This is a genomic window from Limnohabitans sp. Rim8 (genome assembly GCF_945901735.1).
Classification (GTDB): domain Bacteria; phylum Pseudomonadota; class Gammaproteobacteria; order Burkholderiales; family Burkholderiaceae_C; genus Limnohabitans_A.
In genome coordinates this window covers 53,726-110,699 of record NZ_CAMDLM010000001.1, presented here as the reverse complement: position 1 = coordinate 110,699, position 56,974 = coordinate 53,726, and the positions used below count along the sequence as shown (strand labels likewise).

Sequence of the window (56,974 nt, the reverse complement as noted above, 5' to 3'; positions counted from 1 at the left end):
GTGCTGTCGCCTTGCGCGGGCCGCGTGGCCTCGTTCGAGGTGGGAGAGGGTGACGATGTGTCCGAAGGACAGAAAGTCGCCACTGTCGAGCCTTGAGAGTATGAAGACCGTCCTGATCGCCAACCGCGGAGAGATTGCCTGCCGCGTGATCCGCAGCTGTCAGGCCCTTGGCCTTCGCACGGTTGCCGTCCATTCTGATCCCGACGCGCAGTCCCGACATGTGGAGATTGCCGACCAACGGGTTTCGCTTGGGGGCTCATCTGCTGCCGAGAGCTATCTTCGTGCCGATGCAGTCCTAGAGGCTGCCCGTTCGAGCGGAGCGGATGCCATTCATCCTGGCTACGGCTTCCTTTCCGAGAACGAGGCCTTCGCAGCTGCGGTTGAAGCAGCAGGTCTTGTATGGGTCGGCCCTTCGCCTGCCTCGATTGCCGACATGGGCGACAAGGAGCGTGCCCGTCTGCTTGCCCGGGCAGCAGGTGTGCCGGTCCTGCCCGGTAGCAGTCGATTTCGTCCCGGTGAGTTCAACGGCCTAGTCCCAGCGGCCTTGGAGATCGGTTTCCCGCTTCTCGTCAAGGCCGCGGCCGGGGGGGGTGGCATTGGCATGCGGCGGGTCGATCGCCCGGAGGACCTGCAGGCTGCGGTCGAAGCCACCCAGGGCATGGCTGCCCGTGCTTTTGGCGACGGTACGATCTATCTTGAGCGCTACATTGAACGGGCCAGGCATGTTGAGGTTCAGGTCTTTGGTTTCGGCGATGGGCGTGCAATTCACGTCCACGAGCGTGACTGCTCGATCCAGCGAAGATTCCAGAAAATCATCGAAGAGAGCCCTGCACCCGGATTGTCGCCCGATACCCTGCGGGCCATGTATGACTCGGCCGTGGCCTTGTGCAGGCAGGAGCGCTACAGGGGGGCCGGGACGGTCGAATTCGTGCTGGATGCGGACACGCACGAATTCTTTTTTCTTGAAATGAATACGCGCATCCAGGTTGAGCATCCGGTCAGCGAGATGATCACCGGTCTCGATCTGGTGGGTATGCAGTTGCAGCTTGCCTCCGGTCAGGTTCCTCAGGCCCGCGAGCAGGACGATGTTCATGCCCGCGGTCATGCAATCGAATGCCGTTTGTACGCCGAGCGTCCAGCCAAGGGTTTCCTGCCTTCGACGGGGTTGGTCACCCGCTTCGATCTGCCGCTGACCGACGATACGCTTCGGATCGACTCGGGTGTGCGGGCGGGCGATCGCATTTCACACTTTTACGATCCGATGATTGCCAAATTCATTGCGCACGGCGCGAACCGGGAGTGCGCCATCGCGCGCCTGATCGATGCGATCGACGCCGTACGGATCGAGGGTATCGAGACCAATCTCGGGTTCCTGCGCCGTACGTTGGACCATCCCGCTTTCCGGAACGGTCAAGTCAGCACGGGATTTGTTGATCTATATAAGCCGGATTTGATCGCATGATTGCTACGGGCATAATGATTGTGACTGGCGGCAGCAGAGGGATCGGCGCTGCGACCGTCAGGGCTGCCGGTCTTGCCGGCTACGATGTGTGCGTCAACTACCGCAGTGGTGCGGCCCAAGCCCAGGCGTTGGTCGAAGAGTTGCAGGCGATGGGCCGCCGGGCGATCGCCGTTTATGCCGATATGGCAAACGAGGCCGACATCATGCAACTATTCGAGGCCACCGACCGGGCGCTTGGCCCCCTCAGTGTCCTTGTAAACAACGCCGGAGGCGTACCATCCGGTCGCCATCGGGTCGATTCGATCTTGGCCGATGAGCTCGATCAGGTGCTGCGCCTGAATCTTGGTGCAGTTATCTTGGCCTCGCGCGAGGCGGTGAAGCGGATGTCTACTGCTCATGGCGGGTCTGGTGGGTCAATTGTCAATGTGTCGTCCGCCTCGGCTCGGCTGGGTGCGCCCAGTCTATGGATGGACTATGCGGCGGCCAAAGGTGGCGTGGATACCTTTACCAAGGGGCTAGCCATCGAGATTGCCGAGGAGGGCATACGCGTCAATGGCGTGAGACCGGGCCTGATCGACACAGATATGCACGCAGCAACGGGGATGCCTGATCGGGTGGCGCGTGCCGCAAAGCATTTGCCGATGAAGCGCGCCGGTACCGCTGAAGAAGTGGCTGAAGCAGTCCTCTGGCTGGCCTCTCCCGCGGCCTCCTACGTCAGTGGGGCGATCATCGATGTGGCGGGTGCGCGCTGATCATGTGACCCCGAAACAGTGACAAAAGTGTGCTCGAAACAGGGAAGATGATGCTGAGAGTCGTGCTCTCGGGTAACTGTGATCAGGCCTAGGCAGCGGCCGAGCAACTGGCGCATGAATCCCGTGAAACGGCCGTCTGCTTGTTGAGCGAAGCCTAAAACGGCATCGAGGCGGGCGTCAGGGTTGTTATGCGGCTTTCGGTCACCCTGCCCCGCGCCATCGCGCGAGCCACGGCGCACCAGACCAAAGTCGGTCTGCCCCATTCGCTGTCAAAGAGCATGAGGTTGCGTTGGGTATCTTCCTTCATTCGGCATTCATGTGGCGCTCAAAGTGGGCGATTGAAGCAAGCGCATCGGCTGCGTTGACCAGTTCGTCATAGCTTGGAATCCCGGCGGCCACCGCTGTCGCCTGGAAACTTCTCTTGCGCGCCTCGCAAGCCTCTGAGCCGTCGGATCGGAGCACCAGTGCGTGATGAGTGCTACGTCCATGGCGTTCGCGAACTCGAAGTGTTGCAGCCATCAGGTTACCCAGAAAATCTGCGCGCTGGTCCGCCGAGCTGATGAAAACCGGCAGGTTCAGGTGGGTGACAAGTGCATCCGGTGTGGCCAGCGTAATGATGGCTTCGAGAATTTTTTCGGCCACCCGCCCCTCTTCCTGTCGAAGCGTGAAGGCCGGCGCATCGACCGGGTTCACAACGGAGGTGCCGGGGGGGAGATGCAGCGCATCGAGTGCTGCTATAGCTTCAGAGGCCATGGGTTCGACGGTCAAGCCACGGCGGGCGAATGCGTCGGCGGCAAGTACACTGGCTCCTCCCCCATTGCCAAACAGCACGCACTGCTGCGTGACCCGTCCTCGCCGAGGAGTCAGGCACTGGAAGGCGAGCAAGGAATCGAGGAACTGATCAAGTGTGTCTGTGATCACGATTCCGGTCTGTGCTGCAATGCCGCGCCATAGTGCGAGCGGTGAAGCGAGTGAACCCGTGTGCGATGTTGCGGCATGTCGCCCCTGGTCGGTTTGTCCGCCGAGCAGGATCACCACTGGCTTTCTGCCTTTCGTACGCATCAGCACGTCGATGAACCGACGTCCGTCGCGCACATCTTCGAGGTAGACGCCGATTGCGGCCGTGTACTGATCTTCAAGAAAGTGGTTGATCAGATCGGCCGGGCTTAAATCGATGCTGTTGCCGAGCGTGGCTAGGCCCGAGAAGCGAAGCCCCCTCTGCTTGCCCCGCAAAAGCATGTCGACCGCGAGGCCTCCACTTTGGGAAACGATACCGATGGGGCCCGGCTCGCGCGGGCAATCGCCAACAAACGCAAGGCCACCACGTGGCGAGTAGAGGCCCAGACAGTTGGGCCCCAGCAGGCGGACCCCTGCGCGTCGGGCCGCCTTCAGTAACTCGCGCTCTAGCGCCTTGCCGTGCATCACTTCGCCAAAGCCGCTGGATATGATTTGAGCGAATCGGACCTGTCCGGCACAGCTCTCGATCAGTGCCGGAACATGTGCGGCGGCAATCGACACATACAAGTAGTCGATCGTTGAACCTATGTCCTCGATCCGCTTGACTGCCCGTAGGCCCTCGACCTCTGGCGCATTAGGGTGGATGGGTACGATCCGGGCAGAGCAGCCTAGGGCCTTGCACTGGCGGATGAAGTCGTTGGCCGGCGTGAAGCCCGTTGCCGATGCGCCGACGACAGCAATAATGCTGGGTTCGAAGAGCGCATCAAGCGATGAAATGGGCTCGGGCTGATCGTCGACTTCGGGGGCGTGAGTCGGGTCACCTTGTTCAAGGATCATCCTAGCGTCGCAGGCAACGACCCCCGCTGCCGATACGATCAGAGGATTGATATCGATCTCGCTGAGATGTCCTTGTGCCTGCATCAACAGCCCGCCTGAGCCTCCCACGGCGACCAGTGCGTCGATCAGCGCGTCAATCTTGCACGGCGGCCGGCCGCGGGCACCCTGGAGCAGGGGCCAGCCCCGCAACTGTTCCAGCATGCTTCGAGCATCCTTGCGGGTGATCGGACACACTCTGAACGCTGCATCACCGAGTATCTCGATGAACACGCCGCCGAGCCCAGCCATGATAACCGGGCCAAAGCGCGGGTCGATTGTCCCGCCAATGACCATTTCAACGCCTGGTGCCGCCATCATCTCGACCAGATAGCCCTCCTGGGTGATGCCTGCGCCCGCCGCGGCCGCGCGCAATCCCTGCAGGGCTTCGCCAAGTTGCGCTTTTCCAAAGATGCCGAGCCGTACACCTCCGATATCGCTCTTGTGAAGACCGCTCGACCCGACCAGTTTCGCTACGAGCGGAGCACCCAATGCCGCACCCTGTTCGGTCAGAAGATCGATGTCATCCGCAACGACCGATACGGGTACAGGCAGGCCAAATGCCGAAAGGATTGTCTTTGCCTCAGGTTCGGTCAGTGCCGATGCCTGGCGCAGACGGGCCTTGGCGATCAGATCAATCAGTTTTGCTTTCGCGGGGTCGAGGCTCGGATCGGAGAGGGTCATTTCTTCAACCCACTTCCCGCCGTGCTCTTGCGCCGGGGAGTCGATGGCGCTGGAACGGGCTGGCCCGCTCGTTCGAGTTCCTCAAAGAGCATCGGTACCGCGAGATTGACCGCATGGATCCCGAGCACCGTGGTGAGCTGGATGGTCTCCATGATCTCTTCGGCTGTTGCGCCCAAGCGCAACGCGTTCTGCATGTGTCGTCGAGCGCCGGGTGCGTATAGGTGCGTTGTGGAGACGTTGATCGCAATCAGGATCAACTCCTTGATATGCGGCGGCAGAGGCCCCTTGAGATGCGGGACACTTCTAAAGGCGAGGTATGCCTCGATGAAATCGGGGTCTAGTGCGCGTACCTGATCCCACAGAGGATTCCAATCGCCTTTCGCAATCTGGGCTTTGGTGTACGGATACGCACTTTCGGGGGCGGTTTTCTTTTTCGGCATCAAAGACTCCTCTATTTTTCGTATTGATGGCCCGGCGCCACTGTATGCGCGCAGAGGGCATTCACAACTGATGGCGTGTTCAGTGGTTTCGATGGTCCTCAAGTATCATGTAGGCCGCTTTCTCGCCGATCATGATTGCGGGTGCATTGGTATTCGATGAGGCAATGGTGGGCATGATCGAGATGTCGACTACGCGCAAGCAGTCAATGCCACGAACCCTCAGGCGATGATCGACCACGGCGTCGGCGTCGGAGCCCATCCTGCATGTGCCCACAGTGTGCCAGGCGGTCTGTCCGGTCTCCCGCGCATAGTCGAGAAGTGCGTCGTCGCTAGTCGTCCCTGCGCCAGGCCGCTCCTCTGCGAGGATCCATCCGCTCATTGCCGGCTGCGCGGCGACCGAACGAATCAGCCTCAGTAGCCTCACTGCCGTCCGGCGATCCTCCGGATGATCCAGGTAATTCGGCTGGATGGCAGGCGGATCGGCGATGTCCGGCGTTCGCGCGTGAATCGAACCGCGCGATCGAGGATAGAGCTTGAATCCGCCAATCGAAAAACCTGAAAAGCGGTCGATTCCACCGGCCGCGCCAGGTCCGGCATTGCGCGCATAGCGGTCCTTGCCGCTGATGTGATAAATCCGCACCATCACGTCCGGTCGATGGAGCGAGGGGTCTGAACACGTAATCGCGTGAGCGGTCGACGATGTCCCCGCCATCAGGCCCTTTCGCGTCAGCACATACTGCAGGCCAACTCGCAGCTTGTGCCAGGGGCTGCGCATGATGTCGTTGATCGTGATTGGAGCCGTTGTACGGTAGGTGCAACGCAGCTGAAGATGGTCACTCATGCCTTCACCGACTGCTGGGAGGTGAAGTTTGGGCGTCACACCGATTGACTCGAGGCGGTGACGGTCGCCAATTCCTGAAACCTCAAGGAGCTGTGGCGACTGGATAGCCCCTGCGCTCAAAATGACCTCGCGGCGGGCGCGGATGATAAGGCTCTGTCCGGCCGAACGGATTGCCACTCCAGAGGCACGCTTACCTTCGAAGCAGACTCGCTGAACCGGCGAGTCGGTCAGGACCGTCAGGTTTGGGTACTTTCGAGCCGGACGCAGGTATGCACGAGCCGTATTCCATCGCTGGCCCCGCCAGGCAGTTTGTTCGAGGTATCGCACACCTTCGTATGAACCGAGGTTGTAGTCTGGAGTCTCTGCAACGCCAAGCTGCCGCCAGGCCTCTATGAAGGCATCCGAGAGGGCGTCTGGATCATAGTGCGCGCGGTCCGTGATACGGACCGGGCCCGAGCGGCCCCGGCCCGGTCCGGCGTTAGCATCGGCTTGTTCGAGGCGCGTGAACCAGGGCAGCAGATCTTGCCAGCTCCATCCTTCAATGCCTTGAGAGGCCCAGTCATCGTATTCGCGCGGATCGCCCCGAACATAGGCCATTCCGTTAAGCGAGCTTGACCCGCCCAGAATACGGCCGCGAGGCCAGTAAACCGTCTTGCCGTTCATCTGTGCCTGAGCTTCTGTCTCAAACTGCCAGGCATAGCGCGGATTGGTTAAAAGTTTCCCCACCCCGAGCGGCACGTGGATCCAGGGATTGGTGTCACGGCCTCCCGCCTCGATCAGCAGGACCTGCCAGCCGCGCGGGTCTTCCGCAAGCCGTGCGGCAAGCGCGCAGCCGGCAGAGCCGGCGCCAACCACGATGAAGTCGACCTCGGTCGGTGCCATCACGATTTCGATTGGGTGTTGTCCCGATGCTTGAATGAGTCGCGTCGGAAACTGTAGAGAGCGTCAGGGTCGACCATCACATCTACGATGGCCGGCTTGCCACAGGCGATAGCCGCTGCGATGACGATCTCGAGATCGGCAGCCCGATCGACTCGAAAGCCCTCGGCGCCCCATAGCCGTGCCAATTGGTCGTAGGGCGGATTGGGCACGTCCGCGCCCAGATAGCGCCCACCAAAGAAGTCTCTCTGATACGCCTTTTCCGCGCCCCAGCAACCATTGTTCATCACCACGCATACCGTCGCGATGTTTTGACTCACGGCGGTGCCGATTTCGCTCGATGTCATGCCGAAGCCGCCGTCGCCCATCAGGCTGATCACCGTGCGTTCCGGGCAGGCGAGCTTTACGCCGAGTCCGCACGCATAGGAGAAACCGACCAGTCCAAAGTCGAGCGGAGTGAAGAGAGCGGGCGGCTGGTGATAGTGAAGCTGATCGGTAGCCTGCAGGCAAAGGGTGCCGGCGTCCATCGTGAACATCGAGTCGGCAGGCGCCGCCGCACGCAAGGCCCGGTAGAGTTGAGCAGGCTGGATGCGTCCCTCTGCGGGCTGTCCGGCGTGGTCGCGTTCAGCCAGCAATGCGGCCCGTCGCACGGAGAAGCCCCCACTCCACTCGATCACTTCGGGCGCCGGTTGATGACCCACAAGGGCGGTCACCAGGCCCCGGGCGACCTCACCCGCCTCGCCATGGATACCCAGCTCGACCGGGAAAAATCGACCGATTGCGGTGGGGTCGAGTTCGACCTGGATGATCTGCGCATCCCGGTTCAGGTGGTCGTAGGTGTAAAAGGTTGTGTTGAAGCCTAGACGCGTGCCGAGGGCGAGGATCACATCGGCCGTGCGTGCCAGATCTGAGGCGACTACATTACCTCGGGGGCCAACCTGTCCGGCATAGAGCGGATGCGAACAGGGAATTGCATCACCATGCCCAGGCGACATGGTGATCGGTGCCTGCAGCAGTTCTGCCAGGGCCAGCGCGGCGTCGGCGCATCGACCATTCTTGACGCCGCCTCCGGCCAGAATCAGCGGACGCTTTGCATGGGCAAGCAGTCGCGCGGCGGACTCGATTCGGGCGGCAGAAGTAGTCCCCCCTTCTGCCCAGGCCTTGAACTGAACGGCCGATTCCCATGTTGTCGTTTCAGCGAGGAGGTCGCGCGCGATGTTGACCGCGACCGGACCTTGACGAGGCGTCAGTGCCGTTCGGAAGGCCTCGCCGATGATTTCCGGAATGCGGCGTGCCTGCGGAACCGACCAAGTCTTTTTGGTCACCGTGCGCAGCAATGCCTGCTGGTCGACTTCCTGAAAGGCATCGCGGTAGACATGAGCCGACGACAGGGAGCCCGCTATGGCCACGACCGGCGAGTACGCGGCACTCGCTTGGGCGAGGCCGGTTACGAGATTCGTAACACCTGGCCCGTTTTGGCCCGCCAAGAATACGCCTGCCCGCCCTGCGGCACGTGCGTAGCCGTCGGCCATGTGCACGCCGGTACGCTCATCCCGTACGCCGACAAACCGGATGTCGGTGCGCCCGTAAAGCGCATCGAACACTTCCATGCCGGCCGAACCGATCAGTCCGAAAACATGTTTCGTGCCATGCACAGCCAAAGCTTCGACGACCGCGTTGCCGCCTGTGCCCTGATTCCCCTGGTTCATGTGCAGTCCCCTGTTGTATGGTTATGGTCGATTCATTGGTGTCGGCTCGCTACAGCTGGCACCCGCATCATTTGAGATTCGCTATACCCTAACGAATTTTTGTGGTTTTGTCGACATTTTGCTGGGATGGCAACCGACTTGACTTGGGCATAGTAGTGGCGATCACCTTGGCAGCGTTAAATCTTCCAGTCGCATCAACCAACCGCGGGCATGCACGCCGCCATCCTCCACAGGCCCGCACATCTCCACCGAGGCTTGCAGTTGCCCGCACACCGCTGGCCGTTCGGGTTGCCCAAAAATCATGCAACGCAGTTGGGCGTCAAGTTGCACGCAAGGCACGCCCGCCGGTTTTCCGTTGGGCATGCCGGGGATGGGCGAGGAGATGGAGGGTGCGGTGCAGCAAGCGGCGCAGCCGGGGCGGCAGCTTAAAGTCATCGGGTCACAGGCATCCGGTTCAGCGCGGCCACAGGGCCCACAGTTGCAGGGGTTGCTTCAGGCGGCCGGCCAGCTCGCCCGCTTCTGGGCCGGAGCCTGCGTAATAGTCGGCCCGCACGGCGCCCACGATGGCGGTGCCGGTGTCTTGGGCCAGCACCAGGCGGTCAAAAGACGTTTGCGGTCCGGTCGACTTCATCCACACCGGGGTGCCGTAAGGGATGCTGCGGCGGTCCACCGCGATCGAGCGTTCGGCCGTGAGCGGCACCCCTTGTGCGCCTTTGGGGCCGGGCGGTATGCTGCCCACGGGCAGGGCTTCTTCGCGGAAAAACACCACTCGCGGGTTTTGCCACAGCAGCTCGTTGACCCGCGAGGGGTTGCGGTCGATCCAGGCCTTGATGCCGGGCCAGCTCGCGTCGGTGATCAGGCGTCGGTCGAGCAACCAACGGCCAATGCTTTTGTAGGGTTGGTCATTGGTGGCGGTGTAGGCCATGCGCACCCAGCGCTGGCGGCCGTCGGGCTCGGTCACGTTCACCAGGCCCGAGCCCTGGATGTGCAGCACCATCGCGTCCACCGGGTCGGCCAGGTACAGCAGTTCTTTGCCGCGCAGGGCGGCGCGGGCAGCGGGCAGGGTGTCGATTTCTTGTCGGTTGAACCAAGGTTTGCGCTGGGCCAACTGGGCAGGCGGCGCGAACAGCGGCACCTGGAACGCGCCTTGTGCCCGGCGTGACCCCGTGAGGGTGGGTTCGTAATAACCCGTCAGCAGCCCCTCGCTGCGTGCTTCATGCGTCTCGACCCGATACGGCTGGAGTTTCTCGCGCATCCAGCGGCGCTGCACGTCGGCGCTGGCGTTGTCCAGTTGGGCGATCTCGGGGCACAGCGCCCGCCAGTCGGGGGTTGGGCGCTGGCAGCTTTGCAGCCAGGCGGGCCAGGCTTCGTTGACAGCGTCGCGATCCATGCCGGGCAGATCTGTCCAGCGCACCGGCACCCAGCGGCTTTGCTCGCGTACCAGGGCGGGCGGCAGGGGCCGGGTGTCCTCCATGGGTGAAATGTCTGCGATGCCAGGCTGTGGCGATGGGCTTGAGGTGGGCCGGGTTTGCACCACGGGGGCAACCGAGCAGGCGACCAGCATGCCTACAATCGCGGCCATCATGAAGCCTGCCCGCAACGGGTGGCGGATCAAGAAACGGGGTTTTTGCATGGGGCTGATTTTGCTGGAAGCTTTGCTGGCCTTGTGCATCTTCATTGCGATTGTCTGGTGGACCATGTTTTCCGGCCGCAGCAAAGGTGAATTGCGCCAGGCCCTGCCACCGTCTGAGCCGCCGTCCAAGGAGGCCAGCGCGCAGGCACCGGACCATGCCGTGATCGAAGCGGCCACGACATCGAACTCAACACCCGACGAAACCCGCCGCTGAGGCCTTCAGTCCAGCAGGCTGTGTGCCCCTTCAAAGCGTTGTGCGTAATAGGGGCTGCTGAGTGCGTCAACGCGCACCCCGGTGCGGGGGTTGCTGGCGTGCACAAAGCGGCCGTCGCCCACGTACACGCCCACATGCGAGTGGCGTGCGCCCAGGGTATTGAAAAACACCAAATCACCGGGCAGCAAATCGGCCCGGTCAATAGGGCGGGACATGCGGCCCAAGTCGGCCGCCGAACCTCGCACCCGCAAGCCCCCCCCTTCACGCAGCACATGGGCCACCAGACCCGAGCAGTCAAAGCCCGTGGCCGGGCCTCGTCCGCCCCAGGCATAGGGGGTGTCCAACAAGGACAGCGCCACCATCGCCACATCGTTGCGCGCGCTGTTGTACGGGCCAGACGATCTGGGGCGCGAGGCCGCAGGCTTGGTCGGCTCTGAGTTGTCGGGCGCCGTGCGGCGGGCGGGGGGCGATGAGCAGCCCGCCAGCAGAACGGCGGCACCCAGGCTTAGACCTGTGAGCAAGCCGTTGCGCCGCTGCGGGTCATGCGCAGCAAGCATCGGGCCGGGCGCAACCAGCGCTTGGAATAAAGAGGTGTCAAGCTTGTTCATGCCAATTGCCGCATCAGATTGGCCAGCTCAACCGCTGACTTGACTTCCATCTTGTCGAACACCCGGGCGCGGTGAACTTCCACCGTGCGCACGCTGATGTCGAGTTGGTCGGCGATCAGCTTGTTGGGCAGGCCCTCCACCACCCAGCGCATGACGTCGCGTTCGCGCTCGGTCAGCTCCAGCAGGCGCGATTGCAAGCGCTGCTGGGTTTGCCGAGCTGCCAAACGCTCTTGCGACAAGGCCAAGGCTTGCTCCACCCGGTCGACCAAGGCGTTGTCGGAAAAAGGCTTTTCGCAAAAATCAAAGGCCCCGCGTTTGACGCTGTCCACCGCCGTGGGCACATCGGCGTGGCCCGTCAAAAAAATCACTGGCCAGGCCTGTGCCATGCCCTTGGCCAGCAGCTGCTCGAACAAAGCCAGGCCACTCATGCCGGGCATGCGCACATCCAGCAGGATGCAAGCCGATTGCTGCCACTTGGCCGGGTCCGGCTGCCAAGCGCCATCGGCGATGGGGTGGGTGCCTTGCAGCATGGCCAAGAAAGCCTCGGCGCTGTCAAAAGACTCGCTGAGCAAGCGCCGTGTGCGCAGCAGCCAAGCCATGCCCTCGCGCACGCTGGCGTCGTCATCCACAATGAAAACGGTGGGCATGTCGGTGAAGCTCATGCGGCGATCTTATCCAAAAGGACAGCGGGCAAGGTGAAGCGAAAGACCGTTCCCCGGGGGACCAAGGGCTCGAAACTGAGGTGTCCACCGTGTTGCTCGACCACGGTGCGGCAAAGGCTCAGGCCCAGGCCCATGCCTTCTGCTTTGGTGGTGAAAAAGGGGGTAAACAGCTGACGCTCCACGTCGTCGGCAATGCCCACGCCCACATCGCTGACCGAGAACTCGACCCAGCCGTGTTCGGCGTTTGAAGCAGCACGCCGCACCTGCAGCACCAGCACCCGCGCCATGTTGCTGGGCTGGTCCATCGCCTGCATGCCGTTGCGCGCTAGGTTCAGCAGCACCTGCTCCACCATGGTGCGGTCGCACAGGACCGGGGGCAGCTTGGATTCGAAGCGGGTGTGCACCTTGACCTGCAGTTTGCGCGCCTGCAGGTTGACCAGCGGCGCAATGGCGTCGAGCAAGGCCTCAGGTGCCACAGCTTCACGCGCCTGGTCGCGGCGGCGCACAAAATCGTGCACGCTGTTGATGACCTTGCCGGCTCGCCCCGCCTGCTCGGCAATGCGGCGCAAGGCCATGTGCACATCGTCCAAGGTTTGCGGCAAGGCGGCCGGGTCTTTCAGCAGGTTGAGCGAGCCATTGGCATAGCTGGCGATGGCGGCCAGAGGTTGGTTCAGCTCGTGGCTGAGCAAGGAGGCCATTTCGCCCACGGTGGCCAGTCGGGCAGTGGCTTGCAGGCGCTCCTGGCTAGCCCGCGAGAGTTCTTCGATGCGACGTTGCTCGCTGATGTCGATCACCGCGCCCATCCAGCCGGTTTGCTGGCCTTGCACGCTGATCAGTGGCGCTTCGATGATCAACACCTCAAAGCGCGTGCCATCGGCCCGCATGAAGACCGACTCGAAGCCTTCGCGCGGTGGGGCGTTGCCCGCCAGCCGAACGGCATGGCGCTGCTTGTATTCGTCCACCATTTCGGGGGGCCAATACGGCATGGGTGCCAGTTGGCCGGTCAGTTGTTCGGCCGCCAGCCCCACCATTTGGCAAAAGGCCGGGTTCACGTAGGTGATGCGCCCTTCCAAGTCGCGCGCGCGCAAGCCGGTCACAAGAGAGTCCTCCATGGCCTTGCGAAAGGCCAGCGCCTCGGCCAGATCGTTTTCGGCTTTCAGGCGTCGGCGCGAATCCTTGGCCAGCAAGACCATCACCGTGACCAGGGCGATCGACATGGCGGTGACCAGCGCCGTGAGCACATTGGGGAACAGGTCGGGCTCGCCCCGGCGGCCATCCAAGCGCAAGACCAGGGTGTTGCCTGGCAAGTCCACCAGTTGTTGGGCTGTGAATATGCGCAAGCCCCGGGTTTGGCTGCCCGCGATGGCCAGCCGCGTTCCGTCGGGCTCGGTGAAGGAAACTTCATTGCGTCGGCCGTAGCCCACGCCCAGGCGCGCATTGATGATTTCTTGCAAACCATAGGTCAAGACAGTGAAGCCCACCAGCAAGCCGCCTTGGGTGTTGGGCAAGCACATGTCCATGACCTCCATGCCCAAACCGTCTGTTTGAGGCAGGAAATAAGAGCGGGAATAACTGGGGCCGCTGCTGCGCTTGGCCTGTAAGCAAGCTTGTTGGGTATCGCTCAGGGTTTCGGTGCGGCGCACGCGTTCAAACACCGGACTGCGCAGGGGCGAGTCGGCTGATTGGTTCAGGTTCAGCGATGGATCTCGCCACTCGATGCGCAACATGTCGCGGTTGTCGCGCAAGAGCGCTTGCGCCTCCAGGTTCCAGAAGGCTTCGGACGGGTGGCTCGATTGGAGACCCTGTATCGCCTGCACATGGCGCGACAGTTGGGTGCGCAAGTCACTGACCGCGTTGGCGGTGTCGCGCTCCAGTTCGGCTTGCAGTTGGCTGGCTTCATAGCGTCCGGCCAGCCACACCAGGGTCACCAGCACCGCCATGACCAGCGCGATCAAGGCGCTCCAAAGGCTGCGGCGACCCCGCCCCCCCGGCAATGCGTTTTCTAACGCCTGCCACCAGGCCAGGGTGCGTGCTTTGAGTGAGGGGATCAGGCGCTGCAGCGCTTGGGGTGTCATGCCCGCATTGTCCTGCACCCATGGTGCCTGCCGTTTTTAGACGATGGGGTCTGGGCGGTGCAGATCAAGGTGGGGTTTTAGGCCCAGGGGGTGTTGCCGGGCTGGGCTCCACCCGAGTGACCTGGGGGTTGGCCCAACTGCCGTCAATCAAAAATTCCTGCGCCGAGGCGCGTGACAAAGGATTTTGCAAGAGCCATTGGGCGATGAAAGCGGTCAGGCCCACCACCGGGTTCACGGCCAGTCCCGCCACCAAAGAGGCCGTTCCGGCATCCACAATGGGCAAGATTTGTGCGCGCAACTTCTGGGTTTCGCGGGCGATGTCGGCTGAGCCGTCCAATTGCACCAGGGCATTGACGCCCTTGATTTGCAAGTTGCGAGTGTTGGCCATGCCATGCACGATGGTCACGTCCCCTTGGACCGAGTCAAAAGCAAAACCCTGTGCAAACACATCCCGGAAATCGAGCAGCAAGCGCCTGGGCAAGGCCTGCAGGCTCAGCACGCCTAGCAGCTTGGCGACCCCGGGATCGGCCTTGAGGAACTGGCCTCGCCCCATGCGCACATCCAGGTGGCCGTTCAGGCTGGGGTAATGCGGACTCAGTGGCGAGCCTTGCCAACTGACCATGCCTTCGATTTGGCCCGTGCCGCCGCGCAAAGCCTCGGGCGTGCCCAACCGGGTCAACAAGGCCCCGGCGTCTTGCACGTCCAGCACGAAACTCATTTCGGTTTTGCGCCAGGGGCTGCCTTCGCGGGCCGCCAGCCAGCGGCCTGTGCTGCGCAGCGTGGCCTCGGGTAAATCGATGTTGAACTTCTTCAGTTGCCACTCGCGCGCGGCTGGGGTTTGGGTCAGCGCCTTGTCGGTGTTGACCGCTTCGATCTCGACGCGTCCGAGTTGTTTGCCGCGCAGCTCCAGCGCGTCCACCACGATGTCCAGCGCGGGCAGGCTGACGGGGGGTGCTTCGAGCAGGCTTTCGACCTCGCGGGCGCTGCTGGGCGGTAAATTCAGATGGCTCAGTCGGGCGAACAATTGGCCGGCTGGGTCGGTTTGGCCGGGCAAGGCCGGGTCAAAGGCCACATGGCCGCTGAGCTCGGCCGCCTTGATGTTGACCCGCCAGCGCCCTGCTTCGTAGGTGCCACCTGCTTGCACTTGGTGCAATTGGCGGCCGTTTGCCATCACGCTGTTGGCTTTCAGACCCATGCGAGAGGGCAAGTAGTCTTGCCATGCCGGGGCTTGCGGCGCTTTGCCGGGCGCAGGCTTTGGCGGTGCTGCAGGCAGCAAGGCCAGCCACTCGTCCACCACCAGCCGGTCCACGTCCACGTTGGCCGTGACGCCGGTGTCGGGCACAGTCGGCATGTTGTCGGGCAACACGCCCAACCCCAAACGGCCGCGCAGCACGCGCGGTGTGACAGCGCTCAAATCGCGCACATACATCAGCCGCGCCGTGTCGCCCAAGCTCAGCTCGATCTCATCTTGCGGCCCAGTTGGGGTCAGTCGCGAGCGAACCTGCAGGGCCAGTGTTTTTTCCATGTTTGCGGGTTTGCCCAAGGGGGCGGGCAGTTGCAAGCCCAAACCACCCAGCCGGCTGTGTACCGTCAGCTGGGGCAGGCCTTGGTGCCAGGCCAGGCGGGCGCTGTAGTCGGTGGCGCCGCTGACGTGCCGGGCCAGCAGGTTCAGTGGGGCGATGTCGTGTGCCGACTGCAGTCCTGCCGCGCTCACGCGGCCTTGGGCCTTGAAGGCCATCTGGGGGGTCGTTGGGGTGGTGGTACGGGTGTCAGGGTCGGTTGCTTGCATGCCGCCGTCGATCACAGCTGGCCCGCCCAGCAAAGTGGCCTGCATCTGGCGAACTTCAAAACCGCGTTCGTGGAACTGCAGCGTGCCGCGCAGCTTGTTCAGCCAGGGTGTGCCTGGCAGCATGCGCAGGTCGTTGCCATCGAACTGCACGCTGCCTTGGACGCGCGTGCCGGGCAGGTCCAGCAGGGGCAGTTGCAAGGCAAAGCGTGTGAGCAAGGGGCCGCTGGCCTGGGCGGGCTGCAGCGCACCTGAAAGCAGCGCGTCCAGTGGCGACTGCCGCACCCAGTCCAACAGCAGTGGTGCATCGGCCAGGCTCTGGGCCTGCACGCGCAGCACGGGTTGATGCACCATGTCGGCGATGTCCACCGAGGCGGCCTTCAGTTCGATGGCCTGCGCGCCCTCGCCCACCCGGGCGCTGGCATCGCGCAGTTGCATGCCCAAGCGGTCAAAAGTCAAACGGCCTTGCAAAGCACGCAGGCGTGGCCAGAGCATTTCACCCGGGTTCGCCAGTGACGCCGGGACCATGTTCAGTTCGGCGTCTTTCAATTCGCCAGCAAACAGAAATATGCCGTCCTCGGGCTTGGCAAAGGGCAGTTTGTCCAGATCTCCCTGGATCTGAACCTTCACATCTTCGTATTGGCCCTGCGTCAGCGCATCGCGCAGGTAGTGGCGCACCTCGGGTGGCAGATTCAAAGGCAGGTAACGGTGCACGGCGGCCGCTTGCGCCCGCTGTATACGCCCTTGCAATGTCAACATGCCGGGGCCCAGGCCATGGGGGGCAGGTCGCCACTGGCCTTGCCATTGGCCCTGCAGGTCAGCGTTGGCCAGACTCAGTGACCATTGCGGCACATGCCAGCGCCCAGCAGGGCTGTGACGGTCTGTTTCTCGGGCCCAGCGCACACTGGCTTTGAGTTGGTGCAATGGCACTTCGGCTGGCTCCAAAAGGCCCGGCAGCCACAGCGCGCTGTCCGCACCGGTTTGCAAATCCAGTCGGCCGCCGCTGGGGTTCAGCGCCAAAGTCAATTGACCGCCGCGCAGGCCCGGTACGTCGGCACCCGGCAGCGCTCCCCAGACGGCCACCGCCGCTGATCCGGGCTGCCAACTCAGGCCCTCCACCTTGGCCTGAGCTTCCTGGATGTCGGGCTGGGCCCAGTCGCCTTGCCAGCGCAGGTTCAAGGATGTGACCCGGCCTCTGAGATCGCGCGCTTTCAAAGCCGTGTGCCATTGAGGTGACAGCGCCGCCCCCAGGGGCAGGCGCAAGGCCAGGGCTTGCAACGCCTCTAAATTCAATTGACTCGCCTGGAGTTGGCCCTGGGCCGGGCGAGCGCCTTGGGCGTGCGTGTAGTCCAGCGACAATTGGCCCTCTGGCCAGTGAAGGCCCTGTTCGCTGACGAAGCGCAAATCCTGGGTTTCGGCTACAAAGCCCTCAGCATGCACCTGCAGCCCCAGTCGACCCGACAGGCTTTGCAAAGCCAGGGTGGCGGTGTCTGCACTGAGTTGGGCCTGCAGGTTTTTCAAGTCCACCTCGGCCAGACCGCCGCGCCACTGGCCCTGCTGGACATCGGCCCACAAGCGCAAGCGCCCCTGACCTTGCAAAGGTCTGGTTTCTGCAGGCAAGCCGGTGGGCATTTGCAGCGCATGTTGGGTCCAAGGGGCCATGTCCAGTTGCGGAAAGTGTGCAAAGGCCTGGCCTGACCAATCGCTCATTCGCCCCGGGTGCAGGGACAGCAAGCCGCGTTTGAACTGGCCCATCAGCACAAAGCGCTCGCCCCATTCATGGGGCGGCGTGGCGTCCAGGCGCAGCAGGTGTTGCCGGGCGGTGTTGCGGATCACCAGGTCCACTTCGCGCAGGATCAAAGGGGTGGGTGGGGCGTTGTCCTTGTCTGGCGAGGTGTTGATTCCAGTGTCCGGCCCATGCCAGTTCACTTGAGCGCCCCGCACCACCACTTCGCGCTGGCCAAACAACCAGTCGGCCGCAGCCGAGTTTTCTGTGGGCGAGGCCCCCCATGCCATTCCGGCGATCTGCCACTGGCCATCGGCGCTCAGGCGCAGTGTCAGCTCGGGCGCATCCAGCACCAGTTGGTCCAGCTTCCCCAGCGCTGCTGAGCGCAGGCTGAGCGCCACCAGCACCTTGGGCAGGCGCAGCCCGGCTCGGCCTTGGTCGTCCAGCAGCTCGATGTCACGCAGCTCAAAAGAGGGTACCCAGCCGGTGCTTTGCGCCGACACGCCACCGATGCGCACCGGTACACCCAGCGATTGGCGGGCAAGGCTTTCAAGCGCGGGGCGAAACTCGGCGATTCGCGGCACAATCCAAAAATGCAGTGTCGCCCAAGCCAGACCCAACACCAGCCCGGCGACCAGCAACCCCCATAAAACAAACCGAACAGCCCGCACCAGCCAAGGGCTCAGCAGGGCTTCGGTGGGGGGCCAAATGGGTGAAGACGACACAAACGCATGAATTAGAAAGTCAGCAGGAATTATGACCCGCAGCCCGTCCATCGACGACCGTTCTGATCCCACCCCCCCGATTGTTTCGCCCTCCGGTGTGCCCAGCCCTGTGGATTTGACGCTTGATTTGCCACTTTATTCGCGCTTTGTGCAGCGCCTGCACCGCCGCTACGCCGATGAACTGCCGCTGCTGCCGCCCGGCCCCGCGACCCGCGACAGCCTGAGCGCCGCTTACGCAGCTTTGCAGTCCCGGGGCCTGGACACCAGCGCGGCCTTGCGCATTTTGCGCCAACTCACACTCGAGCGCCTGGCCCAGCTGGACTGCACGGGACAGGCCAATTTGGAAACGGTCACGCACGGCATGACCTGGCTGGCCGAGGTCACGCTCGACATTGCTTGGCAGCAAGTCTTGGCCGATCTGGACGGCTTGCACGGCGCACCCACCAAAGCCGGCGGCCAGCGTGCCGAGATGTGGATCGTGGGCATGGGCAAGCTGGGCGCACGCGAGCTGAACGTGTCGAGCGACATCGATTTGATTTATGTCTACGACGAAGATGGCCAGACGCTGGGCAACAGTGAAGGCCGCAACAAAGTGTCGTGCCAGGAGTACTTCACCCGAGCCGTCAAGCGCATGTACGCCCTGATTGGTGACACCACCGAACACGGCTTTGTGTTCCGGGTCGATTTGGCGCTGCGCCCCAACGGCAACTCTGGACCCAGCGTGGTCTCGCTCGACGCCCTGGAAGAGTATTTGCTGGTGCAAGGCCGCGAGTGGGAGCGCTTTGCCTGGATGAAAAGCCGCGTGGTTGCGCCCCGAAGTGCCATGCTCAATGGCTCGGCCCAGGCGCTGCGAGCGGTGGTGCTGCCGTTTGTGTTTCGCCGATATCTGGACTACAACGTGTTCGAGTCGCTGCGCACGCTGCACCAGCAAATCCGTGACCATGCAGCCAAACGCAGCGCAGGCCATCCGGAGCGTGCCAATGATGTGAAGCTGTCACGCGGCGGCATCCGCGAGATCGAGTTCACTGTCCAGCTGCTCCAGGTGGTGCGCGGTGGCCAGTTCCCCGAAATGCGCACCCGCCCCACCTTGGACGCGTTGCAGCGTGTGGCCAAAGCCGGGCTCATGCCGCAGGCCACGGCCGACGCCCTGAGCGCGGCTTATGTGTTCTTGCGTCAGGTAGAGCACCGCATCCAGTACCTGGACGACCAGCAAACCCATGTGTTGCCGACCCGCGACGATGACCTGGCCTGGATTGCGCAGACGCTCGGATATGCCAGCACCTGCAGCTTCTTGAGCGCGCTGGACGCACACCGCGAAGGGGTGGCGCAAGAGTTCGACACCTTGCTCGGCGGTGACCGTGATTGCAAAACCTGCAACGGTAAAAATGGCAAGAACGGCCATGGCCGCGAACATGCCGAGCTGGATGCGGTGCTGACCGACTTCAAAGGGCGAGTACGTGAGCGCTTGGCGCAGTGGACCGATAACCCGCGCGTGCTGGCCCTGCGCGACGATGCACGCGGGCGGCTCATGCGTTTGCTTCAGCGCACCGCCCAGTGGCTGAACGAAGGCCGCATCAGCGAAGTGGCGGTGCTGCGCATGGCCGACTGGATCGAACCGCTGCTTCGCCGCGAAAGCTATTTGGCCCTGATGCTGGAGCGCCCCTCGGTTTACGAGCGCCTGCTCCGACTGCTGGGTGCGGCCAAGTGGCCCGCGCGCTATTTGTTACAGCACCCGGGCGTGATCGACGAGCTCGCGGGAGGCAACTTGTTTGATGCTCGCTTTGACGCCGCCGAGTTTGAAGTTGAGCTGCAAGCGCGACGGGCCGCCCTGCAGCGCACGGGCGAAGACGACGAAGAAAGCTTGATGAACCTGCTGCGCCGCGCCCACCATGCCGAGCAGTTCCGAACCTTGGCCCGAGATGTGGAAGGCGTGCTCACGGTGGAGCAAGTGGCCGACGACCTGAGCGCCCTGGCCGACGCCGTGCTGCGCGTGACCGCTCGCTGGTGCTGGGAACGACTCAAAACCCGCCACCGCGACGAACCGGCGATGGCCACCATCGGCTACGGCAAATTGGGCGGCAAAGAACTGGGCTACGGCAGCGACCTGGACATTGTGTTTGTGTACGACGACGAAGATGAACGCGCCCAGGAAATCTACGCCGCTTACGTGCGCAAAATGATCAACTGGATGACGGTCAAAACCGCCGAAGGTGATCTGTACGAAATCGACACCGCCCTGCGCCCCAATGGCAACTCGGGCCTGCTCGTTACCCGCTTTGAGGCCTACGCCGATTACCAGCAGCAACGCGGCAGCAACACCGCCTGGACCTGGGAGCACCAGGCCATGACCCGCGCCCGTTTTGTCATGGGCTGGCCCAGCCTGGCCCCCCGCTTTGACGCCGTGCGCCACGCCGTCATCAGCGCCCCGCGCGACGCCGCCAGCCTGAAGGCCGAGATCGTGGCCATGCGCGAACGCGTGCGTCAGGGCCATCCGGTCAAAGCCAACCTCTTTGATGTGAAACACAGCCCCGGTGGCATGGTGGACGCCGAGTTTGCTGTTCAATATTTGGTGCTCTTGCACACGGCCGCGCATCCCGCGCTGGCCGACAACGTGGGTAACATCGCCTTGCTCATTCGCGCCGAAGTGGCGGGATTGCTGCCCATGGGACAAGGCCAAGCAGCGGCCAATGCTTATCGAGAGATGCGTCGCCTGCAACACCGTGCGCGCTTGAACGAAGAGCCCACCCAGGTGGACCCAGCCTCGCTCAGCACAGCGCGTGATGCGGTGTTGGCGCTGTGGCGCTTCGTCATGCAATGAGGGTGTTTTGCGCATCAGCCCGGGTCCGCGGTATGGCCTCAATGTGACTGAGGACACTCAGAGCGGTCATTGCCAAGCGCTAAACTTCAAAAGCGCTGGCATGGCGCATCGCAAAGAGAAAAGTCATGAGAAAAAACGGTGTTGGAATGTGGGCTGTCCTTGGGTTGTGGGGCGCATTGGTGGGCATGGTCTGCGCGGCTGAGCCTGCCAAATTACCCGGTGCCAGCAAACCCTCGCTGACGGTGACGGTCACCACGCCCCAAATGACAAGTCTGGCTCAAAAAATCAACGCCAACGGCAACTTGGCCGCTTGGCAAGAAGCCATCATCGGTGCCGAAGCCAATGGCCTGAAGATCACCGAGGTGCGTGTGAACGTGGGCGACCGGGTGCAGCGCGGTGACGTGTTGGCCAGTTTGCAGTCCGATACCCTGCGCGCCGAGTTGGCGCAGGCCGAAGCGGCCCTCACCGAAGCCACAGCCAGTGCGCAAGAGACCAAAGCCCAATCCGAGCGCGCCCGCAGCTTGCAGCAGCAGGGCTTTTTCAGCAACGCGCAGTTGAGCCAGACCTTGGCCGCCGACGCCTCGGCACAAGCGCGTGTGCAGTCGGCACGTGCCATGGTGCAGCTGCAAACCGTGCGCTTGTCGCAAACCCAGGTGCGTGCGCCCGATGCGGGCGTGATCTCGGCGCGCCAAGCCACAGTGGGCAGCGTGGTGGGCGCGGGCACCGAGTTGTTCCGATTGATCCGCCAGGGCCGCATCGAGTGGCGCGCTGAAGTGACCGCTGCCGAGATTGGCCGCATCCAAGTGGGCGCGGCGGTGCAGATCAAAGCCGCCAGCGGCCAGCTGCTGCAAGGCAAGGTGCGCATGCTCGCACCCTCGGTCGATGCGCAAACCCGCAACGCCATTGTTTATGTGGACTTGCCCGCCGCCACCGGCAGCGCCCGTGCGGGCATGTACGCCCAAGGCGAGATCGCGCTGGGCCAAAGTCAGGCGCTCACCGTGCCGCAAAGCGCCGTGGTGGTGCGCGATGGTTTCAGCTACGTTTACACCGTGGGGGCCGACCAAAAAGTCAGCCAGCTCAAAGTGCAAACTGGACGCCAAAGTGGCGACCGTGTCGAGGTCACCAGCGGCCTGAAAGCCGATGCCCGCGTGGTGGCCAGTGGCGGTGCATTTTTGAACCACGGCGACACGGTGCGTGTGGTGGATGCGCCAGCCGCTCAAGCCGCTCCCGCTGCCCCCGCTACCCAATAAAGAGACGCCATGATCAACGTCTCTTCCTGGTCAATCCGCAACCCGATTCCGGCCGTCATGCTGTTTGTGTTGCTGACGGTGGCCGGCTTCATCGCCTTCGGATCGATGAAGGTGCAAAACTTTCCGGATCTGGACGTGCCCACCATCAGCGTCACCGCCAGCTTGCCCGGTGTGGCGCCCTCTCAGCTCGAAACCGATGTGGCCCGCAAACTCGAAAACGCGCTGGCCCCGCTGCAGGGCCTGAAGCACATCACCACCAAGGTGCAAGACGGCGTGGTGTCGATCACGGCCGAGTTCCGCATGGAAAAGCCCAGCCAGGAGGCGGTGGACGATGTGCGCTCGGCCATCCAGGGCGTGCGGGCCGACTTGCCCGGTGACCTGCGCGACCCGGTGGTGCAAAAGCTCAACCTGGCGGGCGCGCCCGTGTTGGCCTACACCGTGCGCTCGCCGCGCATGGACGATGAGGCTTTGTCATGGCTGGTCGACAAAGAGATTACCCGCAAGCTCTTGTCGCTGCGAGGCGTGGGTGCGGTCAACCGCGTGGGCGGTGTGACACGCGAGGTGCGCGTGGCACTCGATGTGAACCGCCTGCAGTCGCTGGGCATCACGGCGGCTGAGGTGTCGCGCCAGCTCAAGCAGGTGCAGCAAGAAGGCTCGGGGGGGCGCATGGAGTTGGGCGCGGGCGAGCAGCCCGTGCGCACGCTGGCCACAGTTAAGACGGCGCAAGAGGTGGGTCAAATCGAGCTGGCCACATCGCGTGGTGGACGCGTGCGTTTGGACCAAGTGGCCACGGTGAGCGATACCTTGGCCGATGCCCGATCGGCCGCCAGCCTGAACGGCAAGCTCGTGGTGGGTTTTGAGGTGGTGCGCAGCAAAGGCGAGAGTGAAGTGGCCGTGGGCCGTTTGGTGCGTCAGGCCCTGGCCGACTACCGACTGCAAAACCCCGACATCGAGATCACCGAAGCCTTTGACTTTGTGACGCCGGTAGAAGAGGAATACGAGGGTTCTCTTGTGCTGCTGTACGAGGGCGCAATTTTGGCGGTGCTGGTGGTGTGGTTGTTCTTGCGCGACTGGCGGGCCACCTTTGTCTCGGCGGTGGCGTTGCCGCTGTCGGTCATTCCGGCCTTCATCGGCATGGCGTATCTGGGCTTTTCCATCAACGTGGTGACCTTGTTGGCGCTGTCTTTGGTGATTGGCGTGCTGGTGGACGACGCGATTGTCGAGGTGGAAAACATCGTGCGCCATTTGCGCATGGGCAAATCGCCCTACCAGGCGGCCATGGAAGCGGCTGACGAAATTGGCCTGGCTGTGATCGCCACCACCTTCACCTTGATCGCGGTGTTCTTGCCCACGGCATTCATGAGCGGCATTCCGGGCAAGTTCTTTAAGCAGTTCGGCTGGACGGCGTCGCTGGCGGTGTTCGCCTCGCTGGTGGTGGCACGGGTGCTCACGCCCATGATGGCGGCGTACATCCTCAAACCCATCGTCACCGCCGCGCACGAACCCGGCTGGCTCAAGCGCTACATGGTCTGGGCCACTTGGTGCATGCGGCACCGCCTGGTCACCATGGTCTTGGCCACGCTGTTTTTCATCGGCTCCATCATGCTGGTGCCGCTGCTGCCCAAGGGCTTCATTCCGCCCGACGACAACTCGCAAACCCAGGTCTATGTGGAGCTCCCCCCCGGCTCCACACTGGCCCAAACCCAGGCCAGTGCCGAAAACGCCCGCACGCTCTTGATGACGGTGAATGATGTGAAAAGCGTCTACACGACGATTGGCGGCGGCAGTGCGGGCTCTGACCCGTTTGCCGGCAGCGGCGCGGCCGAAGTGCGCAAGGCCACACTCACCATCCAGCTGAGTGAGCGCGGCACACGACCGCGCAAGCAAACCATTGAAAACGACATCCGCACCGCGTTGCAGCAACTGCCCGGTGTGCGCACCAAGGTGGGCTTGGGCGGGTCGGGCGAGAAATACGTGCTGGTGCTCACCGGCGAAGACCCGCAGGCCCTGCAAACCGCGGCCATGGCGGTGGAGCGCGACCTGCGCACCATACAAGGCCTGGGGTCGATTGCGTCCACCGCCAGCCTGGTGCGCCCCGAGATCGCGGTGCGCCCCGACTTTGCCAAAGCCGCCGATTTGGGCGTGACCAGCGCCGCCATCAGCGACACCTTGCGTGTGGCCACGTTGGGCGACTACGGCCAGGCGTTGCCCAAGCTCAATTTGTCGGAACGCCAAGTGCCCATCGTCGTCAAACTGGGTGACGAGTCGCGGCATGACCTGGCCACGCTGGAGCGCCTGATGGTGCCCGGCAGCCGGGGCCCCGTCATGCTGGGCCAAGTGGCCAGCATCGAGGTGGCGGGCGGTCCGGCCGTGATCGACCGCTATGACCGCCAGCGCAACATCAACTTCGAGATCGAGCTGTCGGGCATGCCGCTGGGCGACGTGACGCAAGCGGTGCAACAACTGCCCGCGCTGCAAAGCCTGCCACCGGGCGTGAAGATCGTCGAGGTGGGTGATGCCGAAGTCATGGGCGAACTCTTTGCCAGCTTTGGCTTGGCCATGACGATTGGCGTGCTGTGCATCTACATCGTGCTGGTGCTGCTGTTCAAGGGCTTCTTGCACCCCGTCACGATTTTGGCGGCGCTGCCGCTGTCCTTGGGCGGCGCGTTTGTGGGTTTGCTGATCGCTGACAAAAGCTTTTCCATGCCCTCGCTCATTGGCCTGATCATGCTCATGGGCATCGCCACCAAAAACTCGATCTTGCTGGTGGAATACGCCATCGAAGCGCGACGCGGCAAACCCGCCGAGGGCGATCATCCTGCTGTGCCCGGCATGAGCCGCTGGGATGCGATGCTGGACGCGTGCCACAAACGTGCCCGGCCGATTGTCATGACCACCATTGCCATGGGCGCGGGCATGTTGCCGATTGCCGTGGGCTGGGGCGCGGCCGATTCGAGTTTCCGCTCGCCCATGGCCGTTGCTGTGATCGGCGGCCTGCTCACCAGCACCCTGCTTAGCTTGTTGGTGATTCCCGTGGTGTTCACTTACCTCGATGATGTGGGCCAGTGGTCTGGCAAGATGTTGAGGAAACTGACACAAGCAAGGAGCAAAGCATGAGCAACAAAGTGGCGATGGTGGTGGGTGGTGGCAGTGGCATGGGCGCTGCGGCGGCCCGCAAGCTGGCGCAAGATGGCTTTCAGGTGGCGGTCATGTCTTCGTCCGGCAAGGGCGAGGCGCTGGGCCGTGAATTGGGCGGCTTGGGGCTGACCGGCTCGAACCAGTCGAGCGAAGACCTGCAAAAGCTGGTCGATCAAACCATGGCGCGCTGGGGCCGCATCGACGTGCTGGTCAACAGCGCAGGCCACGGCCCCAAAGGCCCTGTGTTGGAGCTCACCGATGCGCAATGGCACTTGGGGCTCGACATGTATTTTCTGAACGTGGTGCGCGCCGTGCGTCTGGTGGCGCCCATCATGGTCCAGCAAAAATCGGGGTCCATCGTCAACATCTCCACCGCCTGGGTGGTCGAGCCCAGTGCGATGTTCCCGACTTCGGCTGTGGCCCGCGCGGGGTTGGCCGCTTTCACCAAACTCTTTGCCGACGAGCATGCGGCGCACCAGGTGCGCATGAACAATGTGCTGCCCGGCTGGATCGACAGCCTGCCCGCCCAAGAGCAGCGCCGCCAAAGTGTGCCCATGCAGCGTTACGGCACCAGTGAAGAAGTGGCCGCGACCATCGCCTTTTTGGCCTCGGATGCTGCGGCCTACATCACGGGCCAGAGCCTGCGCATTGATGGTGGGTTGATGCGTTCGATTTGATGCAGCTGGGCGCGCAGTCAAAAAACATGTTGTGCTGTCCTCACATCAAAACCGCTTGTGCTGTCGCCAAATAGACCGGGATGCCCAGCACGATGTTCAGCGGAAAGGTCAGCCCCAGGCTCAGACCGAAATACAGCGCAGGCTTGGCTTCGGGCAAGGCGCTGCGCAGCACGGCGGGCACGGCAATGTAAGAGGCGCTGGCGGCCAACACCATGAGCAAGGCGCCATCGCCTGCGCTCAGTTTCAAGACGACCGCCAGACCCAGGGCCAGTGCCGCGTGCACGATGGGGCCGAGCACGGCATAGGCGATCAGCACGGGCGACTGGCCTTTGACCTGCGGCAGGTTGCGCGCGGCCATCAAGCCCATGTCGAGCAGGAAGAAGGCCAACATGCCCTTGAAGAGGTCCACCGAGAAGGGGGCCATCGCCTCTTGGCCCGCTTCGCCGGTGATCAGGCCGATCACCATGGCCCCCAACAGCAGCAACTGCGCGCCATCGGTGAAGGACTCGTGCAGGATCTTGCCCACCGAGGCACCATGGGGCGCGGCAGACCCACCCGGCGCAGCCCCGCCCCCCGCTGGTGTCATGCCCCCTGGGGCCTTTTTTTGCCGCAGTGAATTGGCCACCACCACCGCCAGGATGATGGCGGGCGACTCCATCAAGGCCATGGCCGCGGCCATGTGCCCGCCATAAGGCACGCCTTGGTTTTCCAGCGTCTGCACCGCCGTGACAAAGGTCACCGCGCTCACCGAGCCGTAAGTGGCCGCCACAGCGGCCGCGTCAAAGCCGGAGACAAAGCGCCGCAGCACGGCGTAACCGATGAGCGGGATGACGATGGCCAGCGCCACAGCAGCGGCCAAGCTGATGCCCACGCTGGCCGTCAGGCCCGATTGCGACAGCGCAAAGCCCCCTTTGAGGCCCAGAGCCATCAACAGGTAGAGCGACAAAAAGCGGGAAATGGCGGGGGGGATTTCAAGGTTGGATTTGACGGTGCCCGCCAGCACGCCGAAGATGAAAAAGAGGATGGCGGGGTCGATCAAATTTTGCATGCATGTATTCCTTGCGCCGATCATAGAAACAGACGGGATGCTTGTAAAATCGATTCTTTACCCATTGACTATAGATAAAAGTCTATGAATGTCAGCTTCCGACAATTGCGCCTTTTTCTGGCTTTGGCCGAAACCGGCAGCGTCAGCGCCGCAGCCAAGATGATGCATGTCACCCAGCCCACCGCCTCCATGCAACTCAAGGACATGGCTGTGGCCGTGGGCCTGCCGCTGTATGAGTTGGTGGGCAAAAAACTTTACTTGACCGAGATGGGCCAAGAGTTGGCACAAACCGCACGCGCCGTGGCACACACCTGGGATGCTTTTGAACAAAACGTGGACGCGGCCAAGGGTTTGTCGCGCGGCAAGTTGCGGGTGGCGGTGGTCAGCACGGCCAAGTACTTCATGCCGCACCTGATCGGCAGCTTTTGCAAGCGCCATCCCGCCATTGATGTGTCACTGGAAATATTGAACCGCGATGGTGTGGTGCAACGCTTGCAGGGCAACCTGGACGACTTGTACATCATGTCCATGCCGCCCAAGGACATGGATTTGGGCGACGAGGCCTTCATGCCCAACCCGATCGTGGTGATCGCGCCCACATCCGACCCCTTGGCCAAACGCAGCGCTGTGCCTTTGCAAGAGTTGGTGCAGCGCCGCTTCATCTTCCGAGAAAAAGGCTCAGGCACACGCATGGCGGGTGACCAGTTTTTCCGGCAGATGAAGTTCCTCCCCGACGTGCGCTTGGAACTGGGCAGCAACGAGGCCATCAAGGAATCGGTGGCCGGTGGGCTGGGTGTTGGCGTCGTCTCGCGCCATGCCCTGCATGGCCATCAAAAAGAAAACGGCGTGAGTGTGATCGACGTGCAGGGCTTTCCCCTGCCCTCGGCCTGGCACATCGTTTACCCCGCAGGCAAAAAGCTGTCACCGCTTGCGCTGGCCTTCAAGCAGCATGTGCTCCAGCAGATCAGTCGGCGCAAATGACGGTTGCAGGGGGAGGTGAATGTGGGGTCATCCAGGGTGGCCGTGACGCGTGAAGCCCAGGTTGACCCACAGTCATGCCTCATCGGTGAACCGGCAGATTCAAAGTCCGAAATGCATTTTCAAAGGCGGGGCCCAAGCGGAAGGCACGGTCTGACAAAGAGGGCGATGTCAGGGGCGTTTGTTGCAAGCAGCGGTGGATGGCTTGCACCATGGCTTGGACATCGTCGATCGGGGTGAACACCACCAGATCTTCCCAATCGGCGTGTTGGCCTTGATCGGTGGCGGCTTCAGAAACGACACGCGCGCCCAAAGACAGGCATTCACAAATGCGCGTACTTTCGAGCAAGGCGTTGTCGTAATAGTGGATGTTGACCACCACCTTGGCATGCGCCATGGCACGCCACAGGTCTTTGCCATACAAGCTGCGTTCTGCCCGCACGTCAAAGTGCTCGCTCAGCACCTTGAGAAAAGCCTGTCTTCTTTTGTTTTTCAAGTCGCCATAAAACAGCACATCGCATGTGCGCGCGCTGCCTGAGTCGGTGACACCGCTTGAAAATTCGGCGCCAGGGTAGTGGGGCACTGGCGACAAGGGGACATGAAAAAGCATGTCGGCGGGGAGGCCTTGCTGAATCAAAAACTGGATGTTTTGCGCCGAGTAATCAAAAACCGCCACCGAGTTGTAAAGGATTTTCAAATAGTCGGGGGTGAACCACCGGGGATGGACGGACTGCTCCATTTGAAAAACGATGCGTTTTTCGCGCGGGGGCAAATGCGAAAACATTTGTGGGCAAATGACCAAGTACACATCTTCAGGAAAATCATCGGGCATGTCGTATTCGGTGCGCACCGCAAAACCCATAGCGTGCGCATGGGTCTGCAAGGCGTGCGCCACAAAAGTGGTGGCGCGTGTGCACACGATGACCAGCGTGCGTGCAGAGCCCAAGCTTTTTTGATCAAGGATGCGTTGGCGACGCAAAGGCCAATCGTTTGTGGGTGAGGGCGCTGGGTTTTGCAGGGCCTGAAGAAGCCATGCACGAAAAGCCGGGTGAATGTCTCCTGCATGCGGCCATATCCATGGTTTGAACAGGGAGCGCGGTGCCAGTTGGGCGTCAAAGACCAGCGATTTCAACCAGGTACGGGGCTTGCCGTTGGCATGAAAACCAATTTTTTTCAACAGACGGGCCATGTTTTGATTTCAGCTGACGCACACAAAGAAGTTTGTATTGTCACCAGAAACGCACGGGGATCATCGACCTGCGTTTTGGCCTTGCGAAGGCCATGCGCCCGAAGACGGCGGCGTCCGGGCTTTTACACCCCGTCCAACCCCGCACGCGTTGCATCCGCCTGCGCCCCGATCTGCGCTTTGTCTTCTTCACTCATGCGGCCCACATGCTTGACCATCAGCGCCGTGCGTGGGTTACCGGCAAAGTCTGGCTCGTGGCGGATCAAAAAGTCCCAATACAGCGTGGTCATGGGGCAAGCGTTGGGGCCGGTGCGCACTTCGGGTTGGTAGCGGCAGCCTTTGCAGTAGTTGCTCATGCGGCTGATGTACTGGCCGCTCGCCACATAGGGTTTGCTGGTGAAGCGCCCGCCGTTGGCGTGCAGGGCCATCCCTAGAGTGTTGGGCGTTTCCACCCATTCCACGGCGTCGACGTACATGGCGCGGTACCAGGCACTGACCTGTTGCGGCGACAGCCCCGCCAGCACGGCAAACTGCCCGGTGACCATGAGGCGCTGGATGTGGTGGGCGTAGCCGTGTTGCAGGCTTTGGCCAATGGTGGCTTGCATGCAGGCCATGTGCGTTTGGCCTGTCCAGTACCAAGCGGGCAAGTCGCGCGTGTGGCCATAATGGTTGGCCTCGGCCATGTGCGGCATGTCCAGCCAATACACCCCGCGAATGAACTCGCGCCAACCCAGCACTTGGCGAATGAAGCCTTCCACGCTGGCCAGAGGCAAGCCGCGTGCGTGGTAAGCCTCTTCTGCCGCTGTGATGACTTCACGGGGGTTGAGCAGGTGCAGGTTCAAGCTGCTGCCCACCAGCGCGTGCCAACCAAAAGGCAGCGTGGTCCACATGGCGTCTTGCCAAGCGCCAAAGTTTTCCAGGCGCTGCTCGATGAAATGTTGCAGTGCCAGCAAGGCGTCTTCTCGGGTCATGGGCCAGGCAAAGTCATCCAGGCTTCCTGGGTGGTTGGCATAGCGCGCGCGCACCAGCGTGATCACGTCTTGCGTGACGCGGTCCGGCGCAAAGCGGGCAGGCGGCGGCACGGTGCCCGGGCCTTTGGCCCCAAAGCCTTTGCGGTTCTCGGCATCAAAATTCCATTGGCCGCCTATGGGCTCTTTGCCGGCCATCAAGATGCCGTGGCGTTTGCGCATCTCGCGGTAAAAGAACTCCATGCGCAGCTCTTTTTTGTCGCCTGCCCATTTGGCAAATCCGGCGCGGCTGCACAAAAAGTGCGTGTCATCCACCCAGCGCAGCAGGACTTGGGCTTGCTTGGCCGCGTCTTCGATGAGCCTTTCCATGCGCCAAGCCCCGGTTTCCATCACCACCAGGGCTTTGGGGCGTTGGTCTTGCAGCGCTTGGGCCAAGCGGCCTGCAAAGTCGGGGGGCAGTTCGGCGTCGTTCACCTTCATATAAGTACAAGGCCAACGGCGGCGGTGCGCTTCGTTGGCAAAGTGCCGCATGCCCGACAAGAAAATCGCGATCCGGGCTTTGTGGTTCCAGACTTCGCCCGCTTCGCTGTCGGCCTCGATCATCAAGAGCCGGTCTTGCGCCGGGTCAAAATCGGCCAAGGCTGGGTTGTCCCAGCCCAGCTGGTCGCCCAAAACCAATATCAGGTGACGTGTCATGCTTTGTCTTTAGTGGGAGGGGTGTTCAGGATGGGGGGTCATGTACCGGGGGTCTTAGACTTGCCTGCCCTGCAACGGTCGCTGCAGTACAGCACACTGTCCCAATTTTTGGCCCAGCTTTTGCGCCAGCTCATGGCCCGGCCACAAACGGCACAAGGTTTTTGCGGCAAATCCTGTTTGTTCCCTTTAAAACCCGAGGGTTTGGGCATGTGCGTCTCCAATGAAAAAGGGCTGGCGTGACAATATAATCAAACAAGTTTAAACTGACCAGTCATAAAATAGGTTTTCAAGTGCAGATGAACCACTCTTCGGTAAAACAATGGGGCATTAATCTGGTGCTCATCGCCTTGGCCGCCATGCTGGGTTTGGTGCTGGAAACGGCGCAAGCCAGCCCGCAAACGGCTGTTCAGGCGCCCACCTGCCCTGCCGTTCTGAACCACAGCTTTGACCGCCTGCAAGACGAAAAGCCGCAGTCACTCTGTCAGTACGCGGGCAAGGTGGTGCTGGTGGTCAACACCGCCAGTTTTTGTGGTTTCACCTCGCAATACAAAGGCCTGGAAGCGTTGAACACCCAATACAAAGACCGTGGCTTGGTGGTGCTGGGCTTTCCTTCGAACGACTTTGCTCAGGAAAAAGGCAGCAACAAAGACATTGCCGACTTTTGCGAGAGCTCCTTTGGCGTGAAGTTTCCTATGTTCACCAAAACCCAGGTCACCGGCGATGGTGCAGCCCCATTATTCAAGCAGCTCACCGCCCAAACCGGCCAAAAGCCCCGTTGGAACTTCCACAAATACCTGATTGGCCGTGACGGCAAGGTCATTGACCAGTACAGCAGCATGACGGGGCCGGAAAGCAAAACGCTGTTGTCCGCCATCGACACAGCGCTGAAAGCCAAACCATGAGCCGACGCATGAAACTGGCCATCGTGGGGTCTGGCATTTCCGGTCTGGCCGTGGCCCACACCCTGAAAGACCATGCTGACATCACCGTGTTCGAGGCGGGCGACTACTTTGGCGGCCACACCCACACGGTGGACATCACCCTGCCCACACCCAAGGGCCCGATCACGCATGGCGTGGACACGGGTTTTCTGGTGTTCAACGAACGCACCTACCCCAACCTGATCAACCTGTTTGCCGAGCTGCAGGTTGAAACCGCGCCGTCCAACATGTCTTTTTCGGTCAAGGTGCCGGGAGCGGTGAATGGCAAGACGCTGGAGTGGAGCGGCACCGACCTGAACAGCGTCTTCGCCCAGCGCAGCAACTTGGTCAACCCGCGGTTTTGGCGCATGTTGGCCGATGTGATGCGCTTCAATGCGCTGTGCACACGCATCGCCAATGCCCAGCGCGAACAAGACCTGCAGCAGCCGCTGGTCGAATTTTTTCGCACGCACAAGTTCAGCGCGTCTTTTCGCGATTGGTATTTCCTGCCCATGCTGGGCTGCATCTGGAGTTGCCCGACCGACCAGATGCTGCAATTTCCGGTGGCCACCATGATCCGGTTTTGCCACAACCACGGCCTGATCCAGGTGACCAACCGCCCGCAATGGTTCAGCGTGGTGGGGGGTGCACGCCACTACGTTGAGAAAATTCTGGCGGGTGTACACGACAAGCGCCTCAGCACCCCGGTGCGCCTGATCGAGCGCGACGCGCAAGGCGTGCGTATCATCACCGACGGTCATGCCGAACGCTTTGACGAAGTGGTGATCGCCACCCACACCGACCAGGCGCTGGGCCTGCTGCGCGAGCCCTCAAGTGAGGAGCGCAAGGTGTTGGGCGACATCCGTTACCAAGACAACCGGGCTGTTCTGCACACCGATGCCAGCGTTTTGCCGGCCAATCCCAAGGCCTGGGCCGCCTGGAATTACGAGCGCGCAGCCAGCACCGAGCGCGAGTCCTCGCGCGTGTGCCTGCATTACCTGATCAACCTGTTGCAAATCATCCCTTTTGCCCAGCCCGTGGTGGTGTCGCTCAACCCATTGCAGCCCATCGACCCGGCCACCATCGTGGGCGAATACGACTACGCGCACCCGGTGTTTGACCTCAAAGCGATTGACGCGCAAAAACGCGTGCCTTGGCTGCAAGGCCAGCACCACACCTGGTATGCCGGGGCCTGGACGGGTTACGGCTTTCACGAAGACGGCCTCAAGTCGGGCCTGCAAGTGGGCCGCGCTCTGCTCAAGCAAATCCACGAGCAAGGCGGCCTTCAGGAAAAACTGGCCGCATGACCTCAGTCACCGCACTCATTGGCTTGGGCCAAGTGCGCCACACGCGTCACCGCCCGGCCCACCACGCGTTCGTCTACCCGACCGCTTTTTTGATGCTGCCCATGCGCAGCTTGCAAGCGGGTGTGTGCCGCACCGATCTGGCCATCAACCGACGCGCCTGGTTTGCCTTTCACGATACCGACCACGGCGATGGCCGTCCCGCCGAGACCGGCGGGTCCTTGGCTTGGCTCGATGCCTTGCTGGACAAAGAAGGCGTCGAGGACGCCACAGGCGAGGTATGGTTACAGGCCTTTCCGCGGGTGTTGGGTCATGCCTTCAAGCCCGTGAGCTTTTGGTACGCACACCGCGCCGATGGCAGCCTGGCTGCCATCGTGGCCGAAGTGAACAACACCTTTGGAGAGCGGCATTGTTACCTGTTGCCCGAGCCGCACTACGGCCAAACGATTTTGGCCCACAAGGTGTTCCATGTCTCGCCCTTTTGCGATGTGCAAGGCGAGTACCGCTTTCGCTTCATGCGCACGCAGCACAACGGTCAAGACCGCATCGTGGCACGTGTGGACCATGGCGACGCCGATGGCCCCTTGATCGACACCAGCTGGAGCGGCGTGCTCGAGCCCGCAACCGCCGCCGCTTTGCACCGCGTGATGTGGCGCTATCCGCTGCTCACACTGGGTGTGGTGGCCCGCATCCACTGGCATGCGCTCTTGCTGTGGTCGAAAAAAGTACCGTTTTGGCGCAAGCCCGAGCCACCCCGCGATTTTGTGACCCGATGAACACTGGACCCCACCGGATGCCGCCCTCCATGAAGACCGCCGACAACGCCCAAGCCTTGGGCCACCGCACCACCAGCATTTCGCACGCCAGCCTGCCCAAAGCCGCTGCACGTCTGCTCAGCCTGTTGACGCGCCTGAAAATCGGCACGCTCACGGTGCACGCGCCCGATGGCAACAACCAGGTTTTTGGCACGCACGAGGCCCCGTTTGCCGCTTTGCACATTCACCGCTGGGACATGTGCGCCGAGGTGCTGAAATCGGGTGACATTGGTTTTGCCGAGGGCTATATGGCGGGCGACTGGACCACACCCGACCTGGCCGCTTTGCTGCGCCTGACCATTGCCAACCGTGACCACATTGAAAGTGCCATTTTCGGCCACTGGCTGGGGCGTTTGTTCTACCGCATCAAGCACCTGCTCAACCGCAACAACCGCAGCAACAGCCGCAAAAACATCCATGCCCATTACGACCTGGGCAATGCTTTTTATGAGCTGTGGCTGGACGGCACGATGAACTACTCATCGGCCTGGTTTGACGGTGACCGCACTAAAGACATGGCCGAGGCCCAAAAAGCCAAGGTGCGCCGCGCCCTGCGCATGGTCAATGCCCAACCCGGCGACCGGGTGCTGGAGATCGGCTGCGGATGGGGCGCTTTGGCCGAAGCGGCCACCACCGAGTTTGGGGCCCACATCACCGGCGTGACCTTGTCCACCGAGCAGCTGGCTTTTGCCAACGCCCGCATGCAATCGCTTGGCGTGCAGCCAAAAGCGGATTTGCGCCTGCAAGACTACCGTGACATCCAAGATGGGCCTTACGACGCGGTGTGTTCGATCGAGATGATTGAGGCGGTGGGTCAGGCGTATTGGCCCACTTACTTTCAGACTATCCACCGCATGCTCAAGCCTGGTGGGCGTGCCTGCGTCCAAAGCATCACGATCGACGACCGGTTTTTTGAGCGTTACTTGCAATCGACCGATTTCATTCAGCAGTACATCTTTCCGGGCGGTTGTTTGCCCAGTCCCGGCGAGTTCCGCAAACAAGCGCAAGCCGCTGGCTTGCAGGTGGTCGATGAGCTGAACTTCGGCCCCGATTACGCCGAGACGTTGCGCCGCTGGCGCGAGAGCTTCATGTCGCAGCTGGCCAGCGTGCGAGCGCTCGAATTTGACGACCGCTTCATCCGCCTGTGGTCCTTCTATCTGGCGTACTGCGAAGCGGCTTTCGACGAAGCCAGCATCGATGTGATCCAGTTCACCTTGGCCAAACCCGGCTAATGCCCATGCACACCTCACTGACAACCCGCGCCAAGTCCTGGTTGCTGCTGAACGGCTGGCGACACGGCTTTTTTCTGGTCTTGTGGGGCGGCTTGTTGGGCGCAGCACAAGCGCAAACCACCAGCGTGACCAGCCCCAACGCGGCCTACAGCCGCCCCGAAGTGGCGGGCCTGGGCGGCGTGGTGCCTACCGCGCCGGTGCGCCTGCGGGTTTGGGGATTTGAGGTGTATGACGCCAGGTTGTGGACGCCCCGGGGTTTTCGGCACAGTCAGGCCATGCAACAAGCCTTTGCCCTGGAGCTGCAATACCTGCGCAAACTGGAAGGCGCTGCCATTGCCAGCCGGTCGATTGACGAGATGCGGCGCCTGGGCAGCTTCACCGATGCGCAAGCGCAAAGCTGGCTGTCAGCCATGCGCGAGATGTTTCCCAACGTCAGCGCGGGTGAGCGCATCACTGGCATCAACCTGCCCGGTGAGGGGGCCGAATTTTGGGTCAATGGCCAGCGCGTGGGCGTGGTCAAAGACGTGAATTTCGCACGCTTGTTTTTTGGCATCTGGCTTGACGAACGGACCTCTGAGCCCAAGATGCGTGCGCAACTGTTGCAAGGCCTGCAACCATGAATGACTTGGCCGCGGTGAGCCCCAGCGTTTTGCAGCGCAAGACCTCGGCCGCCTATGGCTTGTTGGGCTTGCCTTTGGCGTTTGTGGCTTTGCCGGTGTATGTTCATTTGCCCAATGTGTACGCCCAGCAGTACGGTGTGCCCCTGGCGGCACTGGGTGCGGTGCTGTTGCTCAGCCGCAGCATCGACGCGGTGGTGGATCCGTGGCTTGGGCGTTGGGGCGACAAGTTGTACCGCCACTCGTGGCAGGCCGTGTGGCTGGCGGCGGTGTTGATGGCGCTGGCCGTGGCGCTGGGTTTTGCGGCTTTGTTTTTTCCGCCTGCGGCGGCCCTGTCGCCCACGGGTTTGCTGGTGTGGGTGGGCGCAGCGCTCACGCTCAGCCACTTGGCCTACAGTGGGTTGGGCATCTTGCACCAAGCTTGGGCGGCGCGGCAAGGCGGCGGGGGCATGGCGCAAAGCCGCTGGGTGGCTTGGCGCGAAGGGTTTGCATTGATCGGGGTGTTGCTGGCGTCCGCCCTGCCCGCGCTGTGGGGCTGGGGGCCGACCACGGCCTTGCTGGTGCTCATGCTGGCGCTGGGCTTGTTCTCTTGGCGGCGGGTTGCGCGCAGCGCCTTGGCATCGACCACCGCGCTGGTGCCCGGGCTTGCGGTCGGCAGCCTTTGGCAGCCGTGGCAGCACGCGGGCTTTCGCCGGCTGTTGATGGTGTTCATGCTCAATGGCCTGGCCAGCGCCGTGCCCGCCACGTTGGTGCTGTTTTTTGTGCAAGACCTGTTGCAAGCGCCTAAAGCCATGGAGCCGCTGTTTCTGGGTTTGTATTTCGCCGCCGGGGCGCTGTCGTTTCCGCTGTGGCTCAAGGTGATCGACCGCATTGGCCTGCTGCGGACCTGGGCCATGGGCATGACTTTGTCGGTGTTGGCTTTTGTGAGTGTCATCACATTGGGCGCAGGCGACACCACCGGCTTTTTGGTGGTGTGTGCCTTGTCGGGCATGGCGTTGGGCGCTGACCTCACCGTGCCCGGTGCACTGCTCAACCAACTGATCGACCGCTGCGGTGAGCGCGGCCGCACAGACGGCGCGTTCATGGGCTGGTGGAATTTGGCCACCAAACTCAATCTGGCTCTGGCCGCCGGGCTGTCTTTGCCATTGCTCGGCTTGTGGGGTTATGCCCCGGGGCAGCAGGGTGCCGATGCCGTGTTGGCGCTGGGCTTGGCTTACGGCCTGCTGCCTTGCGTGCTCAAGCTTCTGGCCGGACTGGCTTTGTACGAGGGCCTGATGCGTCGCCCCGATTTGATGTCGGGTCCTGACCTGGCCCACCCTTCGGCATGAGCCGCTTTGAACGTAGACAACGGGAGTTTTCCATGCGCCATCCAAATGCCATGATCCACCGCCGCACGGTCCTGACCCGCTTGGGTGCATTGTCCATAGTGGCGGCCACGCCCTTTGTGGCCAGCTGCGCCGGGCCGCAAGTGCAAAACTACGCGCAAGAAAAACCGCTGCTGGATTTGCGCACCTACTTCACCGGCACCATCGACGCGTGGGGCGTGTTCACCGACCGCAGCGGTCAGGTGGTCAAACGCTTCACCGTGGTGATGGACTGCAGCTGGAACGGCGACGAGGGCGTTCTGGACGAAGCCTTTGTGTACTCGGACGGCACCCAACAGCGCCGCATCTGGAAGCTCAAGGCCGGACCCAACGGCAGCTACACGGGTCGCGCCGACGACGTGGTGGGTGAAGCCTCTGGTCAGGTCAGTGGCAACGCATTCCGCTGGGGCTACACCTTGGCTCTGCCGGTCGATGGCCGGGTCTGGAACGTCGATTTTGACGACTGGATGTACCTGATGGACGACCGCGTCATGCTCAACAAAGCCACCATGAGCAAATGGGGTGTGAAGCTGGGCGAAGTCACTTTGTCTTTCACGCGCCGCACGCCTTTGGCGGCTAAGTCGGGTTGATGCTCATGAACTCCCATTCCTCTGGCGTGGCCGCCATGCCCACTGAAGCCCCCGACATGGCCATGCCCAAAGCAGGCCCACAAACTGCAGCACCCGCCCCGCAGGTGCAAGTCAGAAGCTGGCTGCAGCTCAACACGCCCCTCACCCATTGGCAGGGCCGCCGGGTCTGGCTGGTGGGCGCATCCACCGGCATTGGCCTGGCCTGCGCCCAAGCGCTGCGCGCGGCAGGGGCCCAGGTGGTGGTGTCGGCCCGCAACCCACAAGGCGTGCAAGACTGGGCCGCGAAAGATGCGGGTGTGCAGTGGCGTGCACTGGACGTGAGCGATGCGTTCCAAGTGAAGGTCACGGCCCGCGCCCTGTTGGCCGAAGGCCCGCTCGACATGGTGGTCTACGCGGCCGGCACCTACCGCGCCCAACGCGCCACGGCCATGGACATCGACGACTTGTTGCAGCACGACAAGGTCAATTACCAAGGTGCTTTGCAGGTGATCCACGCGGTGCTGCCGGGCATGATCGCCCAGCGCAGTGGGCACATCAGTCTGCTCAGCAGCGTGGCGGGTTGGCGCGGCCTGCCCAATGGCTTGGCCTATGGCCCGACCAAGGCCGCCCTCACCCACTTGGCCGAGACGCTGTACATGGACTTGCAAGACCAAGGCATTGGCGTGAGCGTGGTCAACCCCGGGTTTGTCGCTACGCCGCTCACGGCGCAAAACCAGTTCACCATGCCCGCTCTGATCAGCCCCGAAGAGGCTGCGCGCCAAATGCTCAAGGGTTGGGCACAAGGCCAGTTCGACATCCATTTCCCCAAACGCTTCACCCTTTGGCTGAAATTGCTGCGCTTGCTGCCCTACCGCCTGTATTTTCCGTTGGTGCGCAAGTTCACGGGGCTTTGAGCCCGCATGGAAAGCCACACATGAACTGCCGACAAGCCACCGAAAACCTGGCGACTTTTTTTGAAACCCTGTCGCCACAAAGCGTGGCGCAGCTGCACACGATTTATGACGCGCAAGCCCGCTTTAAAGACCCCTTCAACGAGGTGCAGGGTTTGCCCGAAATCGAACAGATTTTTCAGCACATGTACGTGGCGCTGGACCAGCCGCACTTTGTCGTGACCGGCCAGGTGGTGGACGGCGCACAGGCCTTTTTGACCTGGGAATTTCGTTTTCGGTTCAAGCGCTTTGACACCACCACCTTGCAAGCCGTGCGCGGTGCCAGCCATGTGGTGTTCAACAATCAGGGTTTGGTGACCATGCACCGCGATTACTGGGATGCGGCCGAAGAGCTGTACGAAAAACTGCCGGTGCTGGGCGGTGTGATGCGGTGGCTGAAAAAGCGCGCCAACACCTGAAGCCTTTCAAAGGCGGGGCGACTGGGCGACCTCAAAACTCAAAGCCACCTTGCCTGCGCACCGCCTCAGAGGCGGGACCACTCAACAGGTTGGCCAAGAGCTGAGCCTGTTGCAGGTTTTGCGTGTGGGTGCAAATGCCCAGCGTGTAGTTGGTGTTCAACTCGAATTCAGCAGGCAGTACCGCGACCAAGTCCACACCTTGGGTGTAATTGATCTCGGTGATTTGTGTGCAGCCGATCAGCGAGCTCTCGTTGCTCAGCGCCATCGCGCCCATGGCCGTGGCACCGTTCGGGAAGATGCGGAATTTGCTGCGCAAGCTTTCATCGAGCCCAAGTGATTTGAGCACGTTCATGAAGTGGATGCCGGCCGTGGCTTTGTCCGGGTCTGGAAAGTAAATGCCCTCAGCAGTACTCATGGCCGCATGCAATTCGGCGCGGGTGCCCACGGGCGGATGTGGTGTGCCGCTGCGCACGGCCACACCGGTTTTGACCAATCCCAGCGATCGCGCACTGCCAGGAACCACGTGGCCTGAAGCGATCAGCTGCTCGATCAGGGGTTTCGTCAGAATCACGACATCGCAAGGTGCGCCGCCCACCAGTTTGTCGCGCATCATGCCCACCGCGCTGAAGGTGCCGTCGATGCGGCTGCCGGTGGCTTGTTCAAACTGGGCCTGAACGCCCTGGACCACGGCTGCGGCTGCGCCGCCACTCAATACATGCATGTTGTGCTTTCCATCAAGGGGCAAAAGTGGCCGTTGTAACGCTTCAGTCCGGCTTGGCGCCCGAGACTTTGACGATGTTGGCCCACTTGGCGATGTCGGCGTTCAGGTACTGGTCAAATTCGGGCACGCTCATCGACATGGGCACCGCACCTTGCTTGGCCCAGGCGGCTTTCACTTCGGGGTTGTTCACGATCTTGCGCACTTCGGCGTTGAGTTTGCTCACCACATCGGCCGGGGTGCCCTTGGGCGCCATCAGGCCCAGCCAGATGCTGGCTTCAAACCGGGGCACACCGGACTCGTGGACGGTCGCCAAATCCGGCAGGTTGTTTGAGCGGGTCAAGCCGGTGCTGGCCAGCGCCCGGACCTTGCCCTCGCGTGACAAAGTCGCCATGGTGGTCTCGGCATCGAACATCACATCCACCTGTCCGCCCACGATGTCGGTGCGTGCACCGGAGCTGCCTTTGTAGGGCACGTGGGTCATGTCGATGCCCGCCAAGAACTTGAACAACTCGCCCGCCATGTGGTACGGCGTGCCGTTGCCCGATGAGGCGTAATTGATCTTGCCGGGTTTGGATTTGGCCAAGGCCACCAGCTCACCCACTGTTTTGACAGGCACAGAAGGGTGTGCCACCAGCAAGAGCGCTGAATAATTGATCGGCGCGATGCCCACAAAGTCACGCATCAAGGCAAACGGCTTGGTCGGGATCAAGGACTCGTTGACGGTGTGCGTGTTCGACATCATGAGCAGCGTGTAGCCATCGGCCGCTGACTTGGCCACCAGATCGGTGCCGATGATGGAGCCTGCACCCGGTTTGTTGTCGATCACAAAGGTCTGCTTGAGTTCATCGCCCAAGCGTTGCGCCATGAAGCGGGCGTAGTTGTCGGCGGGGCCGCCTGCGGCAAAAGGCACCACGATTTTCACGGGACGGTTGGGGTAGCTTTGCGCGTGCGCCAAGCCGCTGGCCATTGCCAAAGTCAAGGCGGTGAATTTCAGGGTCTTACTCAAGTAGCTCATGGGGTGTCTCCTATGGGTTGAATGGGAAAGCGTGGGGTCAGGCTTGGGCCATGGACCTGGGGTCAATCGACCTTGCCGATGCGCTTGACCAAGGCGCTCATTTCTTTGCCATCGGCCTGCACAAAGCGCTCGAACTCGGGCGCATCTTGGTACATGAACGAGGTGCCAGCAGAAGTCAGTGCGGCCACTGCGCGCGCATCTTGTGCCGCAAAACGGGCTGCTTGTCGCAAAGCGTCCACCACAGCGGCAGGGGTGTCTGCCGGTACAAACATGCCCGCCCATTGCGAGTATTGGATCGGCACCCCCAACTCTTTGAAGCTGGGGACCTCGGGCATGCTGGCCAGGCGTCCATCGCCCCAGTGGGCCAGGGCGCGCAAGCGGCCCGAAGCGATGTGCTGTTTCACACTGGCAGGGCCCGTGGACAGCGCTTCAATTTGCCCGCCCAGCAAAGACAAGACAGCTGGACCTGCACCCGTGTAGGGCACGTGCAGCATGAAGGTCGAGGTGGCGGCCTTGAGCTGCTCCATGGGCACATGCATGGTGCCGTAGTTGCCAGACGAACCGAAGCTGATGCGACCGGGGTGGGTCTTGGCATAAGCGATGAAGTCGGCGTAAGTTTTCCAAGGGCTGTCGGCACGCACCACCAGCACCGTGGGGTCGGCCGTGAAGCGGGCCACGGGTTTGAGCTGGTTCGTTTCGTACAGAGGGGCACGCTTGAGGATTTTGTCGGCTTCTGGCAAGACCACCAAGGAGGACAAGGACATCAGCACCGTGTAGCCGTCCGCCTTGGATTTGGCAACCTGTGCCATGCCAATGCCGCCACCTGCGCCCCCTTTGTTTTCTACCACGATGCTTTGCTTGAGGTGGCGTGACATGGCTTCGGCCACGGGACGCCCCACCGTGTCGGCCACGCCACCGGGTGGGAACGGCACCACCATGGTGATGGGTTTAGTCGGGTAAGCCTGCGCCATGGCATTCAGGCCTGTGCAGGCCCATGCTGCACACAGCGTGGCGGCCAAGAGTTGTCGTTTTTGCATGTCTGGTTTCCTCGGTTGGCTTGGGTGCGCAACGGCCCGCGCGGTATGGTTTTAAACGAAACGGTTTTCGATGTGGCCCACGCCCTCGATCTCAACCCGGATCACATCGCCTTTGGCGATGTAGCGCGGCGGATTCATGCCCATGCCCACGCCAGCAGGTGTGCCTGTGGCGATGATGTCGCCGGGGTAGAGCGTGATGCCGCGTGAGATGGTCTCGATCAGGGTGGGGATGTCGAAAATCATGTTTTCAGTCGGGCCGTCCTGGCGCAACTCGCCATTGACCCAGCAGCGCACCCGGGTGTTGCGGCCATCGATCTCGTCGGCGGTCACGATCCACGGGCCCATGGGGCAAAAGGTGTCGAACGACTTGCCCATGTCCCATTGTTGGTGGCGCATCTGCACGTCGCGTGCCGTCACGTCGTTGACCACGGTGTAGCCGAACACATGCTTCATGGCGTCGGCTTGGCTGATGTTTTTGCCGCCCTGACCAATGATCACCGCCAGCTCGGCCTCGTAATCGATTTGCTCGGAGACTTCGGCGCCGGGCAGTTGCACGTCGTCGGTGGGGCCGACCACGCACTCGGGCACTTTGGTGAACACGATGGGCCAGGCTTTGGTGTCGGTGTTGCTGTCCTTGAAGACCGAGGCTTGCAGCTCTTTGGCGTGCGCATGGTAGTTGCGGCCTACGCACCACACGTTGCGGCGGGGCATGGGCAGGGGCGACTCAAGTTTGACCGAGGACACGGCCAGCGCCGCACCCGCCAAGGCAGGCAAAGGCTGCCCGGTAACCAGGGCCTCAATGAGGGGCTGTGCCCCGCGTTGGGCTTGTGATTCACTCAGGGCAAAAGCCGTGACCTGCAGACCGTCGGCCGATACCTGGCCGACATGGCGTTTTCCGTGGTGAGCAAATGTGGCGATGCGCAAAATTCTTCTCCTGGGGCAGGTGACCCGTTAGGGCTTGTTCAATAAAAAAGGTTGCAGTGCAACCAATGCAAACCATCATACGGAGTGAGGCGGCCTGGTCAAGACCCGTACCGGACAATGTGCATGAGGGTTTTTACGGGGTGATGTCGGTGTGGTACTGGGGCTTTCGCCTCGTCGTTGTGACGTTTGTGGGAGTTATGCCTTGAGCACGAGGGTGTCAGGCGGGTGTTGCCAAAGGCTGTCAACGCGAAGGTTAAATTGGTATGATTTGGTTTTTCGCCAACTTCTCACACCGTGGACTCCTCTTACCTCTTTCGCGCCACCTTGCTCGACCAGTTGCACAGCGGCCAGTGGCAGGCCGGTGAGCGTTTGCCGACCGAACGCGAGTTTGGTGAGCAGTACCAGATCAGCCGCAGCACGGTGCGCAAAGTGCTGGCCGACATGAAGGCCCAAGGGCTGATCGCCCAGACTGTGGGCAGTGGCACCTATGTCACCGACAAGGCGGTGGTCGGTGTCAGTTCGAAAAAGACCACGCCGGTTAATGCGCCCGATGCCGCCTGGCACACCAGTCCGGCCGAACTCATGGAGGCGCGCATGGCCCTGGAGCCCGCCATCATCGAGATGGTGATCGGCAACGCCACCCTGGCTGATTTTGAGCAAATGGACCACTGCTGCACACGCGCCGAAGCGGCAACCAGTGTCGAAGAGTTCGAGGTCTGGGATGGCATGTTCCACGAAATCATTGCCCGTGCCGCACACAATACCTTTGTGGCCCGTTTGTTCAAGCTCATGAACCAGGCCCGCGCCCAAGGGGAGTGGGGCATGCTGAAAAAACGCAGCCTCACGCCTGAGCGGCGTTTGACTTACCAGTCAGAACACCGCGCTTTGCTGCAGGCCATCAAAGCCCGCGACCCGGTGCTGGCCAAGGCCTTGGCCACGGAACACCTGGTCCATGTGCGGCGCAATTTGTTGAACTACTGAATGGCCCACCTTTTGGGCCCCAGCTTCATCAAGTCGGCGAGGTGTCGATGAAGCTGGGCCGCTGCGCCAACTTGTCGTGCAGCTTGTGCAGATTGGGGTATGGCGTGCGCCAGTCAATTTGAGGGAAGCGGAAATCCAGATAGGCCACGGCACAGACCACGGCAATATCGGACAGACTCAGGTGGATACCGGAACAAAATGCTTTGTCGCCCAAACCGGTGCTCATGGCACGCAGAGCGTGCTGAATCTTGTCAAGTTGGCGATCGATCCACGCCTGGCTGCGGTGGCTGTCTTCGCGGCCGGTCCAAACGGCCTCCATGCGGGCCAGCAGGGCCGCGTCCAGCAGGCCATCGGCCAAGGCTTCCCAAGTCTTGACTTCGGCGCGCTCACGACCGGCCGATGGAATGAGCTTGCCCACGGGAGACAAGGTGTCCAGGTACTCCACGATCACGCGCGAATCAAACACCGCTTCACCGGCCTCCATCACCAGACAGGGCACTTTGCCCAGGGGGTTGGAGGCGTGTATCAGGGTCTGGGCCGACCACACGTCTTCGGTGACGAACTGGTAGTCCAGCTTTTTCTCGGCCATGACAACACGCACCTTGCGAACATAAGGACTGGTGACCGAGCCAATGAGTTTCATAAATCAGAAGAATTAACAAATAAATGGATATCGGATTCTAGATTAAACAGAAGAATGTCTTTGGAGTTTTACGCAAGTTGGTGCGCCTGCGGGGGACAGGCTCGGTGCGTGCAACGGGCCGAATCGAGGTGACAGGGTGCGGGAATTACAATCAACGTATGAATTTCACCCCTATTTCTGCCCTGTCGCCGCTGGATGGCCGTTATGCCAGCAAACTCAATGCTCTGCGCCCGCTCATGAGCGAGCAGGGTTACATGCACCGCCGTGTTCAGGTCGAAATTGCTTGGTTCATCGCTTTGTCCGATGCGGGTTTTGCCGAATTCAAGCCCCTGACCTCCGGCGCACGCGCCTATTTGACAGCGTTGGTGAAGAACTTCTCAGAAGCCGACGCCGTGGCCATCAAGGCATTTGAAAAAGTCACCAACCACGATGTCAAGGCTGTTGAGTACTGGATCAAGTCCAAGTTCAAGGATCGCCCTGAGCTGGAAAAAGCGGCCGAATTCGTGCACTTTGCCTGCACCAGCGAAGACATCAACAACACCAGCCACGCCTTGCAACTCAAGGGCGCACGCGCCCAGGTCATCCTGCCGGGGCTTGATGGCCTGATTGCCAAGTTGCGTGACATGGCGCACACCTTTGCCGACGTGCCGATGCTCAGCCGCACGCATGGCCAGACCGCTAGCCCCACCACGGTGGGCAAGGAAATGGCCAATGTGGTGGTGCGCCTGAAGGGCTGCCGCGAAAAAATTGCCGCTGTGCAATTGATGGGCAAGATGAATGGCGCGGTCGGTAACTACAACGCCCACTTGTCGGCCTGGCCCGACTTTGACTGGGAAGCCTTTGCCCGCAAAGTGGTGGAAACCCCGGAGATCAGCGAAACACACAGCAGCCAATGGGGTCTGGGTTTGACTTTCCAGGCCTTCAGTATTCAGATCGAGCCGCATGACTACATGGCCGAGCTGTTTGACGCCCTAGCCCGCACCAACACGATTCTGATTGACCTGTCGCGTGACATCTGGGGCTATGTGAGTTTGGGCTACTTCAAGCAACGCCTCAAAGCCGGTGAGATCGGCTCCAGCACCATGCCGCACAAGGTCAACCCCATCGACTTTGAAAACGCCGAAGGCAACCTGGGCCTGGCCAACGCTGTGCTCAAGCACCTGAGCGAGAAGCTGCCGATCAGCCGCTGGCAGCGGGATTTGACCGATTCGACCGTGCTGCGCAACATGGGCGTGGGCCTGGGCTACACCGCCTTGGCTTATGCCTCCTTGATGACCGGTTTGAACAAGCTCGAATTGAACGAAGAAGCCTTGGCCGACGACTTGAATGGCGCCTGGGAAGTCCTGGCCGAGCCGATCCAGACCGTGATGCGCCGCTATGGCGTGCAGGGCGCTTATGAAAAACTCAAGGAAGTCACGCGTGGCCGGGCCGTCACGGCGGCCGACTTGCATGGTTTGATTCACGCTTTGGAGATCCCGCAAGCCGACAAAGACCGCCTGCTGGCCATGACGCCGGGCAGCTATGTCGGCAAGGCGGCCGAGTTGGCGCGTCGCGTCTGAGGTTTCAACGAAGACAGTCTTTACATTGCTTGTCACCCCGGACTTGATCCGGGGTCCATCTTTCCCCGCCATGGATGCCGGATCCAGTCCGGCATGACAGATGCAGGCGCAAACTCAAGAAGCCCATGGCCCTCAAATCCACCATCTACAAAACCAACCTGTCGATCGCTGACATCGACCACAGCTATTACGAAGACCACCAGCTCACGCTGGCGCGTCACCCCAGCGAGACCGACGAGCGCATGATGATCCGCCTGCTGGCGCTGGCCATCAACGCTTACAAGCTGCAGGCCGTGTGCAACGGCGACGGCAAGCTGGCCTTTGGTGCGGGCTTGTCAGACCCGGACGATCCGGACTGCAGCCTGCGTGACTTCACGGGCCGCACCCGCATGTGGATCGAAGTCGGCCAGCCCGAAGACAAGCCCATCATGAAAGCCTGCCAGAAGGCCGATGAGGTGCTGTTGTATTGCTTTAACCATGCAGCCGAAGTTTGGTGGAAAGGCATCGAGACCAAGCTCACCCGATTGGACAAGTTACAGGTCTGGCGCGTGCCCACCGAGGGCTCGCAGGAGTTGGCCAAACTGGCCGAGCGCAGCATGCAGCTGCAAGCCACGGTGCAAGAAGGCGCAGTCACCTTCAGCAGCGACAAAGGCAGCGTGCACATTGAGTTGATGCGCTGGAAATAAGGGGCACCTTTTGCGGACGGGCAGCTGTCACACCGCCGCTCAACCCCTTCTGAGCTTGGCTTGCAAAGGACTTTTACAGGCCCAGCATCAAGGAGATGTTCTGCACCGCCGCGCCGCTGGCGCCTTTGCCCAGGTTGTCCAATCGGGCGATCACCACGGCATGGCGGGCCTCTTCATTGGCAAAAACCCGAATTTCTAGCTGGTTGGTGTTGTTCAGGGCGGTGGCGTCCAGTTTGGCATCGGCCGTGGCTGGCAGCACGCTCACCCAGCCGCCTGCAGCCTGGCTGGCCGCGTAGTGCGCCTGCAAGGCCGCGTGCAGGTCAGCACCCGTGGGCTTGCCCGGCAAGCTGTCGAGATGCAGTGGCAGTTGCACCAGCATGCCTTGGCGGAAATTGCCCACGGCGGGCACGAACAAGGGCCGCGTGGTCAGTCCGGTGTAGCGCATGATTTCGGGAATGTGCTTGTGTTTAAGACCCAAAGCATAGGCTTCATGCAAGGGGGCAAGGCCCGCTTCGTAGTCTTCGATCATGGTTCTGCCACCACCGGAGTAACCACTCACTGAAGGCAGGCAGACCGGAAAATCAGCAGGCATCAGCCCCGCATCGATCAAGGGCCGCAAGATGGCGATCGCGCCCGTGGCGTAGCAACCGGGGTTGGCCACGCGCTGGGCCTGGCGTACTGCGGTGGCCTGATCGGCGGCCAGCTCGGGAAAGCCGAACACCCAATCGGGGTGGCAACGGTGCGCGGTGGAGGCGTCCACCATGCGCGGTTTGACACCGGACAGGCGGTCGATCATGGCCACCGACTCGATGGCGGCATCGTCGTGCAGACAAAGCACCACCAAATCGGCCGCTGACATCAGCTCGCGCTTGGCTTCGGGGTCTTTGCGGCGTGCCGGATCGATGCTGAGCACATCGATCTGGGCCATCAAAGCCAGGCGCTCGCGAATTTGCAAACCTGTGGTGCCTGCTTCGCCATCGATGAAAACTTTCGCCATAGGTATTGCTTTCTGAGGGGTTCTGGTGCCATGCGTCAAGTCGATGTAAGACGCAAGGTTCAGTATTGGTGCATTGCAACATGATACAGTCGCACGCTGCAGTGTCCAGAGCCTGCTGGACGGCCCTTCTTAAATGAAGGACCGCAGCGGACCGGTCGAATTCCACCCCTCTGAGAGAAGACCTCATGAAGATTCACGAGTACCAAGGCAAGGAAATCTTGCGTCAATTCGGCGTGCCCGTTCCCCGTGGCATCCCGGCGTTCACCGTTCAAGAGGCGATCGAAGCCGCTCAAAAATTGGGCGGCCCTGTGTGGGTGATCAAGGCCCAGATCCACGCCGGTGGGCGCGGCAAAGGTGGCGGCGTGAAGGTGGCCAAGACCATTGACGACGTGAAGCGCATCTCTGGCGAGATCCTGGGCATGCAGCTCGTCACGCATCAAACGGGCCCAGTCGGCCAAAAAGTCCGTCGCCTTTATATTGAAGACGGCGCTGACATCAACAAAGAGTATTACGTGTCGGTTGTGACGGATCGCGCCACCCAAAAGGTCGCTTTCATCGCATCCAGCGAAGGCGGCATGGACATCGAGGAAGTGGCGCACAGCACCCCCGAAAAAATCATCACCGAATTCATCGATCCGTTGACCGGTTTGGGCGACGCCCAAGCCAAGAAGATCTCCGACGCCATTGGCATGCCAGCGGACTCCACCGCCCAAGCCGTGGACATCTTCAAGAAGCTGTACCAGTGCTACATGGAAACCGACGCGTCGTTGGTGGAAATCAACCCCCTGAACCGCGACAGCAAAGGCAACGTGATGGCCTTGGACGCGAAGTTCAACTTCGACGCCAACGCCCTGTTCCGTCACCCCGAAATCGTGGCTTACCGTGATTTGGACGAAGAAGATCCGGCCGAAGTGGAAGCTTCCAAGTTTGACTTGGCCTACATCAGCCTGGACGGCAACATCGGTTGCCTGGTCAACGGTGCTGGCTTGGCCATGGCCACCATGGACACCATCAAGTTGTTCGGCGGAGAGCCGGCCAACTTCTTGGACGTGGGCGGCGGCGCAACCGCCGAGAAGGTCACTGAAGCCTTCAAGATCATGCTGGCCAACAAGAATGTCAAAGGCATTTTGGTCAACATCTTCGGCGGCATCATGAAGTGCGACACCATCGCCACCGGCGTGATCACCGCGTGCAAGGCCGTGAACCTGTCCGTGCCACTGGTGGTGCGCATGAAGGGCACCAACGACGAGCTGGGCAAGAAGATGCTGGCCGAATCCGGTCTGCCCATCATCTCTGCCGACACCATGGCCGAAGCCGCGACCGCCATCGTCGCAGCCGTCAAATAAATGTCTTTGTGGGACAGATCTTCAGCGCTGTCCCCAACTGATTAACTTTGCGGGACAGATCTTGAGCGCTGTCCCCAACTGATTAGGAACAAACATGTCCATCTACATCAACAAAGACACCAAAGTCATCACCCAAGGCATCACCGGCAAAACCGGTCAGTTCCACACTGAAAAGTGTCAGGAATACGCGAACGGCAAGAACTGCTTCGTCGCGGGTGTGAACCCCAAGAAGGCGGGCGAGTCCATCTTCAACATCCCAATTTATGCCTCCGTCAAGGAAGCCGCCACACAAACTGGCGCGACCGTGTCGGTGATCTACGTGCCCCCAGCCGGCGCAGCAGCGGCCATCTGGGAAGCCGTTGAAGCCGACCTGGACTTGGCGATTTGCATCACCGAAGGCATTCCCGTCCGTGACATGCTCGAAGTGCGCAACAAGATGAAGGCCAAAGAAGCCGCTGGCGGCAAGCGCACGTTGCTGCTGGGGCCCAACTGCCCCGGCTTGATCACCCCTGACGAAATTAAGATCGGCATCATGCCCGGTCACATCCACCGCAAAGGCCGCATTGGCGTGGTGTCCCGTTCGGGCACTTTGACCTATGAAGCCGTGGCGATGTTGACCGAAGTGGGTCTGGGCCAGTCCAGTGCTGTCGGTATTGGTGGCGACCCGATCAACGGTTTGAAGCACATCGATGTGATGCAGGCTTTCAACGACGATCCCGACACCGACGCCGTGATCATGATCGGTGAAATCGGCGGTCCCGATGAAGCCGAAGCCGCCATGTGGTGCAAGGCCAACATGAAAAAGCCCGTGGTGGGCTTCATCGCTGGTGTGACGGCCCCTCCCGGCAAGCGCATGGGCCATGCGGGTGCTTTGATTTCCGGTGGTGCCGACACGGCCGATGCCAAGCTGGCCATCATGGAAGCGTGTGGCTTCATCGTCACACGCAACCCCTCAGAATTGGGCAAACTGCTCAAGGCTCAGCTGAAGTAACCGGGGGTTTCCCCGGGTTGCAAGCCCGCAACCTCAATGGTGCTGTGGTTTACCACAATAGCGAAGCCGGATGTTCTGCGGAACAATTCGGCTTTTCGTTTTTTAAAATCATGACTCGCTGACCCCATTTCAGCTTCAAAGGAGTACCGTGGAAGAATTTATAACCGCTTCGTTCTGGGTCGCTGTGGCCCAGATCATCATGATCGACATCCTGTTGGGTGGCGACAACGCTGTGGTGATCGCGCTGGCTTGCCGCCAGTTGCCTCCTCACCAGCGCACCAAGGGCATCATGTGGGGCACAGCGGGTGCCATCGTCTTGCGCGTGATCCTGATCTTTTTTGCGCTCACCTTGCTGGCCATCCCCTTCCTCAAATTTGTGGGCGCCGTCTTGCTCATCTGGATTGGCGTGAAATTGCTCACCCCCGACGCCGACGACGACCACAGCAACATCCAGGGCAGCGACAAGCTCTGGGGCGCGGTCAAAACCGTCATCATTGCCGACTTGGTGATGAGCGTGGACAACGTGATCGCCATTGCCGGTGCTGCTCAAGTTTCCGGCAACCCGGATCACCAGATGCCTTTGGTCATCTTCGGCCTCTTGGTCAGCATCCCGATCATCGTTTGGGGCAGCCAGTTGGTGCTCAAACTCATGGACCGCTTCCCGATGATCATCACTGCGGGCGGCATGCTGCTGGGCTGGATCGCGGGCACCATGATGCAAACCGATCCCGGCCTTGTGGCGTATTTGCCGCAAGACAAGGTGTGGGGTTACGCCATGGGCTTGGCCGGTGCTTTGCTGGTGCTGGTTTTGGGCAAAATCATCATGGCGCGCCGCGCAGCCCCGGACAGCGCAGCTTAAACCTGACCCTCCTCTTCAGCCCCAAGTCGTCTCGCGACTTGGGGCTGTTGTTCGTTTGTGGGTTCTCTGTTCTCAACAGCGACAAACCACACTGGAGTTTGATGGGGGGATGACTTACCATCCCTATTCATTAACCAGGGAGAAAATGCCATGCAAAAAAGGCAGCAAGGTTTGACATTGATCGAGCTGATGATCGTCATTGCGATCATTGGCATTTTGGGCGCTTTGGCGCTACCGGCCTACCAGGACTACAGCATCCGGGCGCGGGTCTCCGAGATGCTGCTGGCCGCAGGCGGGTGCAAAACCGCCGCCAACGAAGCGATCACTTCGGCTTCTCAGGCCGATGTTTCTGCCACATTGCCCCTGGCCTGTGAAAACCAGACCACCAAATATGTCAGCCGCATCGGCGCCGATGCCAATGGCGTGATCACCGTGGTGGGCAACCATGAGACGCTGCGCGGCAGCACCAGCGCGTCGGCCAACAGCATCAGCTTGACGCCTATTCAGACAGGCAGTACCGCTGTCAACGGCAGCACCGATGGCGGCAAGCCCATCGCCAGCTGGCGCTGCGGGCCGGCGGCAACCAATGGCTTGCCAGTCAAATATTTGCCCGCATCGTGCAAGGCATCCTGACCTTTTTGACCCCGCTTGAACGCCCGGCCCTTGTCGGGCGGTGGTTTGTGGACTGAGCTCCGATGCCTGCGTTTCGGTCGACAGCGCAAGGCACTGGCCGCACACACCATGTGTGGCTGGTGTTTCTGTTGGCGTGGCCCTGGGTGCAGCCTTTTACCAGCCCCCCTTTGCCCAATGCGTGGCCATTGTTGATCAGCTGGACTTGCTTGGCATTGGCGTTGTTGGTGTCCCAGCGCCTGACGGTGGCCGTTGTGGTTCAAAGTTGGGCTATTGCCGCGTTGCTCAGCAGTGCCATGGGCTTGGTGCAGTTTTTTGGCCATGCCGAGTTTTGGGCACCTGCCTTGCATGTGCCCGACTATCTGGGTGACGCCATGGGCAACTTGCGCCAACGGAACCAGTTGGCCAGTTTGCTGGCCATGGGCATCTTGGCGGTGATGATCTGGCGTGCACTGGGCCTGTCCATTGCGCACAGCCTTTGGATGCTGGCCTTGTTGGCCGTGGGCATGGCTGCGACATCTTCGCGCACAGGGTTGCTCCAGCTGTTGTTCATCGGCCTGTGGATGCTGTGGCACCGTTCGGCCCCCAAAGGGCGCGAGGCATTGGCGCTCACTGCGTTCGTGCTGGGCGTGTACGTCTTGGCCTCATGGATTTTGCCTGGGCTGTTGCAGCAACTGAGTGGACAGGCCACGGACAACGCCATGGTGCGCATGGGCGCACTGGATGGCTGCGGCGGCCGCCAGGTGCTTTGGTCCAATGTGTTGCACTTGGTGGCCCAAAAACCGCTGGGCGGCTGGGGCTGGGACCAGCTGCGCTATGCGCACTACATCACCGATTACCCATCGCAACGCTTTTGTGACATGTTGGGCAACGCCCATAACCTGCCGTTGCACATGGCGTTTGTTTGGGGCGTGCCAGCCGCCTTGGCAGGGATGCTGGGTGTGGCTGTTTGGGTCATTCGTGCCAGGCCGTGGCGCTACAAAAGTGCAGGGCAACAGCTTGCTTGGGGGGTGCTCGGCGTCCTGGCGCTGCACAGTTTGCTGGAGTACCCGCTCTGGTACGGTCCCTTTCAGGTGGCCTTGCTGCTGTGTCTGTGGCTCATGGGTGGGCGGGTTTGGCAAGCTGGCCAAAACAGGGCGCGTACGACCGGCCTGAGTTTGGTTTTGCTGGGCATTTTGGCCTTCGTTGCCTACGACCATGCGCAAGTCCAACAGATTTACTGGCCTTCAGCGCAGCGCTACAGCGTCTGGCGTGGCCAAGCGCTGCAAGTGGCGCAACGTGCCTGGTTGTTTCGCGGCACGGCCTTGTTTGCGCAGGTCACCACCACGCCGGTGCAGGAAGGCAATGCCCGCGCCATGCTGGAGGACAGTTTGCGGGCCATGCACACGTCGCCCGAGCCGCGCGTCATTGAAAAACTGCTCGACAGTGCCCAGCTGCTGGGCGAAGACGCTCTGTATGAGGCGCATAAAAAGCATTTTCAGCGGGTTTATCCACAAGACTATCTGGCTTGGGTACACCATCGCCAACCTTGAACAAAAAGACCGTGCAGGTTCAAATTTTGAAAATGACCCCATTGGGCAATGGCATCAACCGACTGGTTTAAAAATGGGCAGCCAAGTACGAGGTGGGTACTTGGGTGACATAACGTCTTAGACATGCTTTGACGGCGCAATGAACGGGCAAGGTTAAAATCAGCTTCTTACCCAAGGAGCGTTGCAGCCCGCCGCCTTTAAGGTGCAGCGGGTCAGGCTTGGGGCCGTTCAATGTCTGAATGATTTTGCACAACGACGCTCACCTTCAATTCCAAGGTGAGCCCGTGTCCGTTGTCGCGTCCGAAATCGTGTCTGTTCCCCCCATGAAGTTGTCCGGTCTGGAGCCTGTCTCCATCGGCACAGCCTCGCTGTTTGTCAACGTGGGTGAGCGCACCAATGTGACCGGCTCCAAGGCCTTTGCCCGCATGATCCTGAACGGCGAGTACGAGCAGGCCTTGGCCGTGGCGCGTCAGCAGGTTGAAAACGGTGCGCAGGTGATCGATGTGAACATGGACGAAGCCATGCTCGACAGCCAAGCGGCCATGGTGCGGTTTTTGAACCTGATGGCCGGTGAGCCCGACATTGCCCGGGTGCCGGTGATGGTGGATTCGAGCAAGTGGTCGGTGATCGAAGCCGGTCTGCGTTGCATCCAAGGCAAGGGCATCGTCAACTCGATCAGCATGAAAGAAGGCTTGGACGAATTCAAGCGCCAGGCCAAGTTGGTCAAGCGCTATGGCGCGGCCGCGGTGGTGATGGCGTTCGACGAAAAAGGCCAGGCCGACACTTACGCGCGCAAGGTTGAAATTTGCGAGCGCGCTTACCGTGTGCTGGTGGACGAAGTCGGCTTTCCGCCGGAAGACATCATTTTTGACCCGAACATTTTTGCCATTGCCACCGGCATCGAAGAACACGACAACTACGCGGTGGACTTCATCAACGCCACGCGCTGGATCAAGCAGAACTTGCCCGGTGCCAAGGTGAGTGGCGGCGTTTCCAACGTGTCCTTCAGCTTTCGCGGCAACGACCCGGTGCGCGAAGCCATTCACACCGTGTTCCTGTTCCACGCCATCCAGGCGGGCATGGACATGGGCATCGTCAACGCCGGCATGATGGGCGTGTACGACGACCTGGAGCCCACGCTGCGCGAGCGGGTGGAAGACGTGGTGCTCAACCGCGTGCCTCAATACAAAGCAGGCGAAGCGCGCTTGACCCCAGGCGAGCGCCTGATTGAAGTGGCCGAAACCGCCAAGGGCGCGGCCAAAGACGACAGCCAAAAACTTGCTTGGCGCGGCACCCCCGATGGGCTTGTGGGCGTGGCGCAGCGCCTGAGTCACTCGCTGGTGCACGGCATCACCGACTTCATCAGCGACGATACCGAAGAGGCGTACCAAGAGATCCTGGCCAAGGGCGGTCGCCCGCTGCATGTGATTGAAGGCCCGTTGATGGACGGGATGAACGTGGTGGGTGACCTGTTTGGTCAGGGCAAGATGTTCCTGCCGCAGGTGGTCAAGAGTGCCCGCGTGATGAAGCAGGCCGTGGCGCATTTGCTGCCCTACATCGAGGCCGAAAAACTCGCGCAAGAAGCGGCGGGCGAAGACGTCAAAGCCAAGGGCAAGATCGTGATTGCCACCGTCAAGGGCGATGTGCACGACATTGGCAAAAACATCGTCACCGTGGTTTTGCAGTGCAACAACTTTGAAGTGGTGAACATGGGCGTGATGGTGCCCTGCCACGAGATCCTGGCCAAAGCCAAGGCGGAAAACGCCGACATCATTGGCCTGTCTGGCCTGATCACGCCCAGCTTGGAAGAAATGCAGTACGTGGCGGCCGAGATGGAAAAAGACCCGTATTTCCGCGATCGCCAGATGCCGCTTTTGATTGGCGGGGCCACCTGCAGCCGCGTGCACACTGCCGTGAAAATTTCGCCCCATTACAGCGGACCGGTGGTGTATGTGCCGGACGCCTCGCGCAGCGTGGGCGTGGCGCAAGGCCTGTTGTCTGAACAAGCGGCCAAGTTCATCGCCGACTTGAACACCGATTACGACAAGGTGCGCGAGCAGCACGCCAACAAAAAGCAAACGCCGATGTGGACGCTGGCGCAGGCCCGCGCCAACAAGACACCGATGGACTGGACGAAGGGTGTGCCCGCCGCGCCCAAGTTCATTGGCCGCCGCGTGTTCAAGAACTACGATCTGGCCGAGATCGCGCAATACATCGACTGGGGCCCGTTCTTCCAGACTTGGGATTTGGCCGGCCCTTACCCCGCTATCCTGGATGACGAGGTGGTGGGCGAGCAAGCCCGCAAGGTCTTGGCCGACGGCCGGGCCATGCTGCAAAAAATCATCGACGGCCGCTGGGTCACGGCCAACGCCGTGCTGGGCTTGTTCCCCGCCAACAGCGTGAATGACGATGACATGGCGCTGTACACCGATGCCTCGCGAAGCCAAGTGGCCATGACCTGGCGCGGCTTGCGTCAGCAGACCGAAAAGCAGCGCATTGAAGGCGTGATGCGCCCCAGCCGGTGCCTGGCCGACTTTGTTGCCCCGCAAGGCACAGCGCCAGACCATGTGGGCGTGTTCGCCGTCACCGCAGGCATTGGCGCTGACAAGCGCGCCGCCGCCTTTGAAGCCGCGCACGACGACTACAGCGCCATCCTGCTCAAGTCGCTCGCTGACCGCTTGGCTGAAGCCTTCGCCGAATGCCTGCACCACAAAGTGCGAACCGACTTGTGGGGTTACGCCGCAGGTGAGGCGCTGAGCAACGCAGACCTGATTGCCGAAAAATACCAGGGCATCCGCCCCGCGCCGGGCTACCCCGCTTGCCCAGACCACAGCGCTAAACAAGCCATGTTCGACTTGCTGCAATGCCAAGACATTGGCATGGGCCTGACCGAGAGCCTGGCCATGACGCCTGCGGCCAGCGTGAGCGGTTTTTACATGGCGCATCCCGAAGCGCAGTATTTCAACGTGGGCAAAGTGGGCGATGACCAACTGCAAGACTTGGCGCAGCGCAGTGGCGTGCAAGTCAAAGACCTGCAACGTTTGCTTGCGCCCAACCTCTGACGACGGGTCCTGGCGCAAGGGCGCAGGCCGCTTTCCGGTGAATGGCGCGGGTTGTTGACCTGGGCGGGTGTCTTCGCGCGATCACATGGGGTAAGCTTTTCATTTGTCACACTGCTTGGGAGAAAAGACCTATGAACCGTATCGCAATGCGCGTCAGCGCCTGGATGGCCACAGCGGCCTTGGCGCTCAGCCAGACCGGCTGCGGCTACAACGATTTCCAGCGCCTGGACGAGCAAACCACCTCGGCCTGGTCCGAGGTGCTCAACCAGTACCAGCGCCGTGCCGACTTGGTGCCCAACATCGTGGCCACCGTCAAGGGCGAGGCCAATTTTGAGCAGGAAACCCTGACCCAAGTCATTGAAGCGCGGGCCAAGGCCACCAGTTTCCAGATCACGCCCGAGGTGCTGACCAACCCGCAGGCTTTGCAGCAGTTTCAGGCCATGCAGGGCCAACTCTCCAGCGCCCTGTCGCGCTTGATGGTGGTGTCCGAGCAATACCCCAACCTCAAGGCCAACCAGGGTTTTGCCGATTTGCGCGTGCAGCTCGAAGGCACCGAAAACCGCATCACCGTGGCGCGCAACCGCTACATTGCGGCCGTGAAGGACTACAACGTCTTGGCCCGCAGCTTTCCGAGCAACTTGACGGCCATGGTGTTTGGCTACGCGCCCAAGGCCAACTTCACGGTGGCCAATGAAGCGGCCATCAGCGCGCCGCCCAAGGTGGATTTCGGCAAGTGATTCACACCCACATGCCCAAGCTTTGGCCCATCGGCTGGCTCGCCCGGAACAGCTTGGCCAAGGGGTTGACGCGCTTACTTTTGAGCGCCATGGCTTGGGTCATCTTGACCCTGTCGCCTGCTTGGGCCCAAGCACCCGTGCCCGTGCCGCCCCTCAGCGCCCGGGTGATGGACCAGACCGGCACCTTGGCCCCTGGCGATGTGGCGGCTCTGGAGCAGCAGCTCAAGAGCTTTGAGCAAAAGCGCGGCACCCAGATCGTGGTGCTGGTGTTGCCCAGCA

At 61.5% G+C, this 56,974-nt stretch carries 49 protein-coding genes and 1 riboswitch (2 of these 50 cut by a window edge); of the genes, 29 read left to right on the top strand and 20 right to left on the bottom strand.

Going from position 1 to position 56,974, the window contains the following annotated elements:
• The 3 genes in view from Q0O99_RS00595 to Q0O99_RS00585 are tightly spaced (at most 4 nt apart) and all read left to right on the top strand, a layout consistent with a single transcriptional unit that may run on beyond the window.
• Positions 1-96, top strand: partial view of an acetyl-CoA carboxylase biotin carboxyl carrier protein subunit gene (locus Q0O99_RS00595; protein ID WP_293747456.1) — the final stretch only. 126 nt of this gene lie to the left of the window's left edge; the window shows 96 of its 222 coding nt (coding positions 127-222); its start codon lies beyond the left edge, outside the window; it ends in the stop codon at positions 94-96.
• A gap of 4 nt (positions 97-100) precedes the next feature.
• Complete coding sequence (locus tag Q0O99_RS00590) at positions 101-1,462, top strand: biotin carboxylase N-terminal domain-containing protein (protein WP_293747454.1); 1,362 nt, start codon at positions 101-103, stop codon at positions 1,460-1,462.
• Positions 1,459-2,214 carry an SDR family oxidoreductase gene (locus Q0O99_RS00585; protein WP_293747452.1) on the top strand — a complete coding sequence of 252 codons (756 nt, stop codon included), beginning with the start codon at positions 1,459-1,461 and terminating at the stop codon, positions 2,212-2,214. The genes Q0O99_RS00590 and Q0O99_RS00585 overlap by 4 nt, the downstream gene beginning before the upstream one ends.
• A 303-nt stretch (positions 2,215-2,517) precedes the next feature.
• Here the strand turns inward: Q0O99_RS00585 and Q0O99_RS00580 are convergent, their stop codons facing one another.
• From Q0O99_RS00580 to Q0O99_RS00555, 6 genes are all read right to left on the bottom strand, one after another.
• A complete protein-coding gene (locus Q0O99_RS00580) occupies positions 2,518-4,728 on the bottom strand; it encodes an acetate--CoA ligase family protein (RefSeq protein WP_293747450.1) in 2,211 nt (736 codons plus the stop codon).
• Positions 4,725-5,168 carry a carboxymuconolactone decarboxylase family protein gene (locus Q0O99_RS00575; protein WP_293747448.1) on the bottom strand — a complete coding sequence of 148 codons (444 nt, stop codon included), beginning with the start codon at positions 5,166-5,168 and terminating at the stop codon, positions 4,725-4,727. The genes Q0O99_RS00580 and Q0O99_RS00575 overlap by 4 nt, the downstream gene beginning before the upstream one ends.
• Positions 5,169-5,247: 79 nt before the next feature.
• Positions 5,248-6,891, bottom strand: a complete 1,644-nt coding sequence (locus tag Q0O99_RS00570; RefSeq protein WP_293747446.1) for a GMC family oxidoreductase — start codon at positions 6,889-6,891, stop codon at positions 5,248-5,250.
• Positions 6,891-8,597, bottom strand: a complete 1,707-nt coding sequence (locus tag Q0O99_RS00565; RefSeq protein ID WP_293747445.1) for a thiamine pyrophosphate-binding protein — start codon at positions 8,595-8,597, stop codon at positions 6,891-6,893. The genes Q0O99_RS00570 and Q0O99_RS00565 overlap by 1 nt, the downstream gene beginning before the upstream one ends.
• A gap of 162 nt (positions 8,598-8,759) precedes the next feature.
• Positions 8,760-9,032: a YkgJ family cysteine cluster protein gene (locus tag Q0O99_RS00560; RefSeq protein ID WP_293747444.1), complete on the bottom strand. Its 273-nt coding sequence runs from the start codon at positions 9,030-9,032 to the stop codon at positions 8,760-8,762.
• Between the two features lie 19 nt (positions 9,033-9,051).
• Positions 9,052-10,296 carry an MltA domain-containing protein gene (locus Q0O99_RS00555; protein WP_293747443.1) on the bottom strand — a complete coding sequence of 415 codons (1,245 nt, stop codon included), beginning with the start codon at positions 10,294-10,296 and terminating at the stop codon, positions 9,052-9,054.
• Between Q0O99_RS00555 and Q0O99_RS00550 the strand changes: the two genes are divergently transcribed.
• On the top strand, positions 10,229-10,444 hold the full coding sequence (locus Q0O99_RS00550; protein ID WP_293747442.1) for a hypothetical protein: 216 nt from the start codon (positions 10,229-10,231) through the stop codon (positions 10,442-10,444). The genes Q0O99_RS00555 and Q0O99_RS00550 overlap by 68 nt on opposite strands.
• 5 nt (positions 10,445-10,449) lie before the next feature.
• Here Q0O99_RS00550 and Q0O99_RS00545 read toward each other — a convergent pair whose 3' ends face one another.
• The 4 genes from Q0O99_RS00545 to Q0O99_RS00530 form a co-directional block, all read right to left on the bottom strand.
• Positions 10,450-11,052 carry a C40 family peptidase gene (locus Q0O99_RS00545; protein ID WP_293747441.1) on the bottom strand — a complete coding sequence of 201 codons (603 nt, stop codon included), beginning with the start codon at positions 11,050-11,052 and terminating at the stop codon, positions 10,450-10,452.
• On the bottom strand, positions 11,049-11,714 hold the full coding sequence (locus Q0O99_RS00540; RefSeq protein WP_293747440.1) for a response regulator: 666 nt from the start codon (positions 11,712-11,714) through the stop codon (positions 11,049-11,051). The genes Q0O99_RS00545 and Q0O99_RS00540 overlap by 4 nt, the downstream gene beginning before the upstream one ends.
• Positions 11,711-13,789 (bottom strand): sensor histidine kinase, encoded by a 2,079-nt coding sequence (locus Q0O99_RS00535; protein ID WP_293747439.1) that lies wholly within the window; start codon positions 13,787-13,789, stop codon positions 11,711-11,713. Before Q0O99_RS00535 ends, Q0O99_RS00540 begins: the two co-directional genes overlap by 4 nt.
• Before the next feature lie 64 nt (positions 13,790-13,853).
• Entirely contained in the window at positions 13,854-18,026 is a 4,173-nt protein-coding gene (locus Q0O99_RS00530) for a YhdP family protein (protein ID WP_293747438.1), read from the bottom strand.
• Between the two features lie 31 nt (positions 18,027-18,057).
• On the opposite strand from Q0O99_RS00530, the gene glnE reads away from it, so the two are divergent.
• The 4 genes from glnE to Q0O99_RS00510 all read left to right on the top strand — a co-directional run bounded on the left by glnE (position 18,058) and on the right by Q0O99_RS00510 (position 25,909).
• The gene (glnE, locus tag Q0O99_RS00525; protein ID WP_293747437.1) at positions 18,058-20,844 is read left to right on the top strand and encodes a bifunctional [glutamate--ammonia ligase]-adenylyl-L-tyrosine phosphorylase/[glutamate--ammonia-ligase] adenylyltransferase; all 2,787 of its coding nucleotides are present in this window, start codon (positions 18,058-18,060) and stop codon (positions 20,842-20,844) included.
• A 125-nt stretch (positions 20,845-20,969) separates the two neighbouring features.
• Complete coding sequence (locus Q0O99_RS00520; protein WP_293747435.1) at positions 20,970-22,094, top strand: efflux RND transporter periplasmic adaptor subunit; 1,125 nt, start codon at positions 20,970-20,972, stop codon at positions 22,092-22,094.
• Positions 22,095-22,103: 9 nt separating this feature from the next.
• Positions 22,104-25,211: an efflux RND transporter permease subunit gene (locus Q0O99_RS00515; RefSeq protein WP_293747433.1), complete on the top strand. Its 3,108-nt coding sequence runs from the start codon at positions 22,104-22,106 to the stop codon at positions 25,209-25,211.
• The gene (locus Q0O99_RS00510; protein WP_293747431.1) at positions 25,208-25,909 is read left to right on the top strand and encodes an SDR family oxidoreductase; all 702 of its coding nucleotides are present in this window, start codon (positions 25,208-25,210) and stop codon (positions 25,907-25,909) included. The genes Q0O99_RS00515 and Q0O99_RS00510 overlap by 4 nt, the downstream gene beginning before the upstream one ends.
• Before the next feature lie 40 nt (positions 25,910-25,949).
• Here the strand turns inward: Q0O99_RS00510 and Q0O99_RS00505 are convergent, their stop codons facing one another.
• The gene (locus Q0O99_RS00505) at positions 25,950-26,957 is read right to left on the bottom strand and encodes a sodium-dependent bicarbonate transport family permease (RefSeq protein ID WP_293747429.1); all 1,008 of its coding nucleotides are present in this window, start codon (positions 26,955-26,957) and stop codon (positions 25,950-25,952) included.
• An 84-nt stretch (positions 26,958-27,041) separates the two neighbouring features.
• On the opposite strand from Q0O99_RS00505, the gene Q0O99_RS00500 reads away from it, so the two are divergent.
• Complete coding sequence (locus tag Q0O99_RS00500) at positions 27,042-27,938, top strand: LysR family transcriptional regulator (RefSeq protein WP_293747427.1); 897 nt, start codon at positions 27,042-27,044, stop codon at positions 27,936-27,938.
• A 79-nt stretch (positions 27,939-28,017) separates the two neighbouring features.
• Here the strand turns inward: Q0O99_RS00500 and Q0O99_RS00495 are convergent, their stop codons facing one another.
• The 3 genes from Q0O99_RS00495 to Q0O99_RS00485 all read right to left on the bottom strand — a co-directional run bounded on the left by Q0O99_RS00495 (position 28,018) and on the right by Q0O99_RS00485 (position 30,994).
• A complete protein-coding gene (locus Q0O99_RS00495) occupies positions 28,018-29,124 on the bottom strand; it encodes a hypothetical protein (protein WP_293747426.1) in 1,107 nt (368 codons plus the stop codon).
• 122 nt (positions 29,125-29,246) lie between these two features.
• Entirely contained in the window at positions 29,247-30,785 is a 1,539-nt protein-coding gene (locus tag Q0O99_RS00490; RefSeq protein WP_293747424.1) for a cryptochrome/photolyase family protein, read from the bottom strand.
• 38 nt (positions 30,786-30,823) lie between these two features.
• Positions 30,824-30,994 (bottom strand): DUF2256 domain-containing protein, encoded by a 171-nt coding sequence (locus tag Q0O99_RS00485; protein WP_293747422.1) that lies wholly within the window; start codon positions 30,992-30,994, stop codon positions 30,824-30,826.
• An 87-nt stretch (positions 30,995-31,081) separates the two neighbouring features.
• On the opposite strand from Q0O99_RS00485, the gene Q0O99_RS00480 reads away from it, so the two are divergent.
• From Q0O99_RS00480 to Q0O99_RS00440, 9 genes are all read left to right on the top strand, one after another.
• Positions 31,082-31,687: a glutathione peroxidase gene (locus Q0O99_RS00480; RefSeq protein ID WP_293747420.1), complete on the top strand. Its 606-nt coding sequence runs from the start codon at positions 31,082-31,084 to the stop codon at positions 31,685-31,687.
• Between the two features lie 8 nt (positions 31,688-31,695).
• Positions 31,696-33,012 (top strand): FAD-dependent oxidoreductase, encoded by a 1,317-nt coding sequence (locus Q0O99_RS00475; protein WP_293747691.1) that lies wholly within the window; start codon positions 31,696-31,698, stop codon positions 33,010-33,012.
• Positions 33,009-33,785, top strand: coding sequence for a DUF1365 domain-containing protein (locus tag Q0O99_RS00470; RefSeq protein WP_293747418.1), 777 nt, complete (start codon positions 33,009-33,011; stop codon positions 33,783-33,785). The genes Q0O99_RS00475 and Q0O99_RS00470 overlap by 4 nt, the downstream gene beginning before the upstream one ends.
• Complete coding sequence (locus tag Q0O99_RS00465) at positions 33,782-35,056, top strand: cyclopropane-fatty-acyl-phospholipid synthase family protein (protein WP_293747416.1); 1,275 nt, start codon at positions 33,782-33,784, stop codon at positions 35,054-35,056. The genes Q0O99_RS00470 and Q0O99_RS00465 overlap by 4 nt, the downstream gene beginning before the upstream one ends.
• 5 nt (positions 35,057-35,061) lie before the next feature.
• Complete coding sequence (locus Q0O99_RS00460) at positions 35,062-35,676, top strand: chalcone isomerase family protein (protein ID WP_293747414.1); 615 nt, start codon at positions 35,062-35,064, stop codon at positions 35,674-35,676.
• Positions 35,673-37,001, top strand: a complete 1,329-nt coding sequence (locus Q0O99_RS00455; protein ID WP_293747412.1) for an MFS transporter — start codon at positions 35,673-35,675, stop codon at positions 36,999-37,001. Before Q0O99_RS00460 ends, Q0O99_RS00455 begins: the two co-directional genes overlap by 4 nt.
• Before the next feature lie 32 nt (positions 37,002-37,033).
• Positions 37,034-37,627 (top strand): DUF3833 domain-containing protein, encoded by a 594-nt coding sequence (locus Q0O99_RS00450; RefSeq protein ID WP_293747410.1) that lies wholly within the window; start codon positions 37,034-37,036, stop codon positions 37,625-37,627.
• Between the two features lie 122 nt (positions 37,628-37,749).
• The gene (locus Q0O99_RS00445; RefSeq protein ID WP_293747690.1) at positions 37,750-38,520 is read left to right on the top strand and encodes an SDR family oxidoreductase; all 771 of its coding nucleotides are present in this window, start codon (positions 37,750-37,752) and stop codon (positions 38,518-38,520) included.
• Between the two features lie 20 nt (positions 38,521-38,540).
• Positions 38,541-38,975, top strand: a complete 435-nt coding sequence (locus tag Q0O99_RS00440; RefSeq protein WP_293747408.1) for a nuclear transport factor 2 family protein — start codon at positions 38,541-38,543, stop codon at positions 38,973-38,975.
• A 31-nt stretch (positions 38,976-39,006) separates the two neighbouring features.
• On the opposite strand, the gene Q0O99_RS00435 is transcribed toward Q0O99_RS00440, so the two are convergent.
• The 4 genes from Q0O99_RS00435 to Q0O99_RS00420 form a co-directional block, all read right to left on the bottom strand.
• Entirely contained in the window at positions 39,007-39,696 is a 690-nt protein-coding gene (locus Q0O99_RS00435) for a substrate-binding domain-containing protein (protein WP_293747406.1), read from the bottom strand.
• 43 nt (positions 39,697-39,739) lie between these two features.
• Positions 39,740-40,711, bottom strand: a complete 972-nt coding sequence (locus Q0O99_RS00430; protein ID WP_293747404.1) for a tripartite tricarboxylate transporter substrate binding protein — start codon at positions 40,709-40,711, stop codon at positions 39,740-39,742.
• Between the two features lie 62 nt (positions 40,712-40,773).
• Positions 40,774-41,748, bottom strand: a complete 975-nt coding sequence (locus Q0O99_RS00425) for a tripartite tricarboxylate transporter substrate binding protein (protein ID WP_293747402.1) — start codon at positions 41,746-41,748, stop codon at positions 40,774-40,776.
• A 51-nt stretch (positions 41,749-41,799) separates the two neighbouring features.
• The gene (locus Q0O99_RS00420; protein ID WP_293747400.1) at positions 41,800-42,672 is read right to left on the bottom strand and encodes a fumarylacetoacetate hydrolase family protein; all 873 of its coding nucleotides are present in this window, start codon (positions 42,670-42,672) and stop codon (positions 41,800-41,802) included.
• Between the two features lie 294 nt (positions 42,673-42,966).
• Between Q0O99_RS00420 and Q0O99_RS00415 the strand changes: the two genes are divergently transcribed.
• Positions 42,967-43,653 (top strand): FadR/GntR family transcriptional regulator, encoded by a 687-nt coding sequence (locus Q0O99_RS00415; protein ID WP_293747398.1) that lies wholly within the window; start codon positions 42,967-42,969, stop codon positions 43,651-43,653.
• A 28-nt stretch (positions 43,654-43,681) separates the two neighbouring features.
• Here Q0O99_RS00415 and Q0O99_RS00410 read toward each other — a convergent pair whose 3' ends face one another.
• Positions 43,682-44,296, bottom strand: a complete 615-nt coding sequence (locus tag Q0O99_RS00410) for a glutathione S-transferase N-terminal domain-containing protein (RefSeq protein WP_293747396.1) — start codon at positions 44,294-44,296, stop codon at positions 43,682-43,684.
• 158 nt (positions 44,297-44,454) lie between these two features.
• Between Q0O99_RS00410 and purB the strand changes: the two genes are divergently transcribed.
• Positions 44,455-45,855, top strand: a complete 1,401-nt coding sequence (gene purB, locus Q0O99_RS00405) for an adenylosuccinate lyase (RefSeq protein WP_293747394.1) — start codon at positions 44,455-44,457, stop codon at positions 45,853-45,855.
• 125 nt (positions 45,856-45,980) lie between these two features.
• Positions 45,981-46,541: a YaeQ family protein gene (locus tag Q0O99_RS00400; protein ID WP_293747392.1), complete on the top strand. Its 561-nt coding sequence runs from the start codon at positions 45,981-45,983 to the stop codon at positions 46,539-46,541.
• Positions 46,542-46,614: 73 nt separating this feature from the next.
• Here Q0O99_RS00400 and argC read toward each other — a convergent pair whose 3' ends face one another.
• Positions 46,615-47,538, bottom strand: coding sequence for an N-acetyl-gamma-glutamyl-phosphate reductase (gene argC / locus Q0O99_RS00395; RefSeq protein ID WP_293747390.1), 924 nt, complete (start codon positions 47,536-47,538; stop codon positions 46,615-46,617).
• Between the two features lie 185 nt (positions 47,539-47,723).
• Between argC and sucC the strand changes: the two genes are divergently transcribed.
• From sucC to Q0O99_RS00355, 8 genes are all read left to right on the top strand, one after another.
• Positions 47,724-48,884, top strand: coding sequence for an ADP-forming succinate--CoA ligase subunit beta (gene sucC, locus Q0O99_RS00390; RefSeq protein WP_293747388.1), 1,161 nt, complete (start codon positions 47,724-47,726; stop codon positions 48,882-48,884).
• A gap of 94 nt (positions 48,885-48,978) precedes the next feature.
• Positions 48,979-49,875, top strand: coding sequence for a succinate--CoA ligase subunit alpha (sucD, locus tag Q0O99_RS00385; protein ID WP_293747386.1), 897 nt, complete (start codon positions 48,979-48,981; stop codon positions 49,873-49,875).
• A 148-nt stretch (positions 49,876-50,023) separates the two neighbouring features.
• A complete protein-coding gene (locus Q0O99_RS00380; RefSeq protein WP_293747384.1) occupies positions 50,024-50,734 on the top strand; it encodes a TerC family protein in 711 nt (236 codons plus the stop codon).
• A gap of 150 nt (positions 50,735-50,884) precedes the next feature.
• On the top strand, positions 50,885-51,367 hold the full coding sequence (locus Q0O99_RS00375) for a pilin (protein WP_293747382.1): 483 nt from the start codon (positions 50,885-50,887) through the stop codon (positions 51,365-51,367).
• 62 nt (positions 51,368-51,429) lie between these two features.
• Positions 51,430-52,896: an O-antigen ligase family protein gene (locus Q0O99_RS00370; protein ID WP_293747380.1), complete on the top strand. Its 1,467-nt coding sequence runs from the start codon at positions 51,430-51,432 to the stop codon at positions 52,894-52,896.
• 167 nt (positions 52,897-53,063) lie between these two features.
• A riboswitch (S-adenosyl-L-homocysteine riboswitch) is annotated at positions 53,064-53,164 on the top strand.
• Positions 53,165-53,219: 55 nt separating this feature from the next.
• Positions 53,220-55,958 carry a methionine synthase gene (metH, locus tag Q0O99_RS00365; RefSeq protein ID WP_293747378.1) on the top strand — a complete coding sequence of 913 codons (2,739 nt, stop codon included), beginning with the start codon at positions 53,220-53,222 and terminating at the stop codon, positions 55,956-55,958.
• A gap of 146 nt (positions 55,959-56,104) precedes the next feature.
• Positions 56,105-56,695 (top strand): LemA family protein, encoded by a 591-nt coding sequence (locus Q0O99_RS00360; RefSeq protein ID WP_293747688.1) that lies wholly within the window; start codon positions 56,105-56,107, stop codon positions 56,693-56,695.
• Between the two features lie 89 nt (positions 56,696-56,784).
• On the top strand, positions 56,785-56,974 hold the beginning of the coding sequence (locus tag Q0O99_RS00355; protein ID WP_293747376.1) for a TPM domain-containing protein. 704 nt of this gene lie beyond the right edge of the window; 190 of the gene's 894 nt are visible here — the first part of the coding sequence; its start codon is at positions 56,785-56,787; the stop codon falls past the right edge of the window.

Excerpts from the sequence above, each read along its gene's own strand:
- Q0O99_RS00510 (WP_293747431.1), top strand. The coding sequence starts at position 25,208 with ATGAGCAACAAAGTGGCGATGGTGGTGGGTGGTGGCAGTGGCATGGGC.
- sucC (WP_293747388.1), top strand. The coding sequence starts at position 47,724 with ATGAAGATTCACGAGTACCAAGGCAAGGAAATCTTGCGTCAATTCGGC.
- Q0O99_RS00585 (WP_293747452.1), top strand. The coding sequence starts at position 1,459 with ATGATTGCTACGGGCATAATGATTGTGACTGGCGGCAGCAGAGGGATC.
- Q0O99_RS00425 (WP_293747402.1), bottom strand. The coding sequence starts at position 41,748 with ATGCAAAAACGACAACTCTTGGCCGCCACGCTGTGTGCAGCATGGGCC.
- Q0O99_RS00580 (WP_293747450.1), bottom strand. The coding sequence starts at position 4,728 with ATGACCCTCTCCGATCCGAGCCTCGACCCCGCGAAAGCAAAACTGATT.
- Q0O99_RS00490 (WP_293747424.1), bottom strand. The coding sequence starts at position 30,785 with ATGACACGTCACCTGATATTGGTTTTGGGCGACCAGCTGGGCTGGGAC.
- Q0O99_RS00460 (WP_293747414.1), top strand. The coding sequence starts at position 35,062 with ATGCACACCTCACTGACAACCCGCGCCAAGTCCTGGTTGCTGCTGAAC.
- Q0O99_RS00545 (WP_293747441.1), bottom strand. The coding sequence starts at position 11,052 with ATGAACAAGCTTGACACCTCTTTATTCCAAGCGCTGGTTGCGCCCGGC.
- Q0O99_RS00590 (WP_293747454.1), top strand. The coding sequence starts at position 101 with ATGAAGACCGTCCTGATCGCCAACCGCGGAGAGATTGCCTGCCGCGTG.
- Q0O99_RS00485 (WP_293747422.1), bottom strand. The coding sequence starts at position 30,994 with ATGCCCAAACCCTCGGGTTTTAAAGGGAACAAACAGGATTTGCCGCAA.
- Q0O99_RS00440 (WP_293747408.1), top strand. The coding sequence starts at position 38,541 with ATGAACTGCCGACAAGCCACCGAAAACCTGGCGACTTTTTTTGAAACC.
- Q0O99_RS00470 (WP_293747418.1), top strand. The coding sequence starts at position 33,009 with ATGACCTCAGTCACCGCACTCATTGGCTTGGGCCAAGTGCGCCACACG.
- metH (WP_293747378.1), top strand. The coding sequence starts at position 53,220 with ATGAAGTTGTCCGGTCTGGAGCCTGTCTCCATCGGCACAGCCTCGCTG.
- Q0O99_RS00465 (WP_293747416.1), top strand. The coding sequence starts at position 33,782 with ATGAACACTGGACCCCACCGGATGCCGCCCTCCATGAAGACCGCCGAC.
- Q0O99_RS00370 (WP_293747380.1), top strand. The coding sequence starts at position 51,430 with ATGCCTGCGTTTCGGTCGACAGCGCAAGGCACTGGCCGCACACACCAT.
- Q0O99_RS00555 (WP_293747443.1), bottom strand. The coding sequence starts at position 10,296 with ATGGTCCACCAGACAATCGCAATGAAGATGCACAAGGCCAGCAAAGCT.
- Q0O99_RS00515 (WP_293747433.1), top strand. The coding sequence starts at position 22,104 with ATGATCAACGTCTCTTCCTGGTCAATCCGCAACCCGATTCCGGCCGTC.
- Q0O99_RS00560 (WP_293747444.1), bottom strand. The coding sequence starts at position 9,032 with ATGACTTTAAGCTGCCGCCCCGGCTGCGCCGCTTGCTGCACCGCACCC.
- Q0O99_RS00450 (WP_293747410.1), top strand. The coding sequence starts at position 37,034 with ATGCGCCATCCAAATGCCATGATCCACCGCCGCACGGTCCTGACCCGC.
- Q0O99_RS00475 (WP_293747691.1), top strand. The coding sequence starts at position 31,696 with ATGAAACTGGCCATCGTGGGGTCTGGCATTTCCGGTCTGGCCGTGGCC.
- sucD (WP_293747386.1), top strand. The coding sequence starts at position 48,979 with ATGTCCATCTACATCAACAAAGACACCAAAGTCATCACCCAAGGCATC.
- Q0O99_RS00455 (WP_293747412.1), top strand. The coding sequence starts at position 35,673 with ATGAATGACTTGGCCGCGGTGAGCCCCAGCGTTTTGCAGCGCAAGACC.
- Q0O99_RS00495 (WP_293747426.1), bottom strand. The coding sequence starts at position 29,124 with ATGGCCCGTCTGTTGAAAAAAATTGGTTTTCATGCCAACGGCAAGCCC.
- purB (WP_293747394.1), top strand. The coding sequence starts at position 44,455 with ATGAATTTCACCCCTATTTCTGCCCTGTCGCCGCTGGATGGCCGTTAT.
- Q0O99_RS00505 (WP_293747429.1), bottom strand. The coding sequence starts at position 26,957 with ATGCAAAATTTGATCGACCCCGCCATCCTCTTTTTCATCTTCGGCGTG.
- argC (WP_293747390.1), bottom strand. The coding sequence starts at position 47,538 with ATGGCGAAAGTTTTCATCGATGGCGAAGCAGGCACCACAGGTTTGCAA.
- Q0O99_RS00360 (WP_293747688.1), top strand. The coding sequence starts at position 56,105 with ATGCGCGTCAGCGCCTGGATGGCCACAGCGGCCTTGGCGCTCAGCCAG.
- Q0O99_RS00430 (WP_293747404.1), bottom strand. The coding sequence starts at position 40,711 with ATGAGCTACTTGAGTAAGACCCTGAAATTCACCGCCTTGACTTTGGCA.
- Q0O99_RS00375 (WP_293747382.1), top strand. The coding sequence starts at position 50,885 with ATGCAAAAAAGGCAGCAAGGTTTGACATTGATCGAGCTGATGATCGTC.
- Q0O99_RS00435 (WP_293747406.1), bottom strand. The coding sequence starts at position 39,696 with ATGCATGTATTGAGTGGCGGCGCAGCCGCAGCCGTGGTCCAGGGCGTT.
- Q0O99_RS00410 (WP_293747396.1), bottom strand. The coding sequence starts at position 44,296 with ATGAAACTCATTGGCTCGGTCACCAGTCCTTATGTTCGCAAGGTGCGT.
- Q0O99_RS00575 (WP_293747448.1), bottom strand. The coding sequence starts at position 5,168 with ATGCCGAAAAAGAAAACCGCCCCCGAAAGTGCGTATCCGTACACCAAA.
- Q0O99_RS00540 (WP_293747440.1), bottom strand. The coding sequence starts at position 11,714 with ATGAGCTTCACCGACATGCCCACCGTTTTCATTGTGGATGACGACGCC.
- Q0O99_RS00550 (WP_293747442.1), top strand. The coding sequence starts at position 10,229 with ATGGGGCTGATTTTGCTGGAAGCTTTGCTGGCCTTGTGCATCTTCATT.
- Q0O99_RS00500 (WP_293747427.1), top strand. The coding sequence starts at position 27,042 with ATGAATGTCAGCTTCCGACAATTGCGCCTTTTTCTGGCTTTGGCCGAA.
- Q0O99_RS00565 (WP_293747445.1), bottom strand. The coding sequence starts at position 8,597 with ATGAACCAGGGGAATCAGGGCACAGGCGGCAACGCGGTCGTCGAAGCT.
- Q0O99_RS00570 (WP_293747446.1), bottom strand. The coding sequence starts at position 6,891 with ATGGCACCGACCGAGGTCGACTTCATCGTGGTTGGCGCCGGCTCTGCC.
- Q0O99_RS00480 (WP_293747420.1), top strand. The coding sequence starts at position 31,082 with ATGAACCACTCTTCGGTAAAACAATGGGGCATTAATCTGGTGCTCATC.
- glnE (WP_293747437.1), top strand. The coding sequence starts at position 18,058 with ATGACCCGCAGCCCGTCCATCGACGACCGTTCTGATCCCACCCCCCCG.
- Q0O99_RS00520 (WP_293747435.1), top strand. The coding sequence starts at position 20,970 with ATGAGAAAAAACGGTGTTGGAATGTGGGCTGTCCTTGGGTTGTGGGGC.
- Q0O99_RS00535 (WP_293747439.1), bottom strand. The coding sequence starts at position 13,789 with ATGACACCCCAAGCGCTGCAGCGCCTGATCCCCTCACTCAAAGCACGC.
- Q0O99_RS00400 (WP_293747392.1), top strand. The coding sequence starts at position 45,981 with ATGGCCCTCAAATCCACCATCTACAAAACCAACCTGTCGATCGCTGAC.